Source organism: Pseudokineococcus sp. 5B2Z-1, assembly GCF_037482305.1.
Lineage (GTDB): Bacteria > Actinomycetota > Actinomycetes > Actinomycetales > Quadrisphaeraceae > Pseudokineococcus.
On the sequence record NZ_JBBHZG010000003.1, the window covers coordinates 395,793 to 452,201 of the forward strand.

Below are 56,409 nucleotides of genomic sequence, written 5' to 3' on the forward strand. Positions count from 1 at the left end.
CCGCGCCGTCGAGACCCGCCTCGAGGCGCGGCTGCTCCGCCAGCCCTGATGCCCAGCTCTCATGCCCGGGACCTCGTACCCCTGAGCTAATCCCACGGCCCTCGAGCCGGTCAGGGAGCGAGGTCCGGCACCTCCACGGGGACGACCCGGCCCTGCGCGGCGCTCGCGCGCGCCGCGTCGAGGACGGCGAGGACGGCCACCGCGTCGGCCGGGTCGACCGGCCACGGCCCGTCGCCGCGGACGGCGGCGGCCGCCGCGCGGTAGAGGTCGGCGTGACCGCCCGGCGGCGTCGGCACCGGCGTGCGCTCCTCGCCGCGCACGACCCACCCGGTGCTGCCGGGCGCGTCGTCGAGGACGCCCGCGAAGCCCGAGACCTCCCCCTCGAACGGCACGACGACGTAGGAGCCCCGCGTGCCGAGCACGCGGGTGCGGGGGCCGGGCGCCCCGGCGGCGCTCACCGCCGAGAGGTGGCTGCGCGCCCCGCCCGCGTGGCGCAGCGCGAGGAAGGTCGTGTCCTCGGCCGCGGTCGTGACCGCCGACACCTCGGCGTACACGGACTCCACCGGCCCGAGCAGCTGCACCGCGGAGTCGACGAGGTGGGACTGCAGGTCGAGCAGGATCCCGCCGCCCTCCGACGGGAGCGCGTTCTCGCGCCAGCGGTCCTTGGGCACGGGCCGCCAGCGCTCCCATCGCCGCTCGAGGCGCAGGACGTCGCCCAGCTCCCCCGCCGCGAGCACCGCGGCGAGCGCGCGCTGCTCGTCGTCCCAGCGACGGTTCTGGAAGACGGTGAGCGGCACCCCCGCGGCCCGGGCGGCCCGCACGCAGCGCGCCGCGCCCTCGGCGTCGACCGCCAGCGGCTTGTCGACGAGCACCGGCCGACCGGCGGCGACGCAGGCGAGCACCTGCTCCTCGTGCACGCCCGTCGGCGAGGCCAGGACGACGAGGTCGACGCCGTCAGGGCCGTCCCCCGCCGCGAGGACGGCGTCGAGGTCCGGCACGACCCGGGCGCCCGGCACCTCCCGTGCCGCGGCCGCGGCCCGCTCCGGCGAGGCGGTGGCGACGAGGGTGACCTCGAGGCCCGCCTCGCGCAGCAGCGGGGCGTGGATGCCCCGCCCGGCGCTGCCGTAGCCGACGAGGCCGACCCGCACGAGGCGCTCAGCGGCGCTCACGGGCGCCGCTGCCCGCGGCGGCCGGCGGGGCCGCGGCTGTCGGGACGGCAGCTGTCGGGACGGGGACGGGCGGCGGTGCTCACCCCGCGATCCTGCCCGCTCGGGCCGCGTGACGGCGCGGGCGGTCCCGCGGGGCGGCGTACCGTCGTCGCATGCGCTTCGAGCACGTGGGGTTCGGGTCCGACGCCGTGGAGTACCGCCGGGGGTGGGAGCTGCAGCGCGCCGCCCACGCCGAGGTCGTCGCGGGCGCCGAGGACGTCGTCCTCCTCCTCGAGCACGAGGCCGTCTACACCGCGGGCAAGCGCACCCTGCCCCACGAGCGGCCGTTCGACGGCACGCCCGTCGTCGACGTCGACCGCGGCGGGAAGATCACCTGGCACGGGCCGGGCCAGCTCGTCGGCTACCCGATCACCCGGCTGACCGACCCCGTCGACGTCGTCGCCTACGTCCGGCGGCTCGAGCAGGTCCTCATCGACGCCTGCGCGGAGCTCGGCCTGGCCACCGAGCGCGTCGAGGGCCGCAGCGGGGTGTGGGTGCGCGGCGACGACTCCGGTCTGCCGGGCCGCCGCGACCGCAAGGTCGGCGCCATCGGCATCCGCGTGGCGCAGGGCGTGACGATGCACGGCTTCGCCCTCAACTGCGACAACGCCCTCGACGGCTTCGGCGGCATCGTCCCGTGCGGCATCCCCGACGCGGACGTCACGACGCTGACGGCCGAGCTGGGCCGCCCGCTGCGCGTCGCCGACGCCCTGCCCGTCGTCGAGCGGCACCTGGCCGCGACCCTGCCGGCCGGCGAGCGCCCCGCCCCGGCGGCCGCGACGGTCTGAGCCGGCGTCGGAGCAGGCGCCCGGCCACCGCCGGGGGCCGCCCTCAGAGGGCGGCGACCTGCGGGGCCACCCGCTCGGCCACGAGCTCGACGTGGTCGAGGTCGCCCAGGTCGAGGAACTGGCAGTACGTGCGCCGCGACCCGACCGCCGCGTAGCGCCCGAGCTTCTCCACGACCTCGTCCGGCGTGCCCGCCAGGCCGTTGGCCCGCAGCTCCTCGACGTCGCGCCCGATGGCCGCCGCGCGGCGGGCGACCTCGGCGTCGTCCCGGCCGACGCACGCCACGAGCGCCGTCGACCACGTGAGCTCGCCCGCGTCGCGCCCGGCCTCGGCGCACGCCTCACGGACGCGGCCGAACTGGGTGCGCACGTCCTCGACGGACCCGAAGGGCAGGTTGAACTCCGTCGCGTGGCGGGCGGCCAGGGCGGGCGTGCGCCGCTTGCCGCCGCCGCCGACGACGACGGGCACGCGCGCCTGCACCGGCTTGGGCAGCGCCGGGGAGTCGACGAGCTCGTAGTGCTCCCCCGCGAAGGAGAAGGACTCGCCCGCCGGCGTGCCGAGGAGGCCGGTGACGACGGCGAGCTGCTCGGCGTAGCGGTCGAAGCGCTCGCGCACGTCCGGGAAGGGGATGCCGTAGGCGCGGTGCTCCTGCTCGTACCAGCCGGAGCCGAGGCCGAGCTCGACGCGGCCGCCCGACATCTGGTCCACCTGCGCCACCTGCACCGCGAGCACCCCGGGGTGGCGGAAGGTGGCCGAGGACACGAGCGTGCCGAGGCGGATGGTGGAGGTCTCGCGGGCGAGCCCGGCCAGCGTCGTCCACGCGTCCGTGGGGCCCGGCAGACCGTCGCCGTCGCCCATGACGAGGTAGTGGTCGGAGCGGAAGAAGGCGTCGTAGCCGGCCGCCTCGGCGGTGCGCGCGACGGCGAGGAGGTCGTCGTAGGTGGCGCCCTGCTGGGGCTCGGTGAACACGCGGAGGTCCATGGGCGCCATCCTGGCCCGTGTGACCGCCCCCTCGCAGACCTCGTCGACGCCGCAGCCCGCCCCGCCCTCGCCCCTGCGCGCGAGCACGACCGACCGCCTCCTGCACCTGCTGGCGCGCGAGCAGGTCGACCGCCGCCTGCCGTCGGTGGTCGCCGGCCTGGTGCGCGACGGCCGCCTCGTCTGGTGGGCGGCGCGCGGCAGCACGAGCGGGCCGGGCGAGCCGCCGGCGGCCCCCGCCCCCACGACCCGCTACCGCATCGGCTCCATCACCAAGCCGCTCGTCGCCACCGCGCTCATGCGCGCCCACGACGAGGGGCTCGTCGACCTCGAGGACCCGGTGGGGCGGCACCTGCCCGAGCTGGGCTCCGACCGCGCCGACGTCGGCGCCCTCACCGTGGGGCAGCTGCTCGGCCAGGCCTCCGGCCTGCAGGCGGAGAACGACGGCGCCGGGCCGTGGTGGGAGCGCACGCCGGGCGGTGACTGGGCGGCCCTCGCGCCCGCGCTCACGGCGGACGCCCGCCGCCACCGCCCCGGCACGCGCTTCCACTACTCGAACACGGGCTTCGCCGTCCTCGGCGAGCTCCTCGCCCGACTGCGGGGGCGGCCGTGGCACGAGGCGCTGCGGGCCGACGTCCTCGACCCGCTGGGCATGGACCGCGCCGGCTTCCGCCGCGACGAGGACTCCGCCGCCGGGCTCGCCGTCCACCCCTGGGCCGACGTCGTCCTCCCCGAGCCCGAGCACGACGCCGGGGCGATGGCCCCCGCGGGCCAGGTGTGGGCGAGCGTGCCGGACATGGCGCGCTTCGCCGCCCTCCTCGCGGGCTCGCCGACCGCCGCCGGCGTCGTCAGCGACGAGGCGCTCCGGCTCATGACGACGCCGCAGGCGGTGGACGACCCCCGCGGCGCCGGGTGGGGCGTCGGGTACGGCCTCGGCGTCCAGGTCTGGAACCTCGGCGGGCGGCGCCTCGTCGGCCACGGCGGCTCGATGCCGGGCTTCATCGCCGGGCTCCAGGTCGACGTGGCGAGCGGCGACGGCGTCGTCGCCATGACGAGCTCGACGACCGGTTTCGGGGACCTCCCCCTGCGCCTGCTCGACACCCTCGCCGAGGCGGAGCCGCGACTGCCCGAGCCCTGGTCCCCGAGCCCCGTCGCCGACGACGTGCTCGAGCTCGTCGGCCCCTGGTACTGGGGCCCCTCCCCGCTCGTCGTGCGCTCGGAGGCCGACGGCTTCCTCCTCGAGGGGCTGGGCCGCCCCGGCCGGTCGTCCCGCTTCCGCCGCTCCCCCGCCGGCGACGGCACGTGGGTCGGCCTCGACGCCTACTACGCCGGGGAGCGCCTGCGGGTGCTCCGCGACGGCGACGGGCGCCCCTCGCACCTCGACCTCGCGACCTTCCGGCTCACGCGCACGCCCTACGACCCGTCCGCCGACGTGCCGGGCGGCGTCGACGAGGGTGGCTGGCGGGCCTGAACCCCTGCCGTCCGCGCGCCCTCCCGCCCCGTCGGCGGGGCGGGAGGGCGCGCGTACGCTGGAGCGCGTGACGGTCGCACCCGAGGGACGCAAGATGCTGCGCGTCGAGGCGCGCAACGCCGAGACCCCCATCGAGAAGAAGCCCTCGTGGATCCGCACGAAGGCGAAGATGGGCCCGGAGTACTCCGAGCTGAAGGGCCTCGTGAAGCGCGAGGGCCTCCACACGGTCTGCGAGGAGGCGGGCTGCCCCAACATCTTCGAGTGCTGGGAGGACCGCGAGGCCACCTTCCTCATCGGCGGGGAGCAGTGCTCGCGGCGCTGCGACTTCTGCCAGATCGACACCGGCCGCCCCTCGCCGCTGGACCGGGACGAGCCCCGCCGCGTCGCCGAGAGCGTGCAGGCCATGGGCCTGCGCTACGCCACCGTCACGGGCGTGGCCCGCGACGACCTCGAGGACGGCGGCGCCTGGCTCTACGCCGAGACGATCCGCGCCATCCGCGAGCTCAACCCGGGCACGGGCGTCGAGATCCTCGTCCCCGACTTCAACGGCGTCCCCGAGCTCGTCGGCCAGGTGCTCGACGCGGGCCCGCAGGTCTTCGCGCACAACGTCGAGACGGTCCCGCGCATCTTCAAGCGCATCCGTCCGGCCTTCCGCTACGAGCGCTCCCTCGACGTCATCACCCAGGGCCGCCGCGCCGGCCACGTGACGAAGTCCAACCTCATCCTCGGCATGGGCGAGACGACGGACGAGGTCGTCGAGGCGCTGCGGGACCTCCACGAGGCCGGCTGCGACCTCGTCACCATCACCCAGTACCTGCGCCCCAGCCCCCGCCACCACCCGGTGGACCGCTGGGTCAAGCCCGAGGAGTTCGTCGAGCTGCGCGACGCGGCCGAGGAGATGGGCTTCGCCGGCGTCATGAGCGGGCCGCTCGTCCGCTCCTCCTACCGCGCGGGGCGGCTGTGGGCCGGGGCGATGAAGCGCCGCGGCGCCACCATCCCCCCCGAGCTCGGCCACCTGGACGTCGAGCAGCCCGCCCGCCAGGAGGCGTCCGCGCTGCTCGCCCGCTCCTGACGGCCCCACCTCGCTCCCGACGCCCGGTCGCCCCTGACGACCTGACGCGCCGCCCCCGCCCTCTCCGGCGGGGGCGGCGGTGCGCCCGCCGACGGCCCGTATCCTGACGGGCATGGCTCGTCGCGCACCCGCCCCGCCCCCCGCCAATCCCGCCGGCAAGGGCGCCGACGGGACCGGCGGGCGGGGGCCGCTCGCGGCCCTGCGCCGCCGCCGCGCCCGTCCGAAGTTCGGCCCCGACGGGCGCCCCACCGGTCGCATCGCGCAGATGCGCCAGGTCTACGACATGACCCGGAAGGCCGACCCGTCGGTCACCTGGTGGATGCTCGGCGTCGCAGCCGCTGTGCTCGTCGTGGCCCTCGTCATCGGCTTCGCCGTCGGCCACCCGATCTACCTCACGGTCATCGGCCTCCCCCTCGCCCTGCTCGGCGCGATGGTCGTCCTCGCCCGCAAGGCCGAGGCCGCGGCGTACAGCCAGATCGAGGGGCGACCAGGTGCGGCGGGCGCCGCCCTGCGCTCCATCCGCCGGGGCTGGGACATCGGCGAGGAGCCCGTCGCCATCGACCCGCGCACGCAGGACTCCGTCTTCCGCGGCGTCGGTCGCGCGGGCGTCGTGCTCGTGGGCGACGGCGCCCCTCACCGCGTCGCCAAGCTGCTCGAGGGCGAGCGCCGCAAGGTGGCGCGCGTGGTGCCCAGCGTCCCCGTCCACGTGATGCAGGCCGGCTCCGGCGAGGGCCAGGTGCCGCTCCCGAAGCTCGCCCGCAAGGTGCAGCGGCTCAAGCCGGTCATGACGAAGGCGGAGATGGGCCAGGTCCAGGGCCGCCTGCGCGCCATCGGCGGCATGCGGATGCCCGTCCCCAAGGGTGTCGACCCGATGCGCGCCCGTCCCGACCGCAAGGCGGCCCGCGGCCGCTGACCTCGGCCCGCGCAGCCGCGCGCCCGAGCCCGCCGCCTCAGCGCGGGGGCAGGACGCCGGCGAGCCACTCCCCCAGCGCCCGCGCGCTGGCGGCGACGGCGTCCGGCCACGACCAGGCCCCCTCGTCGGCGGCGTCGCTGACGTGCTTGGCGAGCACGACGCGCGCGCCCAGCGACCTGGCCGCCCACGCCACGGCGAAGCCCTCCATGTCGACGAGGTGGGCCCGCCGCGCCAGCCGCTGTCGGACCTCCTCGTCGGCGACGAAGACGTCGCCGGTCGCGAGCACGACGTCGCTCCGTACCTTCCCCGGCAGGAGGTCGAGCGCCAGCTCCGTGGCCGTCCGCGCGCCGAGCCGGGCGAGGGCGTCGGCGGAGATGTCGTGGTGGACCACCGTGCCCGGCACGTGCAGGCCGGTGACGCCCTCGCGCAGCGCCCCAGCGGTGCCGACGCCCACGACGAGCGGGCGGTCCGCGGGCTGCCGGGCGGCCAGGACGGCGGCGACCGCCGTGGCCGCGGCCGTCTTGCCCGGCCCCGTGAGCAGCAGGGGCAGGTGCGCGGGCACGTGGACGGCCTCGACCGCCAGCGCGGCGACGACGAGGACGTCGTCGCGCGCCCCGGCGCCGGACGCGGGTCGCACCCGCGGAGCGGCGGGTCCGGCGGTGGGCGTCGGCGGGAGCTCGGTCACAGCGCGATGCTGGCAGGGCCTGCGCCCCGCACGGTCGCCGGTCCCGGTCGGGCCTGCGGACGCCGACGCCCGGGTCGTCCTAGCGGCGGACGACGACGGTGCCGGCGAGGCGGTCGTGCATCCCCCGCTGGTCGGCGTCCCAGATGGCGGCGGGGATGACGAGGCAGAGCAGGAGGGTGCGGACGAGCGCGCGCCACGGGCCGGGCCAGGCGCCGTCGACGCGCAGCACCCGCAGGCGCAGGAGGAGGTGGCCCGGGCTGCCGCCCACCGTGCCGACGCCGACGGCGTGCAGGAGCGCGAAGACGCCGAGGGTCACCCAGGGGTCGCCACCCAGCAGGGCGTTCGACACCAGCAGCGCCAGCGCCCAGTCGACCGCGACGCCGCCGAGCCGCCGACCGGTCCGCGCGACGGACCGCGAGCCCTCCCGGGGCAGGCCCAGGCGGCGCCCCGGCCAGGTCGCCTCCGCACCGCTCGGTCCGCTCCTCGCCACGGCGCCACGCTAGACGGGCGCCCTCCGGTGACCCCGGGCGGTGCCGCCCGCCCGGCCCGCGCGGCGCGTCGCAACCGCGCGCCGTGCAACACGTCGGAAACACTCGCGTGACGAGCGGGCAACCGCCCGCTCCTAGGTTCCCCTCCCGAGACGGCGCGCCGGGCCGCTCCCGCAGCGCGGGGCCCCGCCGCCGCCCGCACCACCGCACGACCCCCAGCACCACACCGAGGGACCACCACAGGCACCACCGGCGGCCCGACCGCCACCGACGACCTCCGACCCCGCCAGGAGAGTGGATGTTCACCAACGCCGACGAGGTGCTCGCCTACATCGCGGAGAACGACGTCAAGTTCATCGACGTCCGGTTCTGCGACCTGCCGGGGGTGATGCAGCACTTCACGGTGCCGGCCGCCTCCGTGGACGCGGACTTCTTCACCACCGGCCAGATGTTCGACGGCTCCTCGATCCGTGGCTTCCAGGCGATCCACGAGTCGGACATGAAGCTCGTGCCGGACGTCGAGACCGCCTTCGTCGACCCGTTCCGGGCGGAGAAGACGCTCGTCGTCAACTTCGGCATCGTCGACCCCTTCACGGACGAGGCCTACTCCCGCGACCCGCGGCAGATCGCCCGCCGCGCCGAGGAGTACCTGCGCTCGACGGGGATCGCGGACACCGCGTTCTTCGCCCCCGAGGCGGAGTTCTACGTCTTCGACGACGTGCGGTTCGAGACGAACCAGCGCGAGAGCTATTACCACATCGACTCCATCGAGGGCGCCTGGAACACGGGGCGCAAGGAGGAGGGCGGCAACCTCGGGCACAAGACGCCCTACAAGGGCGGCTACTTCCCCGTTCCGCCGGTGGACCACTTCGCCGACCTGCGCGACCAGATGGTCCTGGCCCTGGACGCCCTCGGCCTCGAGGTCGAGCGCGCCCACCACGAGGTGGGCACGGCCGGCCAGGCGGAGATCAACTACAAGTTTGACGAGCTGTTCAAGTCGGCCGACAAGGTCATGCTGTTCAAGTACGTCATCAAGAACGTGGCGCACCAGCACGGCAAGACGGCCACCTTCATGCCGAAGCCCCTCTTCGGCGACAACGGCTCGGGCATGCACGTGCACCAGTCGCTGTGGAAGGACGGCTCGCCGCTCTTCTTCGACGAGCGCGGCTACGGCGGCCTCTCCGACGTCGCCCGCTGGTACATCGGCGGCCTGCTCAAGCACGCGCCGTCGCTGCTCGCCTTCACCAACCCGACGGTGAACAGCTACCACCGCCTGGTGCCGGGCTACGAGGCGCCGGTCAACCTCGTCTACTCGGCCCGCAACCGCTCGGCCTGCGTCCGCATCCCGATCACGGGCTCGAACCCGAAGGCCAAGCGCATCGAGTTCCGCGTGCCGGACCCCTCGAGCAACCCCTACCTGGCGTTCGCGGCCATGCTCATGGCGGGCCTCGACGGCATCCAGAACCGCATCGAGCCGCCGGCCCCGGTCGACAAGGACCTCTACGAGCTCCCGCCCGAGGAGCACGCGGCCATCGACCAGGTGCCCGGCTCGCTCGGCGCCGTCCTCGACGCGCTCGAGGCCGACCACGAGTACCTCACCCGCGGCGGGGTCTTCACCGAGGACCTCATCGAGACCTGGATCGACTACAAGCGGACCAACGAGATCGACCCGATCCGCTTCCGCCCGCACCCCCACGAGTTCGAGATGTACTTCGACATCTGATCCCGCTCGTCCCGCAGCCCCTCGCCGGTCCGCCGGCGGGGGGCTGCGGTGCGTCTCCACCTGTCCAGCGGTGGGTCCACGACGCGGTCAGGCACGTCCTGCGTCCACCGCTGCCGGCGGACGAGCAGCGAGCAGCCGCAGCGCGTCGTCGGAGCGCTGGGCGCCGTCCTCCGCGCTCGTCAGCCACCGGTGCAGCGGAGCGCTCCGGGGCCTCGCGCCGGACGCGCGCGCGGGCGGCGCCGCTCGTCGCGGCACCGCCCTCGGCGGGGAGGTCGGGTCGGTCAGCCGACCCAGCTCTCCACGGCGTCGTCGTTCTCCTCGACCCACTCCTGGGCGACGTCGGCGGCGTCGCGCTCCTCGACGTCGACCTCGGCGATCATCGCGTCCATGTCGTCGACGGGGATCTCCATGCGGGAGAGCATCTCGGTGAAGGCGGGCACCTCCTCCTGCAGCTCGTCGCTCGCGGCCACGCCGCCGGCGTAGTCGGGCATGGCGCAGTCGCCCGCGCCGCCCTCGGCGAAGCAGCCCTCCTCGTAGGGGTTGGGCTCCTCGAGCTTGGTGACGTCGTACTGCGCGAAGACCCAGTGCGGCTGGTAGAGGTACACGAGCACCGGCTCCTCGCGCTCGTACGCGCGGTCCAGCTGCGCGAAGAGCGCGGCGGCGCTCGACGTCGAGTGCTCGAAGCCGATGTCGTAGCCGGCCAGCCGCGCCTCGTTCTGCTCGGTGGTGATCCACCCCGGGTCGGCGTCGTAGAGCGTGCTGTCGAGCGCGTCGGCGTACTCGGGCAGCTGCGTGACCGACGTCAGCCCCTCGAGCGGCTGGCCCGGCTCGAGGGCGTAGCTCGGCACGTACCAGCCCTGGTCGGCCCCGCTGTAGACCTCGCCGAGGAGCTCGAAGCCCTCGGTCTGGTCCAGCAGCGGCTGCTGGTTGGGCAGCGCCACCTCGGTGACGAGGTCCAGGTCGCCGTTGCCGGCGCCGGCCCAGGCGGCGGCCGGGTCGAGCTGGGAGGTCTCGAGGTCGGCGACGCCGAGGTCGGGGTGGTCGGCGGCGACCTGCCGCACGACCTCGTTGGTCAGCGTGGCGGCGACCCAGGAGAACTCGGTGGTCCGCACGGTGATGCCGTCGGAGCCGCCGTCGGCCGCGGCGCCGTCGTCGCTGCCGCAGCCGGCCGTGAGGGCGAGCGCGAGCGCCGCCCCGGAGGCGGCGAGGGCGCGGGTGGTCGTGGTGGTGCGGGTCATCGGGTCCTCCCCGTGGTGGGCGGGACCCCGCGGCGGTCCCGCCGGAGCGGGACGACGGTCGCGCGCGGGCCGGTGGCCTCGTGCGGGCGGCGCGGGGTCGGTCGGCGTCGGCGCCCTCGCGCCCGGCGACCGCGCGGCGGTCCCGGCGGCCCGTCGGGGCCGCGACGCCCGGCGGCGCATCGGGCCGCCCGGACCCGTCCACCGTACGGGAGGGCGCTCCCGCGAGACCTGGGCGTGACCTGCCTCTCCGGCCCCCTCGTCGAGGCCCCTCCTCGAGCCCCCTCTCGGGCCCCCTCCCCCGCCGGGGCTCCGCGGGCGCGCGCACCGCGTGCGAGCCTGTGCGCCGCGCGGGCCCCGGAACCCGGTCCGGCAGCGCGGGAGGAGGGGTCGTGACGGCGGACGGCGCAGCACGAGGAGCCTTCCCCCGGCACCCCGTGACGGCGCTGGTCGTCCTCGCCGCGGCCACGGCCCTGGCGATGGGCACGTGGTTCTCCGCCGCCGCGGTCGTGCCCCAGCTGGCCGCCGCCTGGGACCTCTCCCCCACCGCCTCCGCGCTCCTGACGGTGGGCGTGCAGCTGGGCTTCGTCGTCGGCGCGCTCGTCTCGGCCGGCACGGGCCTCGCCGACGCCGTCCCCGCCCGGCGCCTGCTGGCCGTCGGCGCCGCCGCGGCCGCCCTCGCCAACGCGGGGCTGCTGCTCGCCGCGGGCCCGGCGGCGGCCGTCGCCTCGCGGCTGCTCACGGGTGCAGCGCTGGCGCTCGTCTACCCGTCGGCGCTCAAGGAGACGACGACGTGGTCCCGCCGCAGCCGCGGCGCGGCCCTCGGGGCCATGGTGGCGGCGCTGACCCTGGGCACCGCGCTGCCGCACGCCGTCGCCGCGGCCGGGGCGAGCACCGGGGCGGGCGGCCCGCCGTGGCGGCTCGTCGTCGTGGTCACGAGCGCCGGCGCCCTCCTCGGCGCCGGGCTGGCCCTGCTCCTGCGGCGCTCCGGCCCGCACGGCCGCTCCCCGGCGGCCTTCGACCGCCGGGCCGCGCTCGACGCGCTGCGCCGCCGCCCCGTCGTGCTCGCCGTCCTGGGGTACGTCGGCCACATGTGGGAGCTGTACGCGATGTGGGCCTGGACGGGAGCCCTGCTCGCCGGGACCGCCGCCGTGGCCGCGCTGCCGGACCCCTCGACGGCGGTCCCCGCGCTGACGGCGGCGTGCGTGGCCGCCGGGGCGCTCGGCTGCGTGGCCGCCGGCCTGCTCGCCGACCGGGTCGGGCAGCCCGTGGTCGTCCTCGTCTGCGTCGCGGGCTCGAGCTCGGCCGCCTTGGCCCTCGCCGTCCTGCGCGGCGCACCGCTCGGCGTCGTGGTCGCGCTCGTCGCGGTCTGGGGCTTCTGGGTCGTCGCCGACTCGGCCCAGCTGTCCGCGCTCGTCACCCGCCACGCGGACCCCGACCTCGTGGGCGGTGCGGTCGCCGTGCAGATGGCCGCGGGCTACCTCACGACGGCGGTCACCGTCTGGCTCGTCCCGGTCCTCGCCGCGCGGGCGTCGTGGTCGGCGGCGCTCGCGGTGCTCGCCGCCGGGTCGCTGGCGGGCGGTGCCGCCGTCCTCGCGCTCCTGCGCGACGAGCGGGCCGCGCAGCGCGGCCCGGCTCCCGACCGGGCCCCCGACCGTGCCCCCGACCGGACCACCGGGGCTCGCCAGGGGCTCCGGGGCCCGACATGATCGCGACCAGCGGCGGCCGCCCTCCTGCGCCGCCGGACGCGACCGGGGACGCGAGGAGGCGGACGACGTGAGCACGACCGTGGACAGCGCGGCGGACACCCTGCAGAAGGCGCTGCGCATCAACCTCGAGCCGCGCTGGTACGGCACCATCGCCGAGATCGGCGCCGGCCAGGAGGTGGCGCGCTGGTTCTTCCGCGCCGGCGGCGCCGCGGGCACCGTCGCGAAGTCGATGTCGGCCTACGACATGGCCGTCAGCGACGCCGTCTACGGGCGCTCCGACCGCTACGTGTCCCGCCGACGGCTCGAGGCGATGCTCGACCACGAGCTCGAGCTCAACGTCGAGCGGCTCGGCCCCACGCGCGGGGACGACACGTGCTTCTTCGCCTTCGCCGACACCGTCGTCGCCCGCAGCTACCGGGGCGGCAACGAGTGCCACGGCTGGATGGGCGTGCGCTTCCAGGCCCAGCCCCACGACGAGCCGAGCGAGATCGTGCTGCACGTGCGGATGCTCGACGACGAGGCCTCCCTGCAGCAGGAGGCGCTGGGCATCGTCGGCGTCAACCTCCTCCACGCCGCCTTCTTCGAGCGGTACGAGCCCGACCGCCTCGTCGAGAGCCTGCTCGACCGGCTCTCCACGGGCCGCATCGAGATCGACGTCATCTCCTTCCGCGGCATCGAGTTCCGCCACGTCGACAACCGGCTCATGGCGCTGCGGCTCGTCCAGCTGGGCCTGTCCGGCGTCGCGATGTTCGGCCCCGACGGCGACGTCCTGCAGCCGAGCGAGGTGCTGCGCAAGCGCCCGGTGCTCGTCGAGCGCGGCAGCTTCCGCCCGCCCACGGTCGTCAACATGGACATGCTGCGGTGCGCGCACGAGAAGTTCGCCGACGAGCCGGACGTCGACGGCGACCAGGTGCTGCGGCTCACCGAGCTGACGATGAGCAACCTGCTCGCCGGCGGGGCGGACGTCGACCGGCGCGACTTCCTCGCCCGCGCCGACCTCCTCGGCGCCTGCGGGGCGACGACGCTCATCTCGGCGTTCGTCGACCACCACCGGCTGGCGGCCTACCTGGCGGAGCGCACACGCGGGCGCATCGGCTTCGTCATGGGCGTCCCCACGCTCGTGGACCTCTTCGACGAGGCCAACCACGCCCACCTGCCCGGCGGCATCCTCGAGAGCTTCGGGCGGCTGCTGAAGAACGACCTCAAGCTCTTCGTGTACCCGATGGTCGACCTGGCGACCGGCGAGGTCCGGCGCGTCGGCGGCCTGCGCGTGGGCGAGGAGCTGCAGCCGCTCTTCGACTACCTCGCCGGGCGCGGCAGCTTCGTCGAGCTCGACAACGCCCGCGAGGACTACCTCCCCATCCTCAGCCGCGACGTGCTGCGCCGGATCGCCGCCGGCGACGGCTCCTGGGAGCCGATGGTGCCGCCGGAGGTGGCCGAGATGATCCGCTCGCGCGGGTTCTTCGGCCACGCCCGCGAGAGCGCCTGACCGCCGGGCGCGCGCCCCGTCGCTAGCGTCGGCGTCGTGACCGGGCGAGGGCGGGCCGTCGCCGCCGCCCTGGCGGCGGCTGCCGCCGTGGTCGTCGTCGCCGTCGCCGCCACCGGGGGGCCCGCGCTCGAGGTGGGCCTGGGGCCGGTCCCCGAGGTCGACGTCGAGGGAGCGCCGGGGCCCGCCGCCACCCCGCTGCCCTCCCCGTCCGGGACGCGGCCCGGCCTGCTGCCCGCGGACGTCGACGTCCCGGGACCGGACCTCGCTCTCGTGCTCGCCCTCCCCCTCCTGGCGCTCGTCGTCGCGGCGGTCGCGGCGCTGCTGCTCGCGAGGCGGACGGGGGCGCGGGGACGGACGGGGGGCACGACGACCGCGCGCCCCGCCACCCACGCGGTCCGCGGCGCGGAGGCGGACGTGCCCGCCGCCGGCTCCGTGGCGCGGGTGCGGGCCCGGCACGTCGTCGGTGGCGAGCGGGCGTCCGTCGTGCGCCTGTGGGAGGCCGTCGTCGGCGCCGCGGCGGGCACCGGCTCCCCGAGGCAGCAGGAGCGCCTGCTGGCCGAGCGCGCGGGCTCGGCCGAGGGCCGCGCCGCAGCCGCCGAGCTGCGCTCCCTCTACGAGGAGGCGGCCTTCGCCGCGGCCGACCCGCCGCCGGACCGCTGGGCGAGGGCCCAGCGCTGCGCCGACGTCCTCGTGCCCGAGGCCGCACCGCTCCACGACGGCGACACCCCCGACGGGGACGCCCCGGGGGACGCGGACGCGCGCGGCGGGCAGCGGTGAGGGCGGTGCGGCACGCCGCGGCGTGGGGCCTCGTCGGGGCCGGCCTCGCGCTGGTGGTCGTGCTGGCCGCGGAGGCGATCGGCGTCTCCTGGGCCTGGTGGTCGGCCGCCGCGCTGGGGGCCGCGCTCGTGGTCCTCGGGCGGGCGGCGGTGGCGCACGTGGGCGGGCAGACCTGGCCGTCTCCTTGGTCGACGGTCCGGCGTCCCGGCCGCGCGGAGAGGCCGGACCGCTGGGCGGTGACCCGCGCTCGGAGCGACCTCGACGCCGCGCGCACCTCGGCCCCCGCGCGCCGGCTCCTGCACGAGCGCCTCGCCCGGGCCGGGACGGGGCGCGCCCCGGAGGGCGGGACCGGGGGTCGCGGCGGCGAGGTCGGCGGTGCCGAGGTCGGCGGCGGCGGTGGGGGCCCTGCCGTGCCGGAGCACCTGCTGCGCGGCGCGGAGGACGCGCTGGGGCTGCGTCCCGACGTCCGCGCGGGCGACCTGGGACGGTGGGGCCATGGCGGGGGACGAGGGGCCGGACGACGCGGAGCGCCACGGCCGTGAGGGGGCCCGCGTCGTCGAGGCGGTCGCGCGGGCGGTCGTCGGCAAGGACGACGTGCTCCGCCGGGTCCTCGCCGTCATGGCGGCCGGCGGCCACGTGCTGCTGGAGGACGTGCCGGGCACCGGCAAGACGTCGATGGCGCGGGCCTTCGCCCGGGCGCTCGGCCTGCGGGCGGGGCGCGTCCAGTTCACCCCCGACCTCCTGCCGGGGGACGTCACCGGCTCCGCCGTGCCGGGACCGGACGGCTCGCTCGTCTTCGAGCCCGGCCCCGTCTTCACCCAGCTCCTGCTCGCCGACGAGGTGAACCGAACGCCCCCGAAGACGCAGGCGGCGCTGCTCGAGGCCATGCAGGAGCGGCAGGTCAGCGCCGACGGCACCACCCACCCGCTCGACCCGTGCTTCACCGTCCTCGCGACCGCCAACCCCGTGGAGACCGAGGGCACCTACCCGCTGCCCGAGGCGCAGCTCGACCGCTTCCTCGCCCGGGTCGCCGTGGGCTACCCCGCCGCCGAGGACGAGCGGGACCTCGTGCAGCGGCGCGTGCAGCGGCGGCGCGAGGAGGTCGAGGTGCCCGCCGTCCTGGACGCCGAGGGCTTCCTGCGGCTGCGGGACGCCGTCGAGCGGGTCCACGCCGACGCCGCCGTCGTCGAGTACGCCGTCGGGCTCGTGCGGGCCACCCGCGACCACCCGTCGGTCCTGGTGGGCGCGTCACCGCGCGGGAGCCTCGGCCTCGTGCAGCTCGCCCGGGCCTGGGCGCTGCTCCAGGGGCGCGGCTACGTCGTCCCCGACGACGTGGCCGACCTGGCGGTCGACGTCCTCGCCCACCGGCTGGTCCTGCGGCCGGAGACCTGGGTCCGCGGGGAGCCGGCGACCGCCGTCGTCGCCGACGTCCTGCGGGACGTGCCCCTCCCCCGCGTCGAGGCCGCCGCGACGGCGCCGTGAGCGGGTCGGCGCCGGGGGCGGTGGGCGCGGCCGTCGTCGCGCTCGTCGCGGCGCTCGTCTCGGGGCACCCGGTGGTCGCCCTCGCGGCCGCCCCGTCCCTCCTCGGGCTCGCGCTCGCGCTCGGCCGGGCGGCGCCGTCGGGCTGGCGGGTCCGTGTGCGCCTGGAGCCCGACCGCGTCCTCGTCGGCGACGAGGTGCGCGTGCACGTGGAGGCGCACCCGCCCGAGGGGCCGGCTGCGGGGCGGCGCGGCGCGCAGGCCCCCTGGGCGGCGCGCCTGGAGGTCCGGGTGGAGGGCGCCGAGCCGGACCTCCTGTCCCACCTCGTCGTGCTCCCGCCCGAGGGCGGCGACGTCGTCGCGTCCGCGGTGGTGCGGCCCGCGCGCCGGGGCCACGTCGCGGTGCGGGGCGCCCGCGTCGTCCTCACCACGCCGACGGGACGGGTGGCGGTGGCCCGGGCGACGTCCCTCCCGCGATCGGTCCCCGTGGTCCCCTGGCGGCGGGCTCCCGACGTGGAGGTCGCCCTGCGCTCGGCGCGCACCGCCGCCGGCGTCCACCGGTCCCGCGCCGCGGGGGGCGGGGACGACCTGCGGGGCGTGCGGGAGGCGCGCCGCGGCGACGACCTGCGACGGGTCGACTGGCGCGCGACGCGGCGCACCGGCCGGCTGATGCTCGCCGAGCGCACGGCCGAGCGGGGAGGTGACGTCGTCCTCCTCCTCGCCACCGGCGAGGCGTCGGCCGACGGCCTCGAGGACTCGGCCGCCGTCGCCGCGGGACTGGTGCACCACCTCGTGGGGCGCGGCGACCGCGTGCGCCTCGCCGAGGCGGGCGGACGGCTGCGCACGAGCCCGCCCCTGCGCGGCCGCGACGGGCAGCTGCTCGCCGCCGCCTGGCTCGCCGACGTGCGGACGACCCCCCGCGTCCGCCGCGCCGCCCTCCCACCCGACCACCCCTCGCTCCCGGCCGGCAGCGCCTGCGTGCTCCTCGGCTCCGTGCTCGACGAGGCGGCCGTCGCGCTCCTCGTCGAGCTCGCGGACCGGGGCCACGCGACGCTCGTGCGCGACGGCGACGCCCCCCTGGCCGAGTCGCTGCCCCGGGGCGAGGACGCGGTCGCCGCCCGCCTCGCCGACGTCCGTCGCGCCCTCGCCGCGGACCGCCTGCGCCGACGGGGGACGACCGTCCTGCTCCGGCCCCTCCTCCCCCAGCGCGCCCACGACGCGCCGGGGGCGCCGGGCCGGGCGTCGACCGCCTCCGGACGGTCGACGTGAGCCGCCCCGTGCTCGGGCTGCGGGTCGCGGCCGTGGCGGCCGCGGCGCTGACGGCGCTGCCCGCAGGGCTGGTGGCCGGGCTCGGGCCCCTGCCCGCAGCGGCGGCGACCGCGGTCTGCGCGCTCGCCGCCGTGGTCCCGCGGTCGGCCGCCGCCGTCGTCGGGCCCGCGCTCCTCGTCGTCTCGCTGGCGCTGGCGGCGGTGCGGACGACGCCCGGCGTCGCCGTCGCCGTCCTCGTGCCGGGGACGGCCACGCTCTGGTGCACCCACGTGCTGCTGACGACGCTGGCCGCGGCGGCCGGGCCGGGGACCATCGGGCCCGGGCTCGCGGGCTCGGTCCTGCGGCGCCTGTGGCCGCCCCTGCTCGCGGCGGCGCCGGTCGCGGCGGTGTGCGCCGTGCTCGAGGTGCTCGCGCGGCGGGGCGGCGGCGGGGCGGGGTGGACCGCCGCGGTCGGGCTGCTGCTCGTCACGGCGGCCGTCGTGCTCGCGACGGCGGCCGGCCGGGACGAGCAGGGACCGCGATGGCTGCGCGCGCGCGGGAGCCGGCGGGGGTGAGCCGGGAGGACGTGGTCCCCGACGGCGAGCGGGAGGAGGGCCTCCGCCGGTGCGCGGCCGGCCCGGACGGTGAGGCGAGCAGCTCAGCCGCTCGCGCCCGCCAGCCAGACGAGCGGCACGACGACGAGCAGCGCGACGACGACGGCCCCGAGGGCGAGGACGCCGAGCAGCGACCACCCCACGACCTCGGCGGCCAGGGCCACCTCGCGGCCGGGGAGGTGCTCGGCGTCGCAGCGGCGCCGCGCCGAGCGGCCGAGGACGACGCCGAGGACCGGCCCGACGACGGGCACCGCGAGCGCCAGCACCAGCGCGGCCACGGCCTCGGGCGGCGTGCCGGCGGGCGCCCGCGACGCCAGCAGGGCGGCGACCGGGGCGCGCAGGGCGAGCGGGCTGACGGGCGGCACGCCCCAGCGTGGCCCGCGGTCGGGCCGCGTCGCGGCCCCGGCGGCCGCGGCTCACCCGTCCGGCGCAGCCGCGCGGGGGCTCAGGTGACGGGGGCTCAGGTGACGAGGGCTCAGGTGACGAGGGCTCAGGTGACGAGGGCTCAGGTGACGAGGCCCGCCAGCGCCGTCGCCCCGACGACGAGGCCGACGACGGCGAGCAGGAGGCCGACGGCCAGGGGCCCCGTCGTCGAGGTGCCGAGCGCCACGCCGGGGACCGGCTCGAGCACCTCGGCGTGCTCGGGGTCGGCCGGGTCGTGACGGACGACCACGGGGGTGCGCTCGACCCAGGCGGCCGTCGCGTCCGGGCCGGCCACGGTGGTGACCTCCGCGCCGTCGGCCGTCGTGAAGGTGACGACCGGGCGGTAGGTGGTCCTCGCCTCCGGGCCCCTCCCGCGGGTGTTGATCTGCAGGTCGACGACCGTGCCGCGCGCCCGCACCCCCCGCTCGCGCAGGGCGGCCCCCCGACGGCGGGTGGCCACGGCCCGTCGCACGCCCAGGACGCCGGTGACGACGAGCGCGACCCCCAGCAGGAGGAAGACGACGGCGACCGCGACGGCGAGCCCGCCGCCGCCCGCGGCCGAGGTGGCGTCCACGGCGCCACCCTCGCACGCCCGGCGTCCGGGTGACGCCCCCTGCGCCCCGCGCCCTCCCCGGCCGAAGAAGGTGACGTGGAGGAGTGGCGGCGGGTGCCGGAGGTGGCGACGCCGCGGGCGGTGGGCGCCGCCTTCGGCGTCTTCTACGTCGCCGGCGGGCTCGTGGCGCTGCTCGTGGCGGCGGCCGGCGCCGGCGGTGCGCCCGGGCGCCCGGTGCTGACGGCCCTGGGCGCGTCGGCCCTCGTCGTCGGGGGGCTCGTGGCCGCGCGCCGCGCGCACCTGCCGCGCCTCGCCACGCACCTGCTCGCCGCGCTGGCCACCGGTCTCATCGGCGCGGCGGTCCTCGTGACCCCCGACCCGCGCAGCGCCGTCCTGGTCGCCGCGGTGTCCGTCTTCGTCGCCGTCGACACGGGCGTCTTCTTCGCCCGTCTGCACGCCCTGGTCCACCTCTCCGCGTGCCTGCTCACCACGACGGCGGCGCTCCTCGTGCACGGCGGCGTCGGGCTGCTCGGCGCCCTGGCCCTCGACGTCGTCCTCGTGGCCGTCGCCCTCGTCGTCGGCGTGCTCGCGCGCCGGGCCTCCAGCGCGAGCGTCGACGGCCTCACCGGGCTGCCGAACCGGCGGGGCCTCGACGACGCCCTCGAGCGGCTGGCCCTGGCCGCGGGCCGCTCCGGCGGGCCGCTGTCCGTGGCGCTCGTCGACCTGGACGGCTTCAAGGCCGTCAACGACGCCTCGGGGCACGACGCCGGCGACGAGCTGCTGCGGGCGACGGCGGCTCGGTGGCGCGCGCTGCTCCCGCGGTCGGCCTTCCTCGCCCGCGTCGGCGGCGACGAGTTCGCCGTGGCCCTGGCCGCGCCCCCCGCCGAGCTCGCGCTGGTCCTGTCGCCCCTGGTGCGCGACGCCGGGCGCCCGGCGTCGGCCGGTGTGGCCGCCTGGGCGCCGCCCGAGGGCCCGGCCGCGGCGCTGCGCCGCGCCGACGCCGCGCTGTACCGCGCCAAGCGGGACGGGCGGGCGCGCTGCGAGGTCGCCGGGGCGGAGACGGGTGTCGACGCGCTCGCGGCGGACCTGCGCGCCGCGGTCGCGGCCGGCGCCGTCCGTCCGGTCTACCAGCCGCTGGTGGCCGCCGACGCCCCCGGAGGCCACCCCGTGGGCGTGGAGGCGCTGGCCCGGTGGACGCACCCCGTGCGCGGCGCCGTGAGCCCGGAGGTCTTCGTGGCCGTCGCGGAGGCGCACGGCTTCGTCGGCGAGCTCGGCGCCGCCGTCCTCGAGCGCGCCTGCCGCGAGCTCGCGTCCCTGCCGGAGGCGCGCGAGCGCGGCCTCGTGCTGGCCGTCAACGTCTCCGGGCTCGAGCTCGTCGACGACGACTACGTCGAGCGGCTGGCCGCCGCCCTGGACCGCACGGGCTGGCCCGCCGCCCAGCTCGTCCTCGAGGTGACGGAGTCTGTGGTCGAGGGCGGCGACGAGCGCGCCGTCGCGACCCTCCTGGCGTGCCGGGCGCTCGGGGTCCGGGTGGCGGTCGACGACTTCGGGACCGGGTACTCCTCCCTGAGCCGCCTGGACCGGCTGCCGGCGGCCTACCTCAAGCTCGACGCCGGCTTCACCGCGACGGCGCACACGTGCGCCGGGCGCGCGCGGCTCGTGCGGGCGGTGACGGCCATGAGCCGGTCGCTGGGCCTCGGGGTGGTCGCCGAGGGCGTCGAGACGCCCGAGCAGGGCCGTGTGCTCGCCGGGCTGGGCTGCGACCTGCTCCAGGGCTACGCCCTCGGCCGGCCCGAGCCGCTGGCGTCGCTCGCCGCGCGGCTGCGTCGGCCCGGCGCGGCGCCGGCCGGGGACGCCCACCCGGGCACCGGACGGGCCGACGTGCCGGGGCCGCGCCGGGCGACCGCCGAGGACCCGGCGCCGGGCTCGCGGGCGCCCCGCCCGGCGGTCTAGCCTCCCGCTCGCGGACGAGTCGGTCGGGCGGCCGCGTCGTCGCCCCGCGAGGGGCGGCGCCGAGGAACGTCCGGGCTCCGCAGGGCAGGGTGGTGGGTAACGCCCACCCGGGGTGACCCGCGGGACAGTGCCACAGAGAGGAGACCGCCGGGACCGTCCTCGGACGGCCCCGGTAAGGGTGAAAGGGTGGTGCAAGAGACCACCAGCACCCCCGGTGACGGGGGTGGCTCGGCAAACCCCACCCGGAGCAAGACCAGACAGGCAGCGTCCGAGGGCGGCCCGCCCGAGCTGCCGGGTAGGTCGCTGGAGGCGTGCGGCGACGCACGTCCGAGATGGATGGTCGCCACCCCACCAGCGCCGGCGACGGCGGTGGGGGACAGAACCCGGCGTAGAGACCGACTCGTCCGCCCCCGCGTCTCCCGTCCGCACGACCCGTGCCGACGACCGGGACCATCCCGCGCGCCGGGGCGCCGTGGGCGGCGTGCCGAGGGCTCAGGCCCGCGGTGCGGCCGCGCTCTCCCACCGGCCCGACCGGGACGTGCGGCGGCGCGGCTGCCGGGGCGCGGGCACCGCGGCCGCGGCCGGCCGGGCGGCGCGACCGGCGAGCATCTCCCGCAGCGCGGCCTCGGGCAGGGGGCGCGAGAAGTGGTAGCCCTGCGCGCGCTCGCACCCCAGCCCGGCCAGCAGGGCGGCCTCCTCGGCGTGCTCGACCCCCTCGGCCACGCAGCGCAGCCCCAGGGCGCGGGCGAGGTCGAGCACGGCCCGCACCACGGCGAGACCCTCACGGTCGCCCATGTCGCGGACGAAGCTGCGGTCGACCTTCAGCTCGTCGACCGGCAGTCGGCGCAGCGAGGACAGGGACGAGTAGCCGGTCCCGAAGTCGTCCACGGCGACGGACACGTCGGCGTGGGCCAGCTCCTCGAGCCGCTGAAGCACGGGCGCCTCGCCCGGCAGCAGCATGCTCTCGGTGATCTCGAGCACGAGCGCCTCGGGCGGGAGCCGCGCGTCGCGCAGGGCGTCGCGCACCAGGGCGACGAAGCCCGGGTCGGAGACCTGGCGCGGCGAGACGTTGACGGCGACAGTCGCCGACGGCGCCGTCGCCCGCCAGCGCGCCGCCGCCCGACAGGCCTCGCGCAGCACCCACCGCCCCACCGCTGCGATGTCCCCGGTCGCCTCGGCGACGGGCACGAAGACGTCCGGGCCGAGGAGGCCGCGCACCGGGTGCTGCCAGCGCACGAGCGCCTCGGCGCCCAGGACCCGCCCGTCGCGCAGGTCCACGACCGGCTGGTAGTGCAGCACGAGCTCCTCGCGGTCGACGGCGCGCGCGAGGTCGGCCTCGAGCGCCAGCCGGTCGGTCCGCTCGGCGTGCATGCCCGGGTGGAAGACGACGACCGCCCCGCCCCCCTCGGCCTTCGCCCGGTACATGGCGAGGTCGGCCTCCCCCAGGAGGGCGTGGGCGTCGCCCTCGCCGTCCACGGCGAGCGCCACGCCCACGCTCGCGCCGACGCCGAGCTCGATGCCGAGCGAGCGCAGGGGTGCCGAGACGGCCTGGACGAGGCGCTCGGCGACGTCGACGGCGTGGCGCTCGCTCGCCACGTCCTCGAGCAGGACGGCGAACTCGTCGCCGCCGAGGCGGGCGGGCGTGTCGTCCGCGCGCAGGCAGCCCTCGACCCGGGCCGCGCACTCCGCGAGCACGCGGTCACCCACGGCGTGCCCGTACCGGTCGTTCACCTGCTTGAAGCGGTCGAGGTCCACGAAGAGCAGGGCGGTGGTCCGGGCGGACCCGTCCCGGCGCGCGAGCGCCCGCTCGAGCCGGTCGAGCAGCAGCGTCCGGTTCGGCAGGCGCGTCAGCTGGTCGTAGAAGGCCTGCCGCGTGATGGCCGCGGTGTCGGCGTCGCCCAGCGCGAGGCTCGCGTGCTCGGCGAAGGCGGCGAGGAGGGTCTCGGCGGCGCCGGCGTCCGCGGGGGCGACGCGGGCGAGCAGCGCTCCCAGCGCCCGCCCCTGCAGGTGGACGGGAGCGGCGAGCCGCACCTCGGCGCCGACCCGCTCGCTGCTGGTGCCGTGCTCCGCGACCGCCCGGACGGCGAGGGCGACGAGGTCCTCGGCGCTGGCGGCCGCCCCCGGGTGCGTGGAGGCGACGACCCCGAGCCGGTCGCCGGCGGGCCCGCTCTCGAGCACCAGCGCGACCGGGACGCCGCCGAGCGAGGCGCTCGTCCCCCGGGCGACGAGGTCGAGCACCTCCTCCAGCGGGCGCCGGTGGGAGATGGCCCGCTGGACCTCGAGCAGCGTCGTCAGCAGCATCTCGCGCTCCCGCAGGGCCGCGAGCAGCCGGAGACGCTCCCCCGCGGTCTCCTCGACCTGCGCGCGGGCGTCCCGCTCGCCCTCCAGGGCGCGCGCGGCGTCCACCGAGACCCCCAGCAGCCGCGCCATGCCCATGACGAGGGCGCGCTCGGCGGGCTCGAAGCCGTCGTCGAGACGGGCGACCACGAGGTGGCCGCCCGGCCCGAGGGCGGGCACCGGCATGGCGAGCGCCGTCACGGGGCCCAGGCCCTCCAGCTCGACCGTCGCCGAGCCGCAGGCGCCCAGCGCCCGCACGAGGGGCCCGACGTCCGCACCCGGCGCCCACCCCGTCGAGGAGAGCACCTCCTCGCCGTCGAGCAGGAGGGCCACCTCGGCGTCGATGGTGGTGGCGGCCAGCTCGGCCGCCGCGCCGACGACCTCCGCCTCGGAGCGGCTCAGCGAGGTCGCGGCGACGAACTCGACGAGCTGCGCCTGGGACGTGGCGGACGCGGGCACCTCACACCGCCAGCGCGACGAGCGTCTGGTTGTGGCAGCCCGCGTAGCCGCTCGTGCGGGCGATCTCCCCGAAGCTGTGCGACACCGACGTGGCGGAGCCGCCGACCTCGCGCACCGACGCGACCTCCGCGGCGACGCCGTCCTCGCCGAGCAGCTGCCGGCGCGCCACGCAGCTGAAGACGACGAGACCGGCCGGCGCGTGGTCGCCCAGGCCCCCGACCGCCTCGTCGCACGCGGTGCGGGCGGCCTGCAGCACCGAGCCCGCGTCGCCCTCCATGAGCCGGACGAGGCCGCCCTGCGGGACGGGCGTGACGAACTGCAGCGTGCGGTGGCGCAGGTCGGCCCCCACCACGACGCGCGCCTCCTCGCGGCGGCGGCGGGCCAGCCCCAGCGGGTGCAGCTGCGCGAAGGCGGCGAAGGCGCTGGCGTCGTAGTGGGCGGCCGACGGTGCGCTCAGGCGGGCGAGGTAGGCGTCGAGCGCCGGCTCGCCGTCCAGCGTCCGCACCTCCAGCCCGGTCGAGCCCGTGACGACGAGGGCGTCGCCCACGGGGCGCATGCCGTGGTGGGCGCCGACGCCGAAGGGGCGGTCGGCGGCGAGGACGGCCGCCACGACGCCGCCGCGGCGCACCTCGCCGCCGTGCAGGAGCGCGGTGCGCTCCCGCCCGACGACCGCCGAGGAGCCGCCGCCGACGACGGGGAGGGAGGGCCCGGCGACGTCGTAGACGCCGCGGACCAGCTGGTCCTGGCTGTAGTCGAGCCCGTCGGGGAGCAGGAGCAGCAGGCGGTGCCTCCCCGCGACGTGCTCGAGCGCCCGGGCGACCTCGGCCCCGCGGGCGCGCACGTCGGGGGCGCTGCTGGCGGCGGTGGCCGCGCGCAGCCCCGGCCCTCCCAGGGCGGTGACGACGACGTCCGTGGCCGGCCCCTCCGCGCCGAAGGCGTCCGTCGCGCTGCCGCCGAGCAGGGGCGCCTCCCCCGTCACGGAGCGGACGCCGGAGAGCACCTCGACGTGGTCGAGGTGGCCGGCGGACTGCACGACGACGAGCGCCGGCGCGCGGCCCGCCAGCGCGCGACGGGCCGCCTCGGCGCCGGCGCGCCGCGCGCCCGCAGCGGCGCTCGCCTGGCTCGTCGCCATCCACCGGTCACCGCTGTCCCCCATGGCCGGTCCGTCGTCCGCGTCCCTCCCCCGCTTGAGGAGACCCGGCGCAGGGGCGCCGCAGATCATCCGCGCGGACGCGTGCGGCCGGCGTGGCGACCCGGAGGGGCCCCGGCCTTCGCTCCCGTGCGGGACCCCGGTGCGGGAGTCCGGTGCGGATCGGGAGGGACGCCGGTGCGACCTCCTAGCCTCGCCCCATGGCAGGCCTGCAGGACGACGCGCGGCGGCGCCGCTGGGAGCGGCGGGCCGAGTGGCCCCTCACCGCGGCGGCGATCCTGTACCTCGTCGCCTACGCGGTGCCCATCCTCGAGCCGGGCCTCGCCACGGCCTGGGCCACGACGGCGCACGTCTCCGGGTGGCTGCTGTGGGCCGTCTTCGCCGTCGACCTCGCCGTGCGCCTCGTGCTCAGCGAGGACCGCGGGGCCTTCCTGCGGGGCCACCCGCTCGACGTCGCCGTCGTCGTCCTGCCGCTGCTGCGGCCGCTGCGCCTGCTGCGCCTCATCACCCTCCTGTCGGTGCTGAACCGCCACGCCGCCGACAGCCTGCGGGGGCGGGTGGCCGTCTACGTCGGGGGCGCCACGGTCCTCGTCGTCGTGGTGGCGGGCCTGGCCGTCCTCGACGCCGAGCGCGGCGCGCCGGGGGCTCTCATCGAGACCTACCCCGACGCCGTCTGGTGGGCCCTGACGACCATCTCCACCGTCGGCTACGGCGACCTGTACCCGGTGACGGACAGCGGGCGGGGCGTCGCCGTGGGACTCATGGTCGCGGGCGTCGCCCTCCTCGGGACCGTGACGGCCTCCCTCGCCTCCTGGCTCATCGACCGGGTCCGCGACGTCGAGGTGGAGCAGCAGGCCGCCACCCGCGGCGACGTCCACGCGCTCCAGGCGCAGGTGGCCGCCCTGCGCGAGGAGCTCGCCGCCGCCCGAGCGGCGAGCGGGCCCGGGAGCGCGGGCCCGGTCGCACCGGGACCGGAGCGCGGGCAGGGGCGCGGCTCGAGGTAGGGCGCCCCGCAGGAGGCGGCTTCGCGGCCGCGGACCCGGCGGGTGGCCGCCGCGCCGTCGCGCACCCGACCGGCCGAGCGGCGTCACCCGCGGGGCCGCCCGGTGCTCGTCGGACCGGCGCGGCCGGCCGATGGTTGAAGCATGGAGGACACGGGGGGATGCGGGTGCGCGCGGGAGTACGCGGCGCGCTACCCGGGGATGACGGAGGGCGAGCTCGCCCTCGTGCACGCGCCGGTGTGCCCGGTGCGGCTGCAGCGGCTCGAGGGCCGCAGGAGGCGTGACGCGCGCCGGCGCCCCGGCCGCTGACCGTCGGACCGGTCGCCGACCGTCAGCCGCCCGGGAGACGCGGCGCCGGGCCCGGCCGCGCCGCTGCGGGCGCCGTCGCGCACGATGGCCCGGAGCCGCCGCCGGGGTGGCGGAGGGCGGTGGGCAGGTGGAGGTCGTCGTCGTCGGCGCCGGCGTCGGGGGGCTCGCCGCGGCACGGGGCCTGCACCGCGACGGCCACGCCGTGGTCGTGCTCGAGGAGGCGCCGGCGCTCCGCGACAGCGGGGGCGCGGTGACGCTCTGGCCGGGGGCCACGGCCGTCCTCGACGACCTGGACGTCGACGCCGAGCGGCTGGGCCGGCGCCTGACGCGCATGGAGCGCCGCTCGCCGGACGGACGTCCGCTGCTGTCGCTCGACCTGCGGGCCGCCGGCGGGGCCGTCGTGACCGTGCCGCGCGGCCGGCTCGTCGACGCCCTCGCCGCGGGCGCGACGCGCTCGCTCGTGCGGACGGGCGCCCGGTGCACGGGGCTCGCCGAAGGCTCTCCGGACGGAGACGGCGGGGGGCGCCCGGCCGTGCTGCTCGACGGGGGCGGGCGCGCGGAGGCGGACGCGGTGGTCGGCGCGGACGGCGCGCGCAGCGCCGTCCGCGCGGCGCTGCACGGCGACGCCCTGCGCCCCACGGGGGCGACGACGTGGCAGCTGCCGCCCCTGCCCACGGGGACGGCCCTCGACGACGGGGACGCCTGCCTCCTCCTCGTGGGGCGGGCCGGGATGCTCGGGCTCAACCCCTGCGGCGACGGGCTGGTGCAGGTGTGGTGGGACGTCCGCCGGCCGCCGGCCGTCGCGGGCGAGGAGCGCACGGGCAGAGGACCCCACGACGGCCCCGAGGAGCCGGCGCGCCTGCTGCGCCGGCTCTTCGGCGGCTGGCGCGCGCCCGAGGCGCGGGCGGCCCTCGCCCTGCTGGACGACCCGCGGGCGCGGCTCACCGCCTACGAGCGCGGCACCTACCGGGTCCACCGGCCGTGGGGCCGCGGGCGCGCCACGCTGCTGGGTGACGCGGCCCACGCCGTGCCGCCCGCCCTCGCGCAGGGCACCAACCAGGCCCTCGAGGACGCCGCCGCCCTCGCCCGCGCGCTGCGCCGGCCCTCCGCCGCGGCCGACCCGGCGGCGGCGCTGCGCTCCTACGAGCGCGAGAGCCACCCCCGCACGGCGCTGGTCTCCGAGGCGTCGCGGCGCGAGCCCACCGGCCGGGTCCTGCCCGAGGCCCTCCTGCGCGCCGTCCCCGACCGCGCCGCCACCGCGCTCCTGCGGGGCTGGCTGCGGGCCACCAGCGACCGGACGACGGGCCAGCGGACGACGGGCCGGGGGACGGCGGGCGACCGGGCGGCGTGAGGCCGCCTCGTCGGGCGGCGGCTCAGCCCGCGGGGACGAGCGAGACCGTCTCCCCGCGCTGGACGAGGCGCAGCTCGCCGGGCAGGCGGCGCCGCCGCCACTCGTCGACGAAGTGCCCGAGCGAGGAGCGGAAGACCGTGTAGTCGTCGTAGTGCACCGGGACGGTGACGCCGGGCGCGAGCATCCGCACGACGTCGGCGCCCTGGCGGTCGTCCATCGTCACGAGCAGCCCGAGCACCCGCGTGCCGCCCAGGTGGAGGACGGCCGCGTCGAGCGGTCCGTGGCGCTCGACGACCTCGTGGAGGAAGGGCCGCCGGAGGGTGTCGCCGCTCACCCAGAGCCGGTGGACGAGCGCCGGCTCCACGGCGCCCTCGCCGTGGAGGAGCTCGTAGACGGTGCCCATGACGTCGGGGAGGACCCGCGCCACCGGCCCCGGCCCGTGGGTGCCAGGCGTCGAGGTGATCCGCAGGGTCCAGCCGTCGCGCCGCAGCACGGTCGTCTCCCACGTCGCCAGCCCGCGCGCCGCCGAGAAGCCCCAGCGCTGCAGCCGCTCGGCGGCCTGCCCGGTGGTGAGGACGGGCAGGTCCCGCGCGAGACCGCGCCGGGCGACCCGGTCGAAGTGGTCACCGTGGAGGTGGCTGAGCACGACGCCGTCGAGCGCGGGCAGCTCGTCCACCCGCATCGCCGGCTCGGACAGGCGCTTGCTGACCAGCCCGTACCCGAGCCAGGCGCGCTGGCCGCGGTGGAGGAAGTTGGGGTCCGTCAGCAGCGTGAAGGGCCCGAGCCGCAGGACGGTCGTCGCCGTCCCGACGAAGTGGGCCGTGGCCACCGGCGCCCCCTCGGGGGCGCCGGTGGGCTCGTCCGTCACGGCCGTCCGCTCACGCCACGTCGAGGACCGTCTTGAGCCAGCCCTCCTCGCGCCGGTCGAAGCGCTCGTAGGCGTCGATCGCCGAGGTCGTCGGCTCGTCCTGGCTGATGAAGCGCAGCGGGTCCACGACCCCGGTCGCGACGAGGTCGAGCAGCGGCGGGATGGTCGGCCGGTGGTTGCAGTTGCCCATCCGGACCGTGAGGTTCTTGTTCATCGCCGCGCCGAGCGGGTAGCTCGTCATCGTCGGGCCGTAGACGCCGATGACGCCGATCTGGCCGTTCTTGGCGACGCACTCGACCGCCCACTGCGAGGCCTGGCTCGGGGCGTTCCCCGGGACCCACTGGTCCCCCTGCGGGTCGGCGTCGGGCGCCGCCTGCCGGACCTCCTGCGCGAACTGGTCGGCCTGCTGCTCCCCCTGCTCGGCGGCCGGCCCGCGCTGCCGCCGCTGGGAGTCGACGCCGACGCAGTCGATGACGCGGTCGACGCCGACGCCGCCCGTGAGGGACATCACCGTCTCGACCGGGTCCTCGGCGTCGAAGTCGACGACCTCGGCGTGCTGCGCGAGCGCCTGCGCCAGACGGGTCTGCACGCGGTCCACGACGATGACGCGGCCGGCGCCCTGCCGCTTCGCCGACTCGATCGCGAACTGGCCGACGACGCCCGCGCCGAGCACGAGCACCGTGTCACCGCGGGACACGCCCGCCAGCTCCGCGCCGAACCAGGCGGTCGGGAAGATGTCGGACAGGAGGATGGCCTGCTCGTCGGAGACCGAGTCCGGCAGGGGCACCAGCGTGTTGACCGCCCACGGGATGCGGGCCTTCTCGGCCTGGAGGCCGTCGACGGGCCCCGTGCTCTGCGGCCCGCCGAAGAAGCAGGTGCCGGCCTGGGGCCCGTTGGGGTTGGCGACGTCGCACTGGGCCGTCTGGCCCATCCGGCAGTAGCGGCACATGCCGCACGAGACGGTGGAGGCGACGACGACCCGGTCGCCCGGCGTGAGCCCGCGGACGGCGCTGCCGACCTCGGTGACGACGCCGACGGCCTCGTGGCCGAGGATCGTGCCCTCGGCCATGGGCGCCATCGTGCCGCGGACGAAGTGCAGGTCCGTGCCGCAGATCGCGCTGCGGGTGATGTCGATGACGGCGTCCGTGGGCTCTTGCACCTGCGGGTCCGGGACGTCGTCGAGGCGGATGTCTCCGATGCCGTGCCAGACGACAGCCTTCATGGGGTGCTCCTCGCTGCAGGTGGCGTGCGCGGGGTGCGCCGTCGTCTCCAGCACGGGCCCCGCGGCCACCCCTCCACGCTGGGCCCCGGGGGGGGGGGGGGGGNTGCCAGACGACAGCCTTCATGGGGTGCTCCTCGCTGCAGGTGGCGTGCGCGGGGTGCGCCGTCGTCTCCAGCACGGGCCCCGCGGCCACCCCTCCACGCTGGGCCCCGGGCCGGGGTCCGGCAACCGGACCCCGGCCCCGGCGCCCGCCCCGGTGGGGGACGTGGCAGCGAGGAGGTCGTCGGGGGGACCTCAGAGGTGAGCGGCGGGCAGGCGCTCGGCGCCACCTCCGTGCCGGGGCCCGGGGACCGGGACGTCGACCGGGCGCCGGTCGGCGGAGAGCGCGAGCTCGCGGAACCCGCGCACGGCGTCGCGGGCCAGGTCGCCGCTCCCGGCGTGCGCGAGCGGCACGCGGAGGCGGCGCGGCACGGCCTGGCGGCCGAGGGCGACGACCCAGGCGGCGAGGGCCAGCAGCAGGAAGAAGGTGAAGGTCATGAGGGCTCCTCCTCGGAGGTCGTCGGGGTGCGCGAGCGACTGCCGCGCACGGCGTCCCGGCGTGCGGGACGGCGACCACCACGCGCCGACGCGGGCGTGGACCACCTCGGCGCGCCGTCGCAGGATCCAGTGTCCGCGTCGTCGACCTTCCCGTCCAGCGACCCTGTCCGAGCGGTACCGTTCACCTCTGCTGACCGTTCCGAGGGGCGCACCGTGCTCGACGTCCACCGGCTCCGCCTGCTCCACGAGCTCGACCGCCGCGGGACCCTCGCCGAGGTCGCCGCCGCCCTGGGGTACAGCAGGTCCGCTGTCTCGCAGCAGCTCTCGCAGCTCCAGCGCGAGGCCGGGGCCCAGCTGCTCGAGCCGGCCGGCCGTCGCGTGCGGCTCACCGCGGCGGGCCGGGTGCTCGTGGGCCACGCGGACGCCGTCCTGGCGCAGCTCGAGCAGGCGGAGGCGGACCTCGCCGCCCTCGGGTCCACGGCGCGCGGCACCCTGCGGGTCGCCGCCTTCGCCTCCGTCCTGCTCTCGCTCGTGCCCGACGCGCTCACCTGGTTGGCCGAGCACCACCCCGACCTGCGCGTCGAGCTCGTCGAGCAGGAGCCCGCGCCCGCGCTGTCGGCCCTCACCGCCCACGACGCGGACCTCGTCCTCGGCGAGGAGTACCCCGGCTCGCCGACCGCGCGCTCGCCGGGCGTCGACCTCGAGGACCTCCTCCACGACGAGTTCCGCCTCGCCGTGCCGCTCGAGGGTCCGCTGGCCGGTCGAGGCCACCGCCTGGAGGACCACGCGGACGTCCCGTGGGTGATGGAGCCGCCGCGCCTGGACCCGGGCCGCTGGGCGCTGGCCCGCTGCCGCGAGGCGGGCTTCGAGCCCGACGTGCGGATCGTCACGAGCGACGTCCTCCTGCACGCCCACCTCGTCGCCTCCGGCCACGCCGTGGCGCTCGTCCCGGACCTCGCCCGCGCCGGCCGGACGCCGGGCGTCCGCCTGCACCGCCTGCCCGAGCGCCCGCGGCGCCGCCTCTTCACCGCCGTGCGGCGCGGCGCCGCCACGAGCCCGGGCGTCCGGGCGCTGCGCGAGAGCCTGCGCGTCGCCGTCGACGCGGCCGGCGCACCTCCTCAGAGCTGACCTCGGCTCAGGTGATCGAGGGCCTGCCGCCCCGGGCAGGCACTCCCTCCGATACCACCGAGCACGGAGCACGCCTGCATGGAGCAGGAGGTCTCGACCTCGCCAGAGTCGCCGCCTGAGAGGACAGCGGGAGATCCGGAGACCGCACTGACCTCTTGGCACCAGGCATGGAGAGCCGTGTCGAGCCCGGGCTTGCACTGCAACACCCACCCCTCCTCCACTGGATCGAGGAGTGCTTCGAGCAGGGTTGCCGTCGACGACCACAGCGCTCTACGACGCTCCGCCTCACCAGCCGCTGCCACCCGCGATCCCGGCACGAGCTGAGCGTGCTCGCGCACCACGCGCAGGTGCCAGGTCCGCACGTCCGTGCTCATCTGTGCGGCCCGATCCAGGAGGTCTGCGAGCCGCTCGGTCCCGTGAGCGTCACTCGCCAGCTCCCACGTGGACATCGGCTCGTCCGCGTAGGTCGGATAGACGGCAAGGGCTCGATGTGCCGGTCTGAGCTGCTCGACGACCAGCACGCGCTCCTTCCACGAAGCCGTGTCCGAGGCCACCTGAGCGAGGAGGCGCCAAGCGTCATCGTCCTCTCGACGCCAGGTCTCGTCATCGAAGGCCTCCCGGTCACCGCCGAGGACGGCGGCACGGTGGCGCGACAGCGCCAGCAGCACCGCCACTCGGTGGCGGTGCCTGAGGAGCTGGCTCACGCTCCTGGGCCGTCGTCCAACGCTGCCGGGAAGGGCTAGCCAGAGGAAGCGCGCGAACTCAGGCTGTCGACGCAGCAGGTGCAGGTCGTCGTCCTCGCTGGCGAGCCAGTCCGCCCGTGCGGAGACGAACTGGCTGTCCGTCGTCGCCACGGCGATCTGCAGGTGCCGGATGGCACGGTGCGCCAGTTCGCCCCGGTGCGCTGAGTCCTCATCCAGCTCCATGGCGACTGCGTAGGTGCAAGCCAGGTTGTAGTGCTCCTGCCATGCAGAGCGGGAGCGCAGCCTCTGCCACGCCCGCCGTGAACGCGTCCGCACCATTCCGTCGACGACGTCGCACCAGCCAGCGCCGGCTCGGGCGGCACTGACGGCCAGGGGCGCAGGAGAGCCCAGGACGCGACGTCCCCAGGCGGTGGGGATCTGAGTCATGTCGCTTCGTGCCCGCAGACCGAGGCGAGCCTCCGCGGCGAGGAGCTGCAGGGTGGACCAGGGTGCGAGCACGGTGACGGCCGCTTGGCTCACCGCCGATCGGCCACGCCGGCGTCCCCTCCACCAGGCGTAGTCACGCACGAGCTCCCGCGCTTCGTCGGCAGCCAGGACGCGGAACCACCACTCGAGCCGACATCCATGCCCCTCCAGGTCGACGCACTCGAGGGCGGCCTGCTGAGAAGGGGTGGGTGACTCCCTCCCGGCGTTCGGGTATGCCGACTTGACGATCTGCCTCACGGGCTCACGAAGCCAGTCGGTCAACGTCTCCCGGGTCATGCGGTGCTCGCGGTCTTGTCGCTGACGCCAGTCGTCGGCGAGGTGGCTCGACGCGGCTAGCAGGCAGACGAGCCGATACCTCAGCAGAAGCAGTACGTCGGGCTTGGAGACGAGGACCCCGTACCGCCAAGGTCGTCTGATGCCAGCACCGTCGGTCCCTGTCGCATGGCCCTGTGCGACGGGTCGCCGCAAGCGGTTCCACACCCGACGGTCCAGCTCGGCTCCCGCGTCCAGTGCGGCGGAGTAGGTCGCGAGAGCGGCGACCCTACGTCCCATGAGCTCCTCGACGAGGCCCACGCGGTAGCGCACGTAGAGATTGCCCGGATCGAGAGCACAGGCTCGCCGGAAGGCCCCCAGTGCCTCTTCCAGCCGACGTTCGCCTAATCGCGCCTCGCCCGTCCGGTACGCCTCGAAAAGACGCGGATCGAGGGAGACGCCTTGATGCCAGGACCATGGTGGCCGGGAGCCCAGTCGCGTTCGTGGAACCAGCCAGGCACCGAAGGCGTTGGCAGCCGTCTTGGCCGCCGCCTCAGCCGTGACTCCGCGGGCGGTGATGGTCGTGCCGAGGGCACCCGACATCCCTCCGCTGACGTCGATGACGACGCTCCAGCAGTGGCCCGGGCCCGCACGGTGGTGGATGGTCCCAGCCACCCGGTAGGCCGCGGGCGCAACGAGGCCCGCGAGTCCGTGGACGAGCATCGCCCACGGACTTGAAGCTGTCGTCGCCGCTTGCCGCACCTCCTCCACCACGCCCTCTCCCGCACCGCTGCTGCCGGGGATGGACGTCGGGACGGAAACCCGCATCGACGCCAGCGCCTCGCGGAAGGTCGCCGTGGCGCGACCCGCGACCTCCGCGCTGGGCGGGATGCAATCGGGGCTTGAGCAGTCCTCCCCTTGCGACGCGGTCGTCAGTTCACGGACGACGATGGGCCCAGGACGCCGTCGGGTCGTCGCCGACCTCAACGAGGTGAACGCGAGTCCGACCAGGAGGAGCGCACTCACCCGCAGGGTGCCGAGCACGACCTCGTCGCGCAGGACGACCACCCACCGGGGCGATGGGTCGGCTGGCTGCTCTAGCAGCGGTGGAACCACGAGGACCGACAGAGCGAAGACGAGTGCCGCCACGAGCAGGCACCAGGCGAGCCTCGTGCGCGGGGCGCGCGCGGGGGTGATGATCGATCGACTCAAGCCGCCACCACCCCCTGTAGGTGCGGTCCAGGGTGACGTACAGATGTCACGAGCGACAAGGCTCTGCGGACGCCCTCCTCTGGCGCACCTCTCGCTGCGAAGCCTCCGTAGGCTCCGGCCGTGCTCGTGCTGCTCCCGCCGTCCCAGGGCAAGACCGGCGCCGAGGAGGGCGAGCCCGTCGACCTGCGCGCCCTCTCCTCCCCCGGCCTGACGCCGACCCGCCGCCGGGTGCTCGGCGCGGCGGCCCGGCTGAGCCGCACCCGCGCGGGCCGCGAGGCCCTCGGCGCCGGCAGCGAGCAGCTGCGCCCGGAGGCCGAGCGCACCACCCGCTGGCGCACGGAGCCCGCCGTCCCGGTGGCCGAGCTCTACACCGGGGTCCTCTACGACGCCCTCGACCTCGCCTCCCTCGACGACGGCGCCCGCGAGCGCGCCGTCGAGCGGCTCCTCGTCTCCTCGGCGGCGTGGGGCGCCCTGCGGCTCGACGACCGCGTGCCGCCGTACCGGCTGTCCATGGGGGTCCCTCTCCCGGACCTGGGCGGGCTGGCCGCGCTGTGGCGCGAGCCGCTGCGCGCCGCGCTCGACCCGCTGGCCGCGGGCCGCCTCGTCGTCGACTGCCGCTCCGCCGACTACGCCGCGGCCTGGACCCCGCGCGGTGGGACGGCCTCCCGGACGGCGTCCGTGCGGGTCCTGCGCGAGAGCGACGGGAAGCGGTCCGTCGTCTCCCACATGGCCAAGCACACCCGCGGGCTCGTCGCGCGGGCCTGCGCCCTCGAGCCGTCGGCGCCCGCGACACCGGAGGAGCTGCGCGACCTGCTCGCCACCGCCCTGCCGCCCCTGGTGCGCGACGCCACGGCCGCGTCCGTGCGGGGTGCTGACGACGTCGTCGTCGAGCTCGGCCCCCCGGCCAAGGACGGGCGCCGTGCGCTCGACGTCGTCCTGCGGTGACGCCCCCGTCGGCCTGCGACGCCGGTCCGCTGCGCCGCTCCGGGGTGGGCCGGGGGCGGCGCACCGCCGCGCCCGGGGCGCCGTGCTGACGTGAGGGCCGCGCTGCAGCACCCCTCCGCGCGCGGCGGCGTCTGGCTCCTGCTCGCGGGGGCGGGCGCGCTGGCCGTGGTGAGCGGTGCCCTGAGCGAGGACGGCGCCCGCGACGTGGTCGGGCGGACGGCGCCCGTGCTGCTCTTCGTGCTCGGCATCACCGTGGTCGCGACGCTGGCCGACCGCGCCGGCGTCTTCGCCGCCGCGGCCGGGCGCCTCGCCGCCCTCGCGGGCGGACGGCGGTGGGTGCTGTGGCTGTCCGTCGTCGCCCTGGCGACGGCGTGCACCGCCGTCCTGTCTCTCGACACCACCGCGGTGCTGCTGACGCCGGTCGTGCTCGTCCTGGCCCGGCGCATCGGCACCCCGCCGATGCTCCTCGCGATGACGACGGTCTGGCTGGCCAGCACCGCGTCCCTGCTGCTGCCCGTGGCGAACCTCACCAACCTCCTCGCGGTGGCCGGTCCCGGGCTCCCCGGCGGGGAGGCGCAGTTCCTGCGGCTCGCGCTGGCGCCCGCCGTCGTCGGCGTGCTCGTCACCGTGGCGGTCCTCGCCCTGCTCGGGCGGCCGGCGCTGCGCGGCCGCTACGACCCCGCGCTCGTGCCGCCGCCGGCCACCGCGGACCGCGGCGAGCTCGTCCTCGCGTCGGTCGTCTGCGTGCTGCTCGCGCCCGCGCTGGCGCTGCTGCCGCTCGTCGGCGTCCCCGTCGAGGTGCCCGCCCTCGTGGCGGCCGTGGTCCTGCTCGCGGCGGCCGTGCGCCGCCGCGCCTCGCTGCGCGGGCTCACCGACCTGCCCCTCCTCGTCGGCGTCCTCGGCCTCTTCCTCCTCGTGGCCGCCGCCGGCGAGCACGGCCTCACGGCGCCCCTCGCGGTCGCCGCCGGCGACGGCGAGGGCTTCGGCGGGCTGCTGCGCCTGGCGGCCGTCGGCGCCGTCGGCGCCAACCTCGTCGACAACCTGCCCGCCTACCTGGCCCTGGAGCCCGTCGCCGGGAGCCCGGAGCGCGTCGTCGCCCTCCTCGTCGGCGTCGGCCTGGGCCCGCTCGTCACGCCGTGGGCGTGCCTGGCCACGCTGCTGTGGGCGCGGGCGTGCCGCGAGGCCGGCGTGCCCGTCGACTGGTGGCGCTTCGCCGCCCGCGGGCTCGTGCTCGTGCCGCTCGTCGTCGTCGCCGCCGTGGCGGCCCTGGCCGTGCAGCCGGCCTGACCCCCGCCGCACCTGTTCGACGCTCGTGACCGTGCACGGTCACGAGCGCCGAACAGGTCCACCCCCTCCCGTCGGCTCGGGTCTCAGCGACCCCGCGCGACGTCGTACAGCGCGTCGAAGCGCTCCCGGACGGCGGCGTAGTGCCCCGCCCGCTCGCTCCGGGGCTCGAAGACGCCCGCCACCGGCGGGTCGGCGCGGACGACGTCGGGCGCCAGCGCCTCGAGCGCCAGCAGCGCGGTGCCGCGCAGCGTCGTCCGCTTGAGGTCGACCCGCTGGACGGGCGCGCCGATGGCGTCGGCGACCAGCTGCAGCAGGTGGGGAAGGCCCTGGGTGATGCGTCCCGAGGCGACGAGGCGCTCGGGGCGGCCCGCCACCTCGACGAGCTGCTCGACGACCCGCGCGTACGTCGTCGCGACGCCCTCGGCGCTGCCGCGGAACAGCGCCTCGGGCGTCGTGCCCGCGGAGACGTCGGCGACGACGGCGCGGGCGCTCGCCGCCCACCCGGTGCTGCGCTCGCCGGACAGGAAGGGCACGACGGCCGGCGTCCGCGGGTCCGGGGCCGCGGCGAGGACGGCGTCGAGCGCCGCGTCGTCCTCGGGCAGCCGCAGGGTCGCCTGCGCCCACGCCACGAGCCGGCCGACGTCGTTGACGGCGCCGCCGAGCAGGCTGCGCCGCGCGTCGACCCGGTAGCACCACAGGCCCTCGGGGACGTGCTCGGGCACACCGGGGACGAGCACCCTCACGGCCCCGCTCGTGGCCGCCGCGAGGGCCATCGACGCGGCGTCGCCCGCACCGGTGCCGAGGTTGCTCGAGAGGCCGTCGGCGACGGCCGGGAACCAGGCGGCGTGCGCGAGCGCCGGCCAGCGGCGGGCCACGCGGGCGGCGTCGACGCCGTCGATCGGCACGCCGGGGTCCTGCACCGGCGAGAGGTGCTGCGCCGTCGTGCCGCTCGCGGCGAGCAGCTCCTCGTCCCAGCGGCCCGTGCGACGGTCGAGCATCCCCGTCCAGGCCGCCGTGGGCGTGCTCGCCGCGGTGACCCCCAGCAGCCGGAGGTGGACGTACTCGCCGAGCGACGTCCACGTGGCGACCCGGGCGACGAGGTCGGGGCGGGTCTCGGCCAGCCACCGCAGCCGGGGCGCGAGGTAGCTCGTGTGCAGGCGCGTCCCCGTGCGCTGCTGGACGGCGGCCTCGTCGAGCTCGGTGCGCAGCGGGGCGACGTGCGCCGCGGCGCGGGAGTCGGCGTAGGTCGAGCAGGGCCCGAGCGCGCGCCCGCTCGCGTCGACGCCGACCAGCGAGGTGGCGAAGGTGTCGAGCGCCACGCCCGCCACGGGCGGGCCCTCGTGGTGGTCGAGCAGCCGCGTGAGCACGTCGGCGACCTCGTCGACCACCTGGTCGGCGTCGACCTCCGAGGTGCCGTCGGCCCCCGTGGTGAAGGCGTGGGCGACCTTGGCCCGGCGACCGACCGGTCGCCCGGTCGCGTCGTGGATCGCGCCGCGCGTCGCCGTCGACCCCACGTCCAGCGCCAGCACGAGCGGCTCCTGCGCCGCTGCCGGTGCCACGGCGAACTCGTCGCGTCCCATCACCGACCTCCCCTCGTCGAGGGGCCGAACCTACGCGGCGGCGTGCGCAGGCGGATCGAGCACCGCCGGCCCTGGGCAGGAGCGCGCCGTCGTGCGACGATCCGCGCGCTGGTGACACGAGTCACCAAGTGACGCCCTCGACGAGGAGGACCACGTTGCGACACCTGCCCCCCCGACCCGGACGGACGGGACGGCGCGCCGCCGCCGCCCTGACCGCCGGTCTCCTGCTCACCGGCGCCCTCGGCGCCGGCCCCGCGGCCGCAGCGCCGCCCCAGCCCCCCACGTCGGACCTCGGCCCGAACGTCACGGTCTTCGACCCGAGCATGCCGACGGCGGAGATCCAGGCCAGGGTCGACGAGGTCTACGCCCAGCAGTTCACCAACGAGTTCGGCACCGAGCGCTACGCGCTGCTCTTCCGCCCCGGCACCTACGGCACCGACGCCGAGCCGCTGCAGGTGAAGGTCGGCTACTACACCGAGGTCGCCGGCCTCGGCGCCTCGCCGGACGACGTCACCATCAACGGCAAGGTCGAGGTCTACAACCGCTGCCGCCCGAACGCCGACGGCAGCCCCAACTGCATCGCCCTCGACAACTTCTGGCGCACCGTGTCCAACCTCCACATCGCCGTGAACGCGGCCGGGCAGGACGGCTGCCGCTCGACGGCCAACTTCTTCGCCGTCTCGCAGGCCTCGCCGATGCGGCGCGTGCACGTCACCGGCGGCACGCTCTCGCTGATGGACTACTGCACCGACGGGCCGCAGTTCGCGAGCGGCGGCTTCATGGCCGACACGGTCGCCGGCGACGTCGTCAACGGCTCGCAGCAGCAGTGGCTCACCCGCAACAGCTCGATCGGCTCGTGGTCCAACGGCGTCTGGAACCAGGTGTTCTCCGGCGTCGAGGGCGCCCCGAGCGAGGAGGGCTTCCCCACGCCGCCGTACACGGTGCTCGACGAGACGCCGCTCAGCCGCGAGAAGCCCTGGCTCTGGGTCGACGGGAAGGGCCGCTACCAGGTCCGCGTGCCCGCGGCGCACCGCGGCACCCGCGGCGCCTCGTGGGAGCAGGACCTGGCCGAGGGGCGCACCCTGCCGCTGTCGTCCTTCTACGTCGCCACGCCCCGCAGCGCCGTCAAGGACATCAACAACGCCCTCGCGCGCGGCAGCAACCTCCTGCTCACGCCGGGCGTCTACGACGTCGACCGCACCATCGCCGTGAAGCGGGCCGGCACCGTCGTGCTCGGGCTCGGCCACGCCACCCTCACCGCGGTCGGCGGCGCCGTGCCCCTGACCGTCGCCGACGTCCCCGGCGTCGTCGTCGCGGGCGTCACGATCGACGCCGGCACCGTCGAGTCGCCGGTGCTGCTGCAGGTGGGGTCGAAGAACGGGAACGCGGGCCGGGCGCACCGCGGGGCCGACGACCCGACGACCCTGTCGGACGTCTTCTTCCGCGTCGGCGGGCCCCACGTCGGCAAGGTGGACACCGCGCTCGAGGTCAACAGCGACGACGTCCTCGTCGACCACACCTGGGTGTGGCGCGGCGACCACGGCGTCGAGGACTTCTCCGGCGGGTTCCTCGGCGACGACGAGCGCTGGGCCGTCAACACCGGCCGCCAGGGCGCCGTCGTCAACGGCGACGACGTCACCGCGACCGGCCTCTTCGTCGAGCACTTCCAGCGGGTCAACACCACCTGGAACGGCGAGCGCGGCACCGTGGTGCTGTACCAGAACGAGCTGCCGTACGACCCGCCCACGCAGGCCGACTGGACGCAGCCCGACGGCACGCTCGGCTACCCCGGCTACCGGGTGGCGGACTCGGTGCGCACGCACCGCCTCTACGGCGGCGGGTCGTACGTCTACAACCGGAACGACCCGAGCATCGTGACCGAGAACGGGTTCGAGACGCCGACGACGCCGGGCGTCCAGCTGCACCACCTGCTCACCGTCAACCTCGGCGCGGGAACCATCCGCCACGTCGTCGAGGGCGTCGGCGGCCAGGTGGACGACACGAACACCGGTACGCCGCAGTACGTCGCGGACTTCCCCGTCCGCTGACCTCCTGGACCCTTGAGGTCCTTGGTCGCTGAGGTCTGGTGACCCGGCGTCCGGGGACGCGCTCGCGCTCAGGCGGACTCGCGCACCACGAGCTCGAGGAGGTCGAGGGGCGCCGCCGGCGGCCCGTGGTCGGCGCCGTCGTCGTCGATGCCCGCGACCAGCTGGGCGACGAGGTGGGCCACCTGCCGGTCGACGGACTGCGCGACCGTCGTCAGCGGCGGCGCGGCGAGCCGGGCCAGGGGCACGTCGTCGACGCCGACGACGGCGACGTCGTCGGGCACCCGCAGCCCCTCCTCCCGGACGCCCGCGAGGACGGCGAGGGCGACCTCGTCGTTGTACGCCGCCACCCCCGTCACGGCGTCGCCCGCCGACCGCCACGCGCGCACGGCCGCGGCCGCCGACGTCGCCTCCAGCTCCACCTCGCGGACGACCGGCGCGGGCAGGCCGATCTCCGCGCACGCGGCGCGCACGCCGGCGAGCCGCTGGTCGGCGAAGGCCGCGACGCGCCGGTCCGCCGGGTAGGCGTAGCCGAGGGCGCGGCGGCCCGTGCCCGCGAGGTGCTCGGCCTGCAGCCGACCGGCGCGCACCTGGTCGCCCGCGAAGGGGGCGCGGCCCCCGCCCTCCGCCGCCGCCGTCGTCAGCACCTGGATGCCGGCGCGGCGCATGGCCGCCTCGTCCTCGGGGGCGAACGCGGTGAGACCGACGACGGCGCGGACGTCGACGGCGCGCCACAGGTCCGAGAGGGGACGGCGGTCGCGCCCGTGGTGGGCGAGCAGGGCCATGCCCCGCGCGGCCAGCTCCTCGGTGAGGTCCTCGAGGAGGACGTCGACGACCGGCCCGATCGGCCAGTCGGGCAGCACGCAGAGCACGAGGTCGCTGCGACCGGTGCGCAGGGCGCGGGCCGCGGCGGACGGCGCGTACCCGAGCCGGCGCGCCGTCTCGACGACGCGCTCGCGGGTCGCCTCGGAGATCGAGGCGTCGCGGCGGCCGTTGAGCACGTAGCTGACCGTGGTGCGCGAGACGCCGCTGGCGCGCGCGACGTCGGCGCTCGTCGTCCGGGCCACGCGCTCTCCTCCGCCGGGGACCGGACCGTCCGGACGCCCGGCGCGGATGCTCCCACGGCCGGCCCAGCCCCGGCTGCGCCCGTCCTCGGTGCCGGTGCAGGTGCCCGGCGGACGGACGCGGACGACCGCAGGTCCGGCGGGTGGGTGCTCGGGCGGGCGACCGTGCGTGACGGGCGCCCGCCCGACGGTCACTCGACGGGCGCCGGCACCGCAGCGGCGACCTCGGCACCGACCGGCTCACGGACGGCGGGCACGTGCGCGACCCCGGCCTCGTCGGCGTGCGGGAGCAGGGGCGCGGTGAGCGCGCCGTAGAGGTCGGGGCGCCGGTCGCCCCACAGGTGCCCGTGCCGGCCGAGCCGGCGGTCGCGGACGGCCTGCAGGTCGACCGTCGCCCAGGCGACGCCCTCGCCCTCGACGTCCTCGCTGAGGACCCAGCCCTCGGCGCCGACGACGGCGGAACCCTCGCTCCACTCGACGCCGCGCTCGACGCCGGTCCGGTCGCTGCACGCGACGACGACGTGGTTGGCGCGCGCCGCCCCCATGGCCGCGACCTGGCCGATCGGCCGCTCCCCCGGCGGCCGGTAGCCGGCCGCCCAGTTCGTCGGGACGGCGATGAGGTCGGCGCCGGCGAGCGCCGCGGTGCGCGGCCACTCGGGGAAGCCGAGGTCGTAGCAGATGAGCGCGGCGACGCGGCCGTGCGACGTCTCGACGACGGGCGGCGGGGCGTCACCGGGCGTGAAGAGGTGCCGCTCGGCGTCCCAGAGGTGCACCTTGCGGTAGACGGCGCGCACGCCGGTCGCGTCGACGACGGCCGCGCTGTTGTGCAGGCGCCCGTCCTCGGCCAGCTCGAGGAAGCCGCCGACGACGACGGCGCCCGGCCGGGCGCTGCAGGCCTCGGCCCACCCGGCGAGCACCGGGGAGGTCGCGGGGACGGCCACCGACCGCGCCTCGTGGACGTCGGCCAGCACGTAGCCGCTCGTCACGAGCTCGGGCAGCACGACGACGTCCGCGCCGTCGAGGACGGCGGCCGTGATGGCCGCCGCCGAGCGGGCGGCGTTGGCCGCGAGGTCGAGCAGCACCGGGGCGACCTGGACGGCGGCGACGCGCGTGCCCCGCCAGCCCCCCGTATCGGAGCCCGGCTCGTAGAAGGTGGTGATGTGGCTCACGGCAGGCTCCTTCCGGCTGAGGGTCGCCCGGCGCGTCGTGCGTCGCCGGACGTCGTCCACGTCGTCGTGGTGGCGGGACGGTAGCCCCTCCATCGCCCTCCGCGCGCCCTCCCTGAGGCCCCGCCATCCAGTGTTCACGGCGCGCTACACGACCGTTACACGGCGGGCCTCCGGAGGGGTCCCGGGCGGGGTGGTGAGGCCGCTGCCGACCGGGACGACGACGCCCCGGAGCACCGCTCGTGGCGGCGCTCCGGGGCGTCGTGGGACTGCGCTCAGAGGGTGTCGATCAGCTGGGCGGTGTCGATCAGCTGGGGCAGTGTCGATCAGCTGGGCGGGGCCGCCTGCGCGGGCTGGGGCTCGCTGACGCGGTCCGCGCGGGCCAGGGCCTCACGGACGTCCTCGGCGCTGCCGCGCGAGGGCTTCGTGACGTCGCCGTCGGTCGCGTACGGCATGACGTAGACGGGGCGGCCGTTCTCCGAGCGCCAGCTGTCGTCGAGCCCGCCGCCGTCGACGACGTCGTAGCCGATCGCGTCGAGGAACGCGGTCACCTCACCCTTGGCGCCGGCGTGGTCGCCGAAGACCGGCAGCGCGCTGCGCTCCTCGCCCTGCGGGCGCCCGAGCTGGCCCAGGGCGACGAAGAAGATGTTGTTGAAGGCCTTGACCACGTGCGAGGCCTGCAGGTGCTCCTGCAGCAGGCCGCTCGTCGTCGCCTCGGCGTGGTCGAGGGCGTCGACGTGCCCGTCGCGGTCCGGGTAGTAGTTGTTCGTGTCGATCACGGTCTTGGCGGCCAGCGGCGCGGCCGGGATCGCCTGGTAGGCGTGCAGCGGGACGGTCACGACCACGAGGTCGCCCGCCTCCGCGGCCTCCGTCGCGGTCGCGGCCCGCGCCCGGGGGCCGAGCTCGCCGACGAGGTCCGCCAGCGTCTCCGGGCCGCGGGAGTTGGAGAGCACCACGTCGTAGCCGGCGTCCACGGCCAGGCGCGCGACGGTGCTGCCGATGTTGCCGGCCCCGATGAGTCCGATCGTCGTCATGCCCGGGGCAACGACCGCACCGCCCTGGCTCTTCCGCCCGCCGACGACCGGTGCGGCGCGCCCGGAGCAGAGATCGGTGGCCGGCCCCTCGACCTGCCGGCGTCGAGACGGTCGCACGTCGTCGGGGGTCGGAGGGCGCGACCGCGGCGGAGCGAGACCTCCGCGCGTCGCCTCGAGAGGGCTACGGCACGACGCGCAGTCCCGCGGCTCGTGCCCCGCGGGCGAGCCGGTCGTCCCACACCGCCACGACGAGGTCCCCCGCGTCGACGGCGAGCGCACTGCCGAGGTGGACGGCGTCGGCGCCGCGCAGGCCGTGCTCGACCGCGAGGTCCCCGGCTCGCGCAGCGACCGCCGGGCTCAGCTCGACGGTCCTGAGGCCGACCGAGAGGCTCGCCCACTGGCGGTCAGCCGCCGCCCACCCCGCCTCGTCGATCCGAGCGCCACGACGGGCGGTCGCGAGCGCGGCGCGGACCTCGACACCGGCGAGGCGGCTGGAGACGACGGCGTCGGCGCGGTCCCAGAGCGCCGCCGCGAGGTCGCTGCCGTCCTCGTCCACCACGAGCTTCACGAGGGCGCTGCTGTCGAGGTAGACGACGGACACAGCAGCTCAGCGACGCTGCTCGCCGATGAGGCTCGAGACGTCACCGCGCGCCCGGACGCGCGCCACGTCGCCCGCCCGGAGCCCGGGCCCCGGCTCAGGACGCGACAGCAGCCCCTCCCGGGTGAGCCGTTCCAGCAGGGACACCTGCTCGACCGCCGTCAGACGCGCCACGGGGGCGCCGCGGTCGGTGACGACGACGTCCTCGCCCTCGCGGGCGCGGGTGATCCATGCGGCGAGGTCCGCCCTGAGGTCGGTGACGGAGACGTGCACGGAGGAACTGTACAGAGGTCAGCGACGCGGCGTACGGGCGCGTCGTCGTCCGGACGTCCCGCGACCAGGCGTCGCTCACGCCATCCGGAGGACGTTGCCCGTCACGCGGTCCGCCGCCTCGGACGCCAGCCAGGCGATGACGCGGGCCGGGTCGTCGGGCCCGGCCACGCCCATCCACCGGTCGTCCGCCGCGACGGCGTCGCGCACCTCGTCGGTGACCCAGCCGGTGTCCGTGACGGGCGGGTGGACGGCGTTGGCGGTGACGCCGAAGCGGGAGAGCTCGAGCGCCGCCGACAGCGTCAGGCTGACGAGCGCTGCCTTCGCGGCGCCGTACGACACCTCGCCGGGGAAGCCCTCGGCGCCACCGGACGTCAGCGTGACGATCCGCCCCCACGTGCCGCCCCGCGCCTGCAGCCGCACGGCGAAGTCCGCGATGAGGGCCGCCCCGGCGCGCGCGTCGACGGCGAGCTGGCGGTCGAAGCTCTCGACGGTGAGCCCGTGCTGGGGCCGGCCCGCCCAGTCGCGCTCCTGCGGGCGGAAGGTGTCGAGCAGCGACGCCGTCGCGTTGTGCACGAGGACGTCGACGGGGCCGAGCTCGGCCTCGGCGCGGTCGAGGAGGCCGGGGACGACGTCCGCGTCGGAGAGGTCGGCGGCGACGGCCAGCGCGGTGCCGCCGTCGGCGCGGATCGCGGCGACGACGCCGTCGGCGTCGGAGGCGTGCGCGCGCCGCGAGCCCTCCTCGGCCTCGGGGTCGTCGAAGGCGTGGAAGGTGAGGAGGACGGCGCACCCGTCGGCGGCGAGGCGCCGCGCGGTGGCGGCGCCGATGCCGTGGTTGGCGCCCGTGACGAGGGCGACGTGGCGGTGCGGGGAGGCGGGCACGCGCGGACGCTACGAGGCGCCCGTCGCACGGTCGAGGGACTTCTCGCGCCGACGACGGAAGCCGTGTGCTGAGGACGCGGTCAGCCGCGTCCTCAGCACACCGCTCCCCTCACCCGGTGCTCTCGGGCGCGGGGGCGCCCCGGCCCTCAGCCCGGCAGCGCCTGCGCCAGGTCCTCGAGCAGGTCGTCGACGTCCTCGAGCCCGACCGACAGCCGCACGAGCCCGTCGGTGATGCCGACGCGCGCGCGGCCCTCCGGCCCGAGGCGGCGGTGCGTCGTCGTCGCGGGGTGGGTGATGAGCGACTTGGAGTCGCCGAGGTTGTTGGAGATGTCGACGACGCGCAGCCCGTCGAGCAGCCGGAACGCCGCGTCCTTGCCGCCGTCGAGCGTCATCGTGACCACCGTCCCGCCGCCGCTCATCTGCGCGCGGGCGAGGTCGGCCTGCGGGTGGCTGTCGAGGAAGGGGTAGACGACGGACCGCACGCCCGGCTGCCCCTCGAGCCACCGCGCGATCCGCTCGGCCGAGGCGACCTGGCGCTCGACCCGCATCGCCAGCGTCTCCAGGCCCTTCGTGAGCACCCAGGCGTTGAACGGCGACAGCGACGGGCCCGTGTGCCGGATGAGCGTCTCCACCCCGCCGGTCAGCAGCTCGGTCGGCCCGAGGATCGCCCCGCCGAGGGTGCGCCCCTGCCCGTCGATGTGCTTCGTCGTCGAGTACACGACGACGTCGGCGCCCATCTCCATCGGCTTCTGCAGCACCGGGGTGGCGAAGACGTTGTCGACGACGACCGTCGCGCCGGCCGCGTGCGCCATCTCGGCGACGCGGCGGACGTCGACGACCTCCTGCATGGGGTTCGACGGCGTCTCGAAGAACACGGCCGTCGTCGGCTGCGCGAGCGCGGCCTCCCACTGGTCGAGGTCGGCTCCGTCGACGAAGACCGTCTCGACGCCCCAGCGCGGGAGGACCTCGTCGAGGATGACGAAGCACGAGCCGAAGAGGCTGCGCGCCGCGACGACGCGGTCGCCCTGGCCCAGCAGCGCCGCGAGCGCGGTGAAGACCGCGGACATGCCGGACGCCGTCGCCACGCACGCCGGCGCGCCCTCGAGCAGCCGCAGCCGCTCCTCGAACGTCGCGACCGTCGGGTTGCCGTAGCGGGAGTAGACGAACCGGTCGACCTCCCCGGAGAAGGCCGCCTCGGCCTCGGCGGCCGAGCCGTAGACATACCCGGACGTCAGGTACAGCGCCTCGGCCGTCTCGGAGAAGCCCGAGCGCGCGAGACCGCCGCGGACGGCGAGGGTGTCGGGGCGCAGTCGGCGGGCGCCGTCCCCCGCCGACGGGTCGTCGGAGGCCGCGGCCGCCGGGTCGAGCGGGAAGACGGCGTCGTCGGCGCCCCCGTCGTGAGGACCCCCGGGCGGGGTCACCCCTGCCGCCACGGCAGCCCGTCGGCGCGCCAGCCGCGCACCCCGCGGTGGTGGTGGTCGTCCGTCGGGCCCTCGAAGCCGTCGAGGACGTTGTACGCCGGGCCGAGGCCCGCCGTCGTCGCCGCCTGCGCCGCACCGACCGAGCGCACGCCCGAGCGGCAGAGGAAGACGACGGGCGTCCCCTCGCCCACGCCGGCGTCGGCGAGCTCGGCGAGGAAGGACGGGTTGCGCTCGCCCGTCGGGAAGTGCTGCCACTGGACGCCGAGGACGTCGCGGCCCACCGACGACAGGTCGGGCACGCCGACGTAGGCCCACTCGGCGTCGGTGCGGACGTCGACGAGGACGGCGCGCTCGTCGCCGGCGAGCAGGTCCCAGGCCTCGCGGGGCGTGACGTCGCCCGCGTAGGAGCCGTCCGCCGGCGGGGTGCCGACGGGGCCGGGGGCGGCGGCGTCCGGCGTCGCCTCCGGAGCGACCTCCCCGCGCCCCGCGGCGTCCGGGCTGCCGGCCCCGCTCATCGCTGGTCCTCCGGCAGCAGGACCGCCTGGGCGCAGTGCAGCTCGCCGCCCACGACGGTGATGACCGGAGGGCCGTGCAGCACGTACCCGTCGTCGAGGTGGTCGGACACCTTCTGGCAGAAGGCGGGGGTGTCCGGACCGGTGAGGAGCTTGTAGGACTTGCGCCGGGCGGGCGCCGCGTCCGCGTGCCCCTCGGCGGCGGGCCTGGTGGTGGTCGTCGCGCTCATCACATCCTCCTCGAGGTCGGCGGCGCGCAGCTCCTGCAGGTCCTCGTGCTCGGCGACGACGTCGTCCGCCGCGCGGGCGGGCGGGGCGTCGTCGGCGGTGCCGGACAGGTCGAGCAGGAGGTCGCCGTCGTCACCCGTGGGGTCCGGCCGGTCCGACGTCGGCTGCCCCGCCGCGACCCCGGTGGCGATGCGCTTGGGCGCCCACGTCCTCCCCGCCGCGGCGGCGTCCATCGCCTCGTTGGCGAGGCGGTCGGCGTGGCTGTTCTGGGCGCGCGGGATCCACTCGTAGCGCACCTGCTCGCGCGGCCAGACCTCCCGCGCCTCCTGCCACAGGCGCTGCATGTCGGCGTGCTTGACCTTCCAGCGCCCCGACATCTGCTCGACGACGAGCTTGGAGTCCATCCGCACGAGCACGCTCGCGCCCGGGTCGATCTCCCGCGCGGCCCTCAGACCGGCGAGGAGCCCGCCGTACTCGGCGACGTTGTTCGTGGCCCGCCCGATGGCCTCGGCGACCTCGGCGAGCACGGGGCCCGACGGGCCGCCGTCCTTGACGAGCGCGCCGTACCCGGCCGGGCCGGGGTTGCCGCGCGAGCCGCCGTCGGCCTCGACGACGAGGCGCCGCCCGCTCGACGCCGGGCTCACAGCCCCGACTCCGGGGTGCGGACGAGGATGCGGTCGCACTCCTCGCAGCGCAGCACCGCGTCCTCCGGCGCGGAGCGCAGCCGCCCGAGCGCGACGGTGTTCTGCTCCATGCGGCAGCCCTCGCAGCGGCGGGCGCGCAGGGGCGCCGCGCCCATCCCGCCGTGCTCGCGCCGCGACTCCTCGTAGACGGCGAGCAGCTCGTCGCTGACCCCGCCGGCCACGCGCTCGCGGTCGGCGCGCACCGACTCGACGTCGCGGTCGATCTCCGTGACCGCCGTCCGCAGCGCCTCGCGGGCCTGCTCGGCCTCGGCGTCGACCTCCGCCAGGAGCTGCTCGAGCCCGACCAGAGACGTCTGCGCCACCTCCTGGCGCTCCATGACCTCGAGCTCGACCTCCTCGAGGGCGGACTGGCGCCGGGCCAGCGACTCCAGCTCGGAGACGAGGGCGGCGGCGTCCTTCGCGCTCACGGCGCCCGAGTCGAGGCGCTGCTGGTTCCGCGCGGCGCGCTGGCGCACGAGGTCGACGTCCTTCTCGGCGCGGGCGACCTCGCGCTCGACGTCGGACGCCGCCGTGCGGGCGCGGACGACGTCGTCGCGCAGCCCGGCGGCGCGCTGCTCGCGCTCGGCCAGGGCGGTGCGCTCGGGGAGCGTGCGGCGGCGGTGGGCCAGCTGCGACAGCCGGGTGTCGAGGGCCTGGACGTCGAGCAGCCGGAGCTGGTCGCGGGCGGGCGCGGTGGTGGTCAGCGGACCTGTCCTCCCGGTCGGCGGCGCCGCCGCGCCGGAGGGCGGGGCGCCGGGGTGGTGCGGGTCCGCCACGCTACCGCCGACGGCCAGGGCGTCGTGCGCGGACCTCAGGCGTCGCGCAGCCGCAGGCGCAGCACGACCTGGTCGTCCGCCAGCCCGCCCCCGCCGCCGCCGCCGGGGAGCCGTGACCTCAGGCGAGCGGCGGCGTGCACGACGGCGAGGGCGCGGTGGCCGACGGGGTGCTTGCGCCGCAGCAGCTGGTCCACGCGGGCGACCACCGCCGGCGCGTCGGTGACCTCGACGACGACGGGCGTCGTCGTCGCCCCGGGCCGCACCCGCCCGCGCGCGTCGCACGGGGTGAGCGTGGCCTCGGGGTCCCGACGGGCGCGCCGCACCTTCGCCGTCGTCGCGCCGGTCGTCACGAGCAGGACGTCGCCGTCGCGCACGCCCCACACGGGCGTCGCCCGCTCGGTGCCGTCGCGCCGGCGCGTGGCGAGGCTGACGTAGGTCTCACGGCCCAGCTGGTCGAGCAGCCGGTCGCGGGCGGCGGCGTCCATCCGCGGACGCTAGCGGCCCGCGCCGACCCCGGACAGGGCCTCCCGACCTCGACGGGCGACCCCGGCGCCCCGCACGAGGGCCCCCGAGGGCGCGGGCCTCAGCGGACCGGGCCGCCGGGGCTCGCGATGCGGGAGGTCCACGGGTCGGTGCGCCGAGTGCTGATGGTCACCTCGACGGCGCCGCCGGCCTCCTCGAGGTCGGCGCGCAGGCGGTCCCCGGCCCCCTGCAGCCAGGGCCACTCGCTGGCCCAGTGCGAGACGTCGAGCAGGTGCGGAGCACCGCCGCGGGCGCGCTCGCGCAGCTCCGAGGCGGGGTGGTGGCGCAGGTCCGCCGTGACGTAGGCGTCGGCGCCGCTCGCGCGCACCGCGTCGAGCAGGCTGTCCCCGCTGCCCCCGCAGACGGCCACCCGCCGCACGGGCGCGGACAGGTCGCCGGCGATGCGCACGCCGTGGTGGGTGAAGGGCAGGGCCTGGGCGACGACGCCCGCGAGCGCCTCGAGCGTGATCGGCCGCTCCAGGACGCCCACGCGGCCGAGGCCGCGCGGGGAGGACCAGGCCGCCAGCTCGAGGACGTCGACCGCCGGCTCCTCGTAGGGGTGCACCGCGCGCACGGCGGCGAGGACGCGGGAGCGCAGCGCCCGGGGCGCGACCATCTCGACGCGCGCCTCCGGGCCGGTGTGGCGCTGCCCGGGGGTCCCCACCGCCGGGCGGGCCCGCTCACCCGGTGTGAAGGTCTGGACGCCCTCGCCCGTGAAGGCGCAGCGGGCGTACTCGCCGATCTCCCCGGCCCCGGCGGCCGCCATCGCGTCGACGAGGCGCTCGGCGTCCTCGCGCGGCGCGAAGACGACGTGCTTGTCGAGGGGGTCGGCGGGCGCCGCGGACAGCGGCTGCAGGTCGTCGAGCCCGATGCTCCGGGCGAGGGCGTCGGAGACGCCGGGCCGCGCCGAGTCGGCGTTGGTGTGCAGGACGTGCAGCGCGATGCCGGCGCGCACGAGCCGGTGCACCACAGCGCCCTTCGGCTCGTCGGCCCGCACCGAGCGGACCGGGCGCAGCAGCAGGGGGTGGTGGACCAGCAGGAGGTCGACCCCGAGCTCGACGGCCTCGTCGACCACCTCGGCGACCGGGTCGACCGCCAGGAGCACGCGGCGCACGCGCTGGGTCGGGTCCCCGCACACGAGGCCGACGGCGTCCCACTCCTCGGCCGTGGCCGCCGGGTACCGGCGCTCCAGGACGGCGAGCAGGTCCGCGAGCGCGACGCCGTCGCCGTCCGTTCCCATCACCCCGCCACCGTAGCCGCCGACGACGCAGAGTCACCTCAACTCACTCTGCCGGGTGATGCCGTGACCGTCCTGTGACCGAGAGGCGGCGAGTGCGGGGGGTCGCGACGGCGCCCAGGACGGCAGGACGGGGGCGCGCGGGAGGCCGGCCCACGCGCGCCCGACCTCCCGCGACGGGCGACCTCAGATCGTCTGCACCGACCCGGAGTCCACGCGCAGGGTGGCGCCGTTGATGAAGCTGGCTCGGTCGGAGCAGAGGAAGACGATGGCCGAGGCCACCTCCTCGGGCTCCCCGCGGCGCCCCAGCTGCATCCCCGGCCGCTCCTCGGACAGGAAGCTCGAGATGGCCTCGTCGACGTCGGTGCCGAGCTGGTCGGCGCGCTTGCTCATCATCGCGTCGGTCATCGGGGTGGCGATGAAGGCCGGCGCGACGGAGTTCACGAGGATGCCCTCCGCGGCGTAGGTCTTCGACAGGCCCTTCATGAGCGCGAGCGAGCCCGCCTTCGCGGCGCAGTAGGGGATCTCGTCGGCGTACGGCTGGAAGGCGTCCTCGCTCGTCAGCAGGACGATGCGGCCCCAGCCCTTCGGGCGCATGCCGTCGATGAAGGCCTTGACGGTGCGCACCTGCGACATGAGGTCGGTCTCGAGGGTCTTGGTCCAGCCCTCGTCGTCGATCTCGTGGAACATCCCCTGGGCGCCGGTGATCCCCGCGGCCGCCACGATGATGTCGGGCGCACCGCCGAGCCCGGCCTCGACCTCGCTCTTGAGGCGCGCGACGTCGTCGAGCGACGTGAGGTCCGCCGCCACGGTCGTGACCTCCCCCGGGAGGCGACCGGCCGACTCCGCGAGCGAGTCGGCGTCGAGGTCGCTCACCGCTACGCGCACGCCCTCCTCGAGGAGCATGCGAGCGGTGTGCCAGCCGATGCCGGAGTCGGCGCCGGTGACGAGGGCGGTCTTGCCGGACAGGGACAGGTCCATGGGTCCTCCTGGTGGGCGGGTGCCGCGCCGGGCTCGCGCGGTGAGGGGTGGGCGTCGTCGAGCGGCCCTCGCGCGGGGCCGCTCGTGCCCGCTGGGCGGTGCGCGGACGGCGGGTGCAGGGCCGGCCCGGCTGCGCCTCGACGCTAGGCGCCCGCCGCCGGGGCCGCCCGCCAGAGGAGCGCGAGCGCGGCCGGGCGCGGACTCGCGGTGCAGACCCGGGTGCAGGGCGCCCGTCCGACGGCGCAGGGCCGCGCACCTTCCGGTTTTCCCGACCCGAGGTCTCCGGCTGGCTCGGCAGACCGGGGCGCTCCCGCGCTCCTACCGTCCTCGGCATGACCACGACGCCCACCGCCCCGGGCCGCGACCCCGCCGTCCCGGACAGCTCCGTGCCGCCGCCGTCCGGCCCGCCCGACGGCCCCGCCCGCCCTGCGCCGGCCGGCCGCGCCCGCCCGTGGGCCGCGACCGCCGGGCGCACCGGTGCCGCGCTCGCGCACCTCGCCGTCATGGCCGTCGTCGGGCCCGTCGCCCTCGTCGTCCTCGTCACCTGGGCGGGCGTGGGCGTGGGGCTGCTGCCCCTCCTCGGGCTCGGCGCGCTGCTCCTGCTGGCCCTCCCCTACGGCGTCCTCGCGCTCGCGCGCGTCGAGACGGCCCGCGTCGACGGCCTGTACGGGCTGGGCCTGGTCCCGCCGCCGCTGCACCGGCGCCCGCGCCCCGGCCTCGGCGGCGTCCTCGCGGCCGTGGGGCGCCAGGCCGTCGACGCCACCGCCTGGCGCGCCGTCGCCAGCGCCGCCCTCGCCAGCGTCCTCGGCCTGGTGCTGCTGCCCCTGGCCAGCGCCGGTGCGAGCGCCGCCGCCCTCGCGTTCGCCCCGCTCTACGCGCGGGACGACGTCGTCGGGCTCCCGGGCGTCGACGTGCCGGTGACCTGGGCCCCCCTCGTCGGCGCCGGCGGGCTCCTCCTGGCGCTCGCGGGCGCCGTCGGCCTGGCGCTCCTGCACGGCGTCGTCACCCGCGCGCTCCTGCGTTCCTCCCGCGAGGCGCAGCTCGTCGAGCAGGCCCGGGCGTCGGACACGCGGCGCGCCGGCGCCGTCCGCGCCGCGGAGGTCGAGCGGACCCGCATCGAGCGCGACCTCCACGACGGGGTGCAGCCGCGCCTCGTCTCCGTCGGCATGACGCTCGGCCTCGCCGAGCAGAAGCTCGCCGGCCCCGAGCCGGACGCCGACGCCGCCCGGGCCCTCGTGGCCGAGGCCAGGACGAGCACCAAGGCCGCCATCACCGAGCTGCGCCAGCTCGCCCGCGGCGTGCACGCCTCCGTGCTCGACGACCGGGGCCTCGACGCCGCCCTGTCCGCCGTCGTCGCACGGTCGGTGGTGCCGGTCGAGCTGGACGTGCGGGTGGACGGCCGCTGCGGGCGCACGGCGGAGGCCGCCGTCTACTTCGCCGTCAGCGAGGCCCTCACCAACGCCGCCAAGCACGCGCGCGCCTCCCGGTGCCGGGTCGTCGTCCGCCACCGCGACGGCGGCCTCCTGTGGGCCCGCGTCGAGGACGACGGCGTCGGCGGTGCGGCCGTGCTGCCCGGCGGCGGGCTCGACGGCGTGGGGCACCGCGTCGCCGCCGCGGGCGGCACCTGCCGCCTCGACAGCCCCCGCGGCGGCCCGACCGCGCTGGAGGTGTCGGTGCCGTGCGCGTCCTGATCTGCGAGGACTCGGTCCTCCTGCGCGAGGGGCTCGTCCGCCTCCTGGAGGACGCCGGGCACGAGGTCGTCGCGGCCCTGGCCGACGCCGAGGGCCTGGGGTCGGCGGTCGACGCGAGCGCGCCCGAGCTGTGCGTCCTCGACGTCCGGCTGCCCCCGACGTGGACCGACGAGGGCGTGCGCGCCGCCGTCGCGCTGCGGGCCGAGCGGCCCGGGCTGCCGGTGCTCGTGCTGTCCCAGTACGTCGAGGAGCGGTACGCCGGCGAGCTCTTCGCCGGCCAGGGCGGCGCGCTGGGCTACCTGCTCAAGGACCGCGTGGTCGACGTCGCCGAGTTCCTCGACGCCCTCGCCCGCATCCGCGGCGGCGCCACCGTGCTCGACCCCGAGGTGGTGGCCCAGCTGCTCGCGCGGCGGGCCCGCGACGAGCGGCTCGCCGCGCTCACCGACCGCGAGCGCACCGTGCTCGCGCTCATCGCCGAGGGCCGCTCGAACCAGGCCATCGCCGCCCTGCTCGTGCTGTCCGAGGCCAGCGTGGAGAAGAACATCACCGCGATCTTCACCAAGCTCGGCCTCGAGCGCGACGAGCACGGCAACCGGCGGGTGCTCGCGGCGCTCGTGCACCTCTCCCACCACGCCTCCACCGACCGGGCCCTCCCCGACCGGGCCCTCCCCGACCAGGCCCTCACCCCTCAGGCCGGGCGGCGCCCGGCTCCCCCGCAGGCAGGAGCCCCGCGATGAGCACGCCCACCACCCCGCTCCCCCGCGACGACCGGCGGGACCCCGCCGACGCGCCGCCCGCCCGACCGGGCGGCGCCCGGCCCGGGGCGCGCGCCGTCTCGACGGTCGCCGTCGTCCTCGGCGGGCTGCTCCTCGCCGGCACGGTCGTCGACGGGGCCGGCTCGGTGGCCTCCGCCGCCCTGCGCGGCGACGACGTCCTCACCGCGACCTCCGGCGGCGTGGCCTCCCTCGAGGCCGAGGTCGTCGGCGCGCGCCTCGAGGTCGTCACGGGCGACGTCGACCAGGCCCGCCTCGACGTGCGCGACAGCCGGGGGCGGTGGCGCCTCGAGCGCGACGGCGACGTCCTGCGGGTCGCCTCGCCGGGCGCCGGCGGCTGGACGGCCGGCTGGGCCTCCGGCTGGTCCCGCGACGACGGCGGCCGCGCGGTCCTCGTGCTCCCCGAGGACGTCGCGGAGGGAGCGCTGGACGCCGACCTCGAGGTGTCCGGCGGCGAGCTGCGCGCCGCGGGCGCGTTCGGCGACGTCGACGCCGAGCTCACCGGCGGGGCGCTCGACCTCGCGGGCTCCGCCACCGCCCTCGCGCTCGACGTCACCGGCGGGACGGCGGACCTGGAGGTCGACGGGGCGCGGACGGCGGTGCTCTCGCTGACGGCCGGCCAGGTGACCGCGGCGCTGGGCGGGGACGCCCCGGACGCCGTGGACGTGGACGTCAGCGCGGGGACCCTCGACCTGGCGCTGCCGCCGACGGGCTACGACGTGCGCTCGACGGTCACCGGCGGCGGGCTGGACAGCCTGCTGCAGGACTCGCCGACGGCGCCGCGCCGGGTCGACGTCGCGGTCACCGCCGGCGGCGTGGTGCTGCGCGAGGCCGGCTGACGCCGGGCCCGCGCACGGAGGCGGCCCGGGCGGGCGGCACGGGTGGGCCGCAGGGGTGGGCCCGGCCGGGGTCGAACCGACGACGTCCGCGGTGTAAGCGCGGCGCTCTACCAGCTGAGCTACGGGCCCGGGACCGGCGCCCGGGGGGCGGGTCCGGCCGGGGCCATGGTGCCCCGGCCGGACGGCCCCGGCGGACCGGCCGCCCGAGGACCGGGTCGCGCGGACCGGATCACGCGGGCCGTCCGCGGAGCGCCGTCCGGGAGAGCCTGCTCTAGGAGGGCGCGGGGAGCCGGCGCGCCGCGGCCAACGCGTCGTCGAGGGAGCGCGCCCGCCCGGGCGGGGCCTCGTCGCGCCACGCCACCCGCCCGTCCGCGCCGACGAGGACGCTGGTGCGCCGCGGCGCCCCGGTCGCCCGGTCGAGCGCGCCGTGGGCCCGCGCGGCCGCGCCGTGGGGCCAGAAGTCCGACAGGAGCGGGAAGCCGAGGCCCTCCGCCCGGGCCCAGGCGGCGAGCGCGGGGACGGCGTCGCACGTCACGGCGACGACGTCCAGGCCCGCCGCCGCCAGCTCGTCCGCGCGGTCGCGCAGCGCCACGGCCTCGCCCGTGCAGACGGGCGAGGCCGCGAAGGGCAGGAAGACGACGAGCCGCCCCCGGGCGCCCGGCGGCAGGGGGCCGCCCAGCAGGACGTGGGACCCGTCCGCGGCCGTGTGCCGGGTGGGGCGCGGCGCGCGGGACCCGACGCGGGCCCGCGGGCGCCGGGACCGGGCCGCGAGCGGCGTCGTCAGCCCTTGCGCCCGCGCGCCACGAGCCGCGTGCCGGACCAGTCGCTCGTCACGGCGATGGTCGACGTCGCGTGCAGGCCCGCGGTGGGCGCGGCGTCGTCGATGTCGGCCGGCTCCACGTGGCCGGGACGGCCGCTCTTGGGGCTCAGCAGCCACACCACGCCGTTGTCGCCGAGCGAGGTGAGCGAGTCGACGAGGGCGTCCACGAGGTCGCCGTCGTCCTCGCGCCACCACAGCAGGACGACGTCGACCGCCTCGACGGCGTCCTCGTCCAGCATCTCGGCGCCGGTGACGTCCTCGACGTCGTCGCGCAGGTCGTGGTCGACGTCCGAGTCGTACCCGAGCTCCTGCACCACCTGCCCCGGCGTGATGGACAGCCGCTTGGCGGCTCCGCCACTCGCCGCGGGGTCCGCGGTCGCACCCACCGTCGTGTCCTCTTCTCCGTCGTCGTCCGTGGTCACGTGCCCGCTCTCGCGTCCGCCGACCGTAGTGCACGCCCCCCGCGGCGGTCCCGCGCGGCGCCCCTTCGCGGCACCCCCGGGCGCGTCGCGGCGCCGCCGGGCCGCCCGCCGGGGCGCCGCCGCGGCGGGAGGGGCCCGCGCGGGAGGACCCGGCCTAGGGTCGGGACGTGGCGGCAGGGCGGCGCGGGCCGGGCGGACCGGGGCGGGCGGACGGCGACCCCGCGGGCGCGGGCGGCGTCGAGGTCCTGCGCGTGCGGGTCGACGGCGAGGGCCCCGCCGCGCAGGAGCGCCCCGACGTCGTCGCCGTCGAGGAGCCGCTCGAGGTGCGCGTCGCGGGGGCGCCGGTGGTCGTGACGATGCGCACGCCCGGCGACGACGACGACCTCGCCCTCGGCTTCCTGCTCACCGAGGGGCTGCTGCCCGGCCCGGCGGCCGTCGCGCGCACCACCGCGTGCGTCGACGTCGACGCGGACGGGCGTCCCGTCGTCGGGTCGCTCGAGCTGGCCCTCGCCGACGGCGTCCCCGCGCCCGACCTCGAGGGGCGGCGCACCTTCGGCATGACGTCGGCCTGCGGGGTCTGCGGCTCCGCGAGCGTGGACGCCGTGCGCGCCCGCACCGGGGCGAACCTCTTCCGCGACGACGTCGTCGTCGACGCACCGGTGCTCGCGGCGCTGCCCGACCGGCTGCGGGAGGCCCAGCGCGTCTTCGACCGGACCGGCGGGCTGCACGCCGCCGGGCTCGCGACCGCGGACGGCGAGCTGCTCGTCGTGCGCGAGGACGTCGGGCGGCACAACGCCGTCGACAAGGTCCTCGG

The 56,409-nt window shown here is 77.4% G+C and carries 52 protein-coding genes, 1 tRNA gene, 1 other RNA gene and 2 pseudogenes (1 of these 56 cut by a window edge); 25 read left to right on the plus strand and 31 right to left on the minus strand.

The window, feature by feature from the left end; translation table 11 throughout:
• Positions 1-110: 110 nt before the first annotated feature.
• A complete protein-coding gene (locus tag WDV85_RS10340; protein ID WP_339570527.1) occupies positions 111-1,169 on the minus strand; it encodes a Gfo/Idh/MocA family protein in 1,059 nt (352 codons plus the stop codon).
• Positions 1,170-1,321: 152 nt separating this feature from the next.
• Between WDV85_RS10340 and lipB the strand changes: the two genes are divergently transcribed.
• Positions 1,322-1,996, plus strand: a complete 675-nt coding sequence (gene lipB, locus WDV85_RS10345) for a lipoyl(octanoyl) transferase LipB (RefSeq protein WP_339570528.1) — start codon at positions 1,322-1,324, stop codon at positions 1,994-1,996.
• A gap of 43 nt (positions 1,997-2,039) precedes the next feature.
• Here the strand turns inward: lipB and WDV85_RS10350 are convergent, their stop codons facing one another.
• A complete protein-coding gene (locus WDV85_RS10350) occupies positions 2,040-2,975 on the minus strand; it encodes an LLM class F420-dependent oxidoreductase (protein ID WP_339570529.1) in 936 nt (311 codons plus the stop codon).
• Between the two features lie 19 nt (positions 2,976-2,994).
• On the opposite strand from WDV85_RS10350, the gene WDV85_RS10355 reads away from it, so the two are divergent.
• From WDV85_RS10355 to WDV85_RS10365, 3 genes are all read left to right on the plus strand, one after another.
• The gene (locus WDV85_RS10355; protein WP_339570530.1) at positions 2,995-4,443 is read left to right on the plus strand and encodes a serine hydrolase domain-containing protein; all 1,449 of its coding nucleotides are present in this window, start codon (positions 2,995-2,997) and stop codon (positions 4,441-4,443) included.
• Positions 4,444-4,510: 67 nt separating this feature from the next.
• Positions 4,511-5,515 carry a lipoyl synthase gene (gene lipA, locus WDV85_RS10360; protein WP_339570531.1) on the plus strand — a complete coding sequence of 335 codons (1,005 nt, stop codon included), beginning with the start codon at positions 4,511-4,513 and terminating at the stop codon, positions 5,513-5,515.
• Between the two features lie 112 nt (positions 5,516-5,627).
• Positions 5,628-6,428 carry a DUF4191 domain-containing protein gene (locus WDV85_RS10365; RefSeq protein WP_339570532.1) on the plus strand — a complete coding sequence of 267 codons (801 nt, stop codon included), beginning with the start codon at positions 5,628-5,630 and terminating at the stop codon, positions 6,426-6,428.
• A 37-nt stretch (positions 6,429-6,465) separates the two neighbouring features.
• On the opposite strand, the gene WDV85_RS10370 is transcribed toward WDV85_RS10365, so the two are convergent.
• Positions 6,466-7,065: a nucleosidase gene (locus WDV85_RS10370; RefSeq protein ID WP_445263293.1), complete on the minus strand. Its 600-nt coding sequence runs from the start codon at positions 7,063-7,065 to the stop codon at positions 6,466-6,468.
• Between the two features lie 127 nt (positions 7,066-7,192).
• Positions 7,193-7,603, minus strand: coding sequence for an RDD family protein (locus tag WDV85_RS10375; protein WP_339570534.1), 411 nt, complete (start codon positions 7,601-7,603; stop codon positions 7,193-7,195).
• 296 nt (positions 7,604-7,899) lie between these two features.
• On the opposite strand from WDV85_RS10375, the gene glnA reads away from it, so the two are divergent.
• Positions 7,900-9,324, plus strand: coding sequence for a type I glutamate--ammonia ligase (gene glnA / locus WDV85_RS10380; RefSeq protein WP_339570535.1), 1,425 nt, complete (start codon positions 7,900-7,902; stop codon positions 9,322-9,324).
• 281 nt (positions 9,325-9,605) lie between these two features.
• Here the strand turns inward: glnA and WDV85_RS10385 are convergent, their stop codons facing one another.
• On the minus strand, positions 9,606-10,562 hold the full coding sequence (locus WDV85_RS10385; RefSeq protein ID WP_339570536.1) for a glycine betaine ABC transporter substrate-binding protein: 957 nt from the start codon (positions 10,560-10,562) through the stop codon (positions 9,606-9,608).
• 389 nt (positions 10,563-10,951) lie between these two features.
• On the opposite strand from WDV85_RS10385, the gene WDV85_RS10390 reads away from it, so the two are divergent.
• From WDV85_RS10390 to WDV85_RS10420, 7 genes are all read left to right on the plus strand, one after another.
• Positions 10,952-12,268 carry an MFS transporter gene (locus WDV85_RS10390; RefSeq protein ID WP_339570537.1) on the plus strand — a complete coding sequence of 439 codons (1,317 nt, stop codon included), beginning with the start codon at positions 10,952-10,954 and terminating at the stop codon, positions 12,266-12,268.
• Positions 12,269-12,335: 67 nt separating this feature from the next.
• The gene (locus WDV85_RS10395) at positions 12,336-13,757 is read left to right on the plus strand and encodes a TonB-dependent receptor (protein WP_339570538.1); all 1,422 of its coding nucleotides are present in this window, start codon (positions 12,336-12,338) and stop codon (positions 13,755-13,757) included.
• 36 nt (positions 13,758-13,793) lie between these two features.
• Positions 13,794-14,534 (plus strand): hypothetical protein, encoded by a 741-nt coding sequence (locus tag WDV85_RS10400; protein ID WP_339570539.1) that lies wholly within the window; start codon positions 13,794-13,796, stop codon positions 14,532-14,534.
• Positions 14,535-14,539: 5 nt separating this feature from the next.
• Positions 14,540-15,076 carry a hypothetical protein gene (locus WDV85_RS10405; RefSeq protein WP_339570540.1) on the plus strand — a complete coding sequence of 179 codons (537 nt, stop codon included), beginning with the start codon at positions 14,540-14,542 and terminating at the stop codon, positions 15,074-15,076.
• Positions 15,030-16,016 (plus strand): AAA family ATPase, encoded by a 987-nt coding sequence (locus WDV85_RS10410; protein WP_339570541.1) that lies wholly within the window; start codon positions 15,030-15,032, stop codon positions 16,014-16,016. Before WDV85_RS10405 ends, WDV85_RS10410 begins: the two co-directional genes overlap by 47 nt.
• Positions 16,013-17,281, plus strand: a complete 1,269-nt coding sequence (locus WDV85_RS10415) for a DUF58 domain-containing protein (protein ID WP_339570542.1) — start codon at positions 16,013-16,015, stop codon at positions 17,279-17,281. The genes WDV85_RS10410 and WDV85_RS10415 overlap by 4 nt, the downstream gene beginning before the upstream one ends.
• On the plus strand, positions 17,278-17,835 hold the full coding sequence (locus WDV85_RS10420; protein ID WP_339570543.1) for a hypothetical protein: 558 nt from the start codon (positions 17,278-17,280) through the stop codon (positions 17,833-17,835). Before WDV85_RS10415 ends, WDV85_RS10420 begins: the two co-directional genes overlap by 4 nt.
• Before the next feature lie 83 nt (positions 17,836-17,918).
• Here WDV85_RS10420 and WDV85_RS10425 read toward each other — a convergent pair whose 3' ends face one another.
• Both WDV85_RS10425 and WDV85_RS10430 read right to left on the minus strand, forming a co-directional pair.
• Positions 17,919-18,239, minus strand: coding sequence for a DUF4190 domain-containing protein (locus tag WDV85_RS10425; protein ID WP_339570544.1), 321 nt, complete (start codon positions 18,237-18,239; stop codon positions 17,919-17,921).
• A 140-nt stretch (positions 18,240-18,379) separates the two neighbouring features.
• Complete coding sequence (locus tag WDV85_RS10430; RefSeq protein WP_339570545.1) at positions 18,380-18,871, minus strand: DUF3592 domain-containing protein; 492 nt, start codon at positions 18,869-18,871, stop codon at positions 18,380-18,382.
• A 75-nt stretch (positions 18,872-18,946) separates the two neighbouring features.
• Here WDV85_RS10430 and WDV85_RS10435 point away from each other — a divergent pair, with 75 nt between their 5' ends.
• Positions 18,947-20,803: a putative bifunctional diguanylate cyclase/phosphodiesterase gene (locus WDV85_RS10435; RefSeq protein ID WP_339570546.1), complete on the plus strand. Its 1,857-nt coding sequence runs from the start codon at positions 18,947-18,949 to the stop codon at positions 20,801-20,803.
• Between the two features lie 15 nt (positions 20,804-20,818).
• Positions 20,819-21,210: RNase P RNA component class A (gene rnpB / locus WDV85_RS10440), an RNA gene on the plus strand.
• Between the two features lie 85 nt (positions 21,211-21,295).
• On the opposite strand, the gene WDV85_RS10445 is transcribed toward rnpB, so the two are convergent.
• Both WDV85_RS10445 and WDV85_RS10450 read right to left on the minus strand, forming a co-directional pair.
• A complete protein-coding gene (locus tag WDV85_RS10445) occupies positions 21,296-23,599 on the minus strand; it encodes a putative bifunctional diguanylate cyclase/phosphodiesterase (protein ID WP_339570547.1) in 2,304 nt (767 codons plus the stop codon).
• A 1-nt stretch (position 23,600) separates the two neighbouring features.
• Positions 23,601-24,755 carry an FIST signal transduction protein gene (locus tag WDV85_RS10450; RefSeq protein ID WP_339570548.1) on the minus strand — a complete coding sequence of 385 codons (1,155 nt, stop codon included), beginning with the start codon at positions 24,753-24,755 and terminating at the stop codon, positions 23,601-23,603.
• Positions 24,756-24,949: 194 nt separating this feature from the next.
• Between WDV85_RS10450 and WDV85_RS10455 the strand changes: the two genes are divergently transcribed.
• The 3 genes from WDV85_RS10455 to WDV85_RS10465 all read left to right on the plus strand — a co-directional run bounded on the left by WDV85_RS10455 (position 24,950) and on the right by WDV85_RS10465 (position 27,410).
• The gene (locus WDV85_RS10455; protein WP_339570549.1) at positions 24,950-25,753 is read left to right on the plus strand and encodes a potassium channel family protein; all 804 of its coding nucleotides are present in this window, start codon (positions 24,950-24,952) and stop codon (positions 25,751-25,753) included.
• Between the two features lie 141 nt (positions 25,754-25,894).
• Positions 25,895-26,059: a hypothetical protein gene (locus WDV85_RS10460; RefSeq protein ID WP_339570550.1), complete on the plus strand. Its 165-nt coding sequence runs from the start codon at positions 25,895-25,897 to the stop codon at positions 26,057-26,059.
• 106 nt (positions 26,060-26,165) lie between these two features.
• A complete protein-coding gene (locus tag WDV85_RS10465) occupies positions 26,166-27,410 on the plus strand; it encodes an FAD-dependent oxidoreductase (RefSeq protein ID WP_339570551.1) in 1,245 nt (414 codons plus the stop codon).
• 22 nt (positions 27,411-27,432) lie between these two features.
• On the opposite strand, the gene WDV85_RS10470 is transcribed toward WDV85_RS10465, so the two are convergent.
• The 3 genes from WDV85_RS10470 to WDV85_RS10480 all read right to left on the minus strand — a co-directional run bounded on the left by WDV85_RS10470 (position 27,433) and on the right by WDV85_RS10480 (position 30,037).
• Complete coding sequence (locus WDV85_RS10470; RefSeq protein WP_339570552.1) at positions 27,433-28,278, minus strand: MBL fold metallo-hydrolase; 846 nt, start codon at positions 28,276-28,278, stop codon at positions 27,433-27,435.
• A 10-nt stretch (positions 28,279-28,288) separates the two neighbouring features.
• Entirely contained in the window at positions 28,289-29,500 is a 1,212-nt protein-coding gene (locus WDV85_RS10475) for an alcohol dehydrogenase catalytic domain-containing protein (RefSeq protein ID WP_445263294.1), read from the minus strand.
• A gap of 294 nt (positions 29,501-29,794) precedes the next feature.
• On the minus strand, positions 29,795-30,037 hold the full coding sequence (locus tag WDV85_RS10480; protein ID WP_339570554.1) for a hypothetical protein: 243 nt from the start codon (positions 30,035-30,037) through the stop codon (positions 29,795-29,797).
• A 213-nt stretch (positions 30,038-30,250) separates the two neighbouring features.
• Here WDV85_RS10480 and WDV85_RS10485 point away from each other — a divergent pair, with 213 nt between their 5' ends.
• Positions 30,251-31,165, plus strand: a complete 915-nt coding sequence (locus WDV85_RS10485) for a LysR family transcriptional regulator (protein WP_339570555.1) — start codon at positions 30,251-30,253, stop codon at positions 31,163-31,165.
• On the opposite strand, the gene WDV85_RS10490 is transcribed toward WDV85_RS10485, so the two are convergent.
• Complete coding sequence (locus WDV85_RS10490; RefSeq protein WP_339570556.1) at positions 31,156-33,756, minus strand: hypothetical protein; 2,601 nt, start codon at positions 33,754-33,756, stop codon at positions 31,156-31,158. The two genes, WDV85_RS10485 and WDV85_RS10490, sit on opposite strands and share 10 nt — an antisense overlap.
• A 183-nt stretch (positions 33,757-33,939) precedes the next feature.
• On the opposite strand from WDV85_RS10490, the gene WDV85_RS10495 reads away from it, so the two are divergent.
• A complete protein-coding gene (locus WDV85_RS10495) occupies positions 33,940-34,764 on the plus strand; it encodes a YaaA family protein (RefSeq protein WP_339570557.1) in 825 nt (274 codons plus the stop codon).
• A gap of 90 nt (positions 34,765-34,854) precedes the next feature.
• The gene (locus tag WDV85_RS10500) at positions 34,855-36,051 is read left to right on the plus strand and encodes an SLC13 family permease (protein ID WP_339570558.1); all 1,197 of its coding nucleotides are present in this window, start codon (positions 34,855-34,857) and stop codon (positions 36,049-36,051) included.
• Positions 36,052-36,134: 83 nt separating this feature from the next.
• Here the strand turns inward: WDV85_RS10500 and WDV85_RS10505 are convergent, their stop codons facing one another.
• Positions 36,135-37,631, minus strand: coding sequence for a gluconokinase (locus WDV85_RS10505; protein WP_339570622.1), 1,497 nt, complete (start codon positions 37,629-37,631; stop codon positions 36,135-36,137).
• 164 nt (positions 37,632-37,795) lie between these two features.
• Here WDV85_RS10505 and WDV85_RS10510 point away from each other — a divergent pair, with 164 nt between their 5' ends.
• Positions 37,796-39,679: an adenylyl cyclase gene (locus WDV85_RS10510; protein ID WP_445263295.1), complete on the plus strand. Its 1,884-nt coding sequence runs from the start codon at positions 37,796-37,798 to the stop codon at positions 39,677-39,679.
• Between the two features lie 68 nt (positions 39,680-39,747).
• Here the strand turns inward: WDV85_RS10510 and WDV85_RS10515 are convergent, their stop codons facing one another.
• The 14 genes and pseudogenes from WDV85_RS10515 to WDV85_RS10575 form a co-directional block, all read right to left on the minus strand.
• Positions 39,748-40,743: a LacI family DNA-binding transcriptional regulator gene (locus tag WDV85_RS10515; RefSeq protein WP_339570560.1), complete on the minus strand. Its 996-nt coding sequence runs from the start codon at positions 40,741-40,743 to the stop codon at positions 39,748-39,750.
• Positions 40,744-40,931: 188 nt separating this feature from the next.
• A complete protein-coding gene (locus WDV85_RS10520) occupies positions 40,932-41,909 on the minus strand; it encodes a nitrilase-related carbon-nitrogen hydrolase (RefSeq protein ID WP_339570561.1) in 978 nt (325 codons plus the stop codon).
• A 323-nt stretch (positions 41,910-42,232) separates the two neighbouring features.
• Positions 42,233-42,940, minus strand: coding sequence for an NADPH-dependent F420 reductase (locus WDV85_RS10525; RefSeq protein WP_339570562.1), 708 nt, complete (start codon positions 42,938-42,940; stop codon positions 42,233-42,235).
• Between the two features lie 181 nt (positions 42,941-43,121).
• The gene (locus WDV85_RS10530; protein WP_339570563.1) at positions 43,122-43,541 is read right to left on the minus strand and encodes a type II toxin-antitoxin system VapC family toxin; all 420 of its coding nucleotides are present in this window, start codon (positions 43,539-43,541) and stop codon (positions 43,122-43,124) included.
• A 6-nt stretch (positions 43,542-43,547) separates the two neighbouring features.
• A complete protein-coding gene (locus WDV85_RS10535) occupies positions 43,548-43,811 on the minus strand; it encodes a type II toxin-antitoxin system Phd/YefM family antitoxin (RefSeq protein WP_339570564.1) in 264 nt (87 codons plus the stop codon).
• A gap of 75 nt (positions 43,812-43,886) precedes the next feature.
• Positions 43,887-44,690, minus strand: coding sequence for an SDR family NAD(P)-dependent oxidoreductase (locus tag WDV85_RS10540; protein ID WP_339570565.1), 804 nt, complete (start codon positions 44,688-44,690; stop codon positions 43,887-43,889).
• Positions 44,691-44,836: 146 nt separating this feature from the next.
• The gene (locus WDV85_RS10545) at positions 44,837-46,000 is read right to left on the minus strand and encodes an O-succinylhomoserine sulfhydrylase (RefSeq protein WP_445263296.1); all 1,164 of its coding nucleotides are present in this window, start codon (positions 45,998-46,000) and stop codon (positions 44,837-44,839) included.
• Between the two features lie 107 nt (positions 46,001-46,107).
• Positions 46,108-46,518: pseudogene (locus WDV85_RS10550) on the minus strand (rhodanese-like domain-containing protein); the annotation flags it as partial.
• A 104-nt stretch (positions 46,519-46,622) separates the two neighbouring features.
• Entirely contained in the window at positions 46,623-46,853 is a 231-nt protein-coding gene (locus WDV85_RS17140) for a DUF1737 domain-containing protein (RefSeq protein WP_445263297.1), read from the minus strand.
• Positions 46,854-46,898: 45 nt separating this feature from the next.
• A pseudogene (locus WDV85_RS10555) lies at positions 46,899-47,495 on the minus strand (reverse transcriptase-like protein); the annotation flags it as partial.
• Positions 47,492-48,310, minus strand: coding sequence for a zinc ribbon domain-containing protein (locus tag WDV85_RS10560; RefSeq protein ID WP_339570569.1), 819 nt, complete (start codon positions 48,308-48,310; stop codon positions 47,492-47,494). The pseudogene WDV85_RS10555 and the gene WDV85_RS10560, both read right to left, overlap by 4 nt.
• 35 nt (positions 48,311-48,345) lie before the next feature.
• A complete protein-coding gene (locus WDV85_RS10565) occupies positions 48,346-48,795 on the minus strand; it encodes a PPOX class F420-dependent oxidoreductase (protein ID WP_339570570.1) in 450 nt (149 codons plus the stop codon).
• A gap of 98 nt (positions 48,796-48,893) precedes the next feature.
• A complete protein-coding gene (locus WDV85_RS10570) occupies positions 48,894-50,072 on the minus strand; it encodes a Nif3-like dinuclear metal center hexameric protein (protein WP_339570623.1) in 1,179 nt (392 codons plus the stop codon).
• 183 nt (positions 50,073-50,255) lie between these two features.
• The gene (locus tag WDV85_RS10575) at positions 50,256-51,050 is read right to left on the minus strand and encodes an SDR family NAD(P)-dependent oxidoreductase (protein ID WP_339570571.1); all 795 of its coding nucleotides are present in this window, start codon (positions 51,048-51,050) and stop codon (positions 50,256-50,258) included.
• Positions 51,051-51,382: 332 nt separating this feature from the next.
• Between WDV85_RS10575 and WDV85_RS10580 the strand changes: the two genes are divergently transcribed.
• From WDV85_RS10580 to WDV85_RS10590, 3 genes are read left to right on the plus strand one after another with little or no spacing between them, the layout of a single operon-like run.
• The gene (locus WDV85_RS10580) at positions 51,383-52,741 is read left to right on the plus strand and encodes a sensor histidine kinase (RefSeq protein ID WP_339570572.1); all 1,359 of its coding nucleotides are present in this window, start codon (positions 51,383-51,385) and stop codon (positions 52,739-52,741) included.
• Positions 52,729-53,478 (plus strand): response regulator transcription factor, encoded by a 750-nt coding sequence (locus WDV85_RS10585; protein WP_445263270.1) that lies wholly within the window; start codon positions 52,729-52,731, stop codon positions 53,476-53,478. The genes WDV85_RS10580 and WDV85_RS10585 overlap by 13 nt, the downstream gene beginning before the upstream one ends.
• Positions 53,475-54,353, plus strand: a complete 879-nt coding sequence (locus tag WDV85_RS10590) for a hypothetical protein (RefSeq protein WP_339570573.1) — start codon at positions 53,475-53,477, stop codon at positions 54,351-54,353. The genes WDV85_RS10585 and WDV85_RS10590 overlap by 4 nt, the downstream gene beginning before the upstream one ends.
• Positions 54,354-54,409: 56 nt before the next feature.
• Here WDV85_RS10590 and WDV85_RS10595 read toward each other — a convergent pair.
• The 3 genes from WDV85_RS10595 to WDV85_RS10605 form a co-directional block, all read right to left on the minus strand.
• Positions 54,410-54,482: transfer RNA gene (locus WDV85_RS10595), tRNA-Val, on the minus strand.
• Between the two features lie 142 nt (positions 54,483-54,624).
• Entirely contained in the window at positions 54,625-55,176 is a 552-nt protein-coding gene (locus WDV85_RS10600) for a redoxin domain-containing protein (RefSeq protein WP_339570624.1), read from the minus strand.
• On the minus strand, positions 55,134-55,559 hold the full coding sequence (locus WDV85_RS10605; protein WP_445263271.1) for a DUF3052 domain-containing protein: 426 nt from the start codon (positions 55,557-55,559) through the stop codon (positions 55,134-55,136). The genes WDV85_RS10600 and WDV85_RS10605 overlap by 43 nt, the downstream gene beginning before the upstream one ends.
• 281 nt (positions 55,560-55,840) lie before the next feature.
• Between WDV85_RS10605 and fdhD the strand changes: the two genes are divergently transcribed.
• Positions 55,841-56,409: the 5' portion of a formate dehydrogenase accessory sulfurtransferase FdhD gene (fdhD, locus tag WDV85_RS10610; protein WP_445263298.1), read on the plus strand. Its footprint extends 244 nt past the window's final position; 569 of the gene's 813 nt are visible here — the first part of the coding sequence; it begins with the start codon at positions 55,841-55,843; its stop codon lies beyond the right edge, outside the window.

What these genes read in the sequence shown, in the direction of transcription:
- lipB (WP_339570528.1), top strand. Translation starts at nt 1,322, where the DNA reads ATGCGCTTCGAGCACGTGGGGTTCGGGTCCGACGCCGTGGAGTACCGC.
- WDV85_RS10350 (WP_339570529.1), bottom strand. Translation starts at nt 2,975, where the DNA reads ATGGACCTCCGCGTGTTCACCGAGCCCCAGCAGGGCGCCACCTACGAC.
- WDV85_RS10365 (WP_339570532.1), top strand. Translation starts at nt 5,628, where the DNA reads ATGGCTCGTCGCGCACCCGCCCCGCCCCCCGCCAATCCCGCCGGCAAG.
- glnA (WP_339570535.1), top strand. Translation starts at nt 7,900, where the DNA reads ATGTTCACCAACGCCGACGAGGTGCTCGCCTACATCGCGGAGAACGAC.
- WDV85_RS10385 (WP_339570536.1), bottom strand. Translation starts at nt 10,562, where the DNA reads ATGACCCGCACCACCACGACCACCCGCGCCCTCGCCGCCTCCGGGGCG.
- WDV85_RS10410 (WP_339570541.1), top strand. Translation starts at nt 15,030, where the DNA reads ATGGCGGGGGACGAGGGGCCGGACGACGCGGAGCGCCACGGCCGTGAG.
- WDV85_RS10450 (WP_339570548.1), bottom strand. Translation starts at nt 24,755, where the DNA reads ATGGGGGACAGCGGTGACCGGTGGATGGCGACGAGCCAGGCGAGCGCC.
- WDV85_RS10455 (WP_339570549.1), top strand. Translation starts at nt 24,950, where the DNA reads ATGGCAGGCCTGCAGGACGACGCGCGGCGGCGCCGCTGGGAGCGGCGG.
- WDV85_RS10460 (WP_339570550.1), top strand. Translation starts at nt 25,895, where the DNA reads ATGGAGGACACGGGGGGATGCGGGTGCGCGCGGGAGTACGCGGCGCGC.
- WDV85_RS10475 (WP_445263294.1), bottom strand. Translation starts at nt 29,500, where the DNA reads ATGAAGGCTGTCGTCTGGCACGGCATCGGAGACATCCGCCTCGACGAC.
- WDV85_RS10480 (WP_339570554.1), bottom strand. Translation starts at nt 30,037, where the DNA reads ATGACCTTCACCTTCTTCCTGCTGCTGGCCCTCGCCGCCTGGGTCGTC.
- WDV85_RS10505 (WP_339570622.1), bottom strand. Translation starts at nt 37,631, where the DNA reads ATGGGACGCGACGAGTTCGCCGTGGCACCGGCAGCGGCGCAGGAGCCG.
- WDV85_RS10525 (WP_339570562.1), bottom strand. Translation starts at nt 42,940, where the DNA reads ATGACGACGATCGGACTCATCGGGGCCGGCAACATCGGCAGCACCGTC.
- WDV85_RS17140 (WP_445263297.1), bottom strand. Translation starts at nt 46,853, where the DNA reads ATGAGCGCGACGACCACCACCAGGCCCGCCGCCGAGGGGCACGCGGAC.
- WDV85_RS10565 (WP_339570570.1), bottom strand. Translation starts at nt 48,795, where the DNA reads ATGGACGCCGCCGCCCGCGACCGGCTGCTCGACCAGCTGGGCCGTGAG.
- WDV85_RS10570 (WP_339570623.1), bottom strand. Translation starts at nt 50,072, where the DNA reads ATGGGAACGGACGGCGACGGCGTCGCGCTCGCGGACCTGCTCGCCGTC.
- WDV85_RS10575 (WP_339570571.1), bottom strand. Translation starts at nt 51,050, where the DNA reads ATGGACCTGTCCCTGTCCGGCAAGACCGCCCTCGTCACCGGCGCCGAC.
- WDV85_RS10580 (WP_339570572.1), top strand. Translation starts at nt 51,383, where the DNA reads ATGACCACGACGCCCACCGCCCCGGGCCGCGACCCCGCCGTCCCGGAC.
- WDV85_RS10590 (WP_339570573.1), top strand. Translation starts at nt 53,475, where the DNA reads ATGAGCACGCCCACCACCCCGCTCCCCCGCGACGACCGGCGGGACCCC.